Origin of the sequence: Paenibacillus sp. FSL R5-0623 (assembly GCF_037974265.1) — a bacterium.
GTDB lineage: Bacteria > Bacillota > Bacilli > Paenibacillales > Paenibacillaceae > Paenibacillus.
Window position 1 is genome coordinate 6,804,287 of record NZ_CP150233.1, and the last position, 57,671, is coordinate 6,861,957.

The 57,671-nt window shown below is 45.8% G+C and carries 45 protein-coding genes and 1 pseudogene (2 of these 46 running past the window's edge); 12 read left to right on the forward strand and 34 right to left on the reverse strand.

Going from position 1 to position 57,671, the window contains the following annotated elements:
• From MKY92_RS29805 to MKY92_RS29820, 4 genes are all read right to left on the reverse strand, one after another.
• Positions 1-679, reverse strand: partial view of a response regulator gene (locus MKY92_RS29805; protein WP_339298614.1) — the 5' portion only. Its footprint begins 215 nt before the window's first position; 679 of the gene's 894 nt are visible here — the first part of the coding sequence; its start codon is at positions 677-679; the stop codon falls past the left edge of the window.
• The gene (locus MKY92_RS29810) at positions 651-1,982 is read right to left on the reverse strand and encodes a sensor histidine kinase (RefSeq protein WP_339298615.1); all 1,332 of its coding nucleotides are present in this window, start codon (positions 1,980-1,982) and stop codon (positions 651-653) included. Before MKY92_RS29810 ends, MKY92_RS29805 begins: the two co-directional genes overlap by 29 nt.
• A 156-nt stretch (positions 1,983-2,138) precedes the next feature.
• Positions 2,139-5,276 (reverse strand): ATP-binding protein, encoded by a 3,138-nt coding sequence (locus MKY92_RS29815; RefSeq protein WP_339298616.1) that lies wholly within the window; start codon positions 5,274-5,276, stop codon positions 2,139-2,141.
• Positions 5,277-5,279: 3 nt separating this feature from the next.
• Positions 5,280-6,437, reverse strand: coding sequence for a response regulator (locus MKY92_RS29820; protein ID WP_339298617.1), 1,158 nt, complete (start codon positions 6,435-6,437; stop codon positions 5,280-5,282).
• A 175-nt stretch (positions 6,438-6,612) separates the two neighbouring features.
• Here MKY92_RS29820 and MKY92_RS29825 point away from each other — a divergent pair, with 175 nt between their 5' ends.
• Together MKY92_RS29825 and MKY92_RS29830 are read left to right on the forward strand one after the other, a co-directional pair.
• The gene (locus MKY92_RS29825; RefSeq protein ID WP_339298618.1) at positions 6,613-7,110 is read left to right on the forward strand and encodes a DinB family protein; all 498 of its coding nucleotides are present in this window, start codon (positions 6,613-6,615) and stop codon (positions 7,108-7,110) included.
• Positions 7,111-7,357: 247 nt separating this feature from the next.
• Positions 7,358-8,428: an SDR family oxidoreductase gene (locus MKY92_RS29830; RefSeq protein ID WP_339298619.1), complete on the forward strand. Its 1,071-nt coding sequence runs from the start codon at positions 7,358-7,360 to the stop codon at positions 8,426-8,428.
• A gap of 60 nt (positions 8,429-8,488) precedes the next feature.
• Here the strand turns inward: MKY92_RS29830 and MKY92_RS29835 are convergent, their stop codons facing one another.
• The 8 genes from MKY92_RS29835 to MKY92_RS29870 form a co-directional block, all read right to left on the reverse strand.
• Positions 8,489-8,863: a helix-turn-helix domain-containing protein gene (locus tag MKY92_RS29835; protein WP_339298620.1), complete on the reverse strand. Its 375-nt coding sequence runs from the start codon at positions 8,861-8,863 to the stop codon at positions 8,489-8,491.
• 31 nt (positions 8,864-8,894) lie between these two features.
• The gene (locus MKY92_RS29840; RefSeq protein WP_076320261.1) at positions 8,895-9,314 is read right to left on the reverse strand and encodes a MarR family transcriptional regulator; all 420 of its coding nucleotides are present in this window, start codon (positions 9,312-9,314) and stop codon (positions 8,895-8,897) included.
• A 65-nt stretch (positions 9,315-9,379) separates the two neighbouring features.
• Positions 9,380-10,114 carry an SDR family oxidoreductase gene (locus MKY92_RS29845; RefSeq protein WP_339298621.1) on the reverse strand — a complete coding sequence of 245 codons (735 nt, stop codon included), beginning with the start codon at positions 10,112-10,114 and terminating at the stop codon, positions 9,380-9,382.
• Between the two features lie 350 nt (positions 10,115-10,464).
• Positions 10,465-11,421 (reverse strand): SMI1/KNR4 family protein, encoded by a 957-nt coding sequence (locus MKY92_RS29850; protein WP_339298622.1) that lies wholly within the window; start codon positions 11,419-11,421, stop codon positions 10,465-10,467.
• 221 nt (positions 11,422-11,642) lie between these two features.
• Positions 11,643-12,152 (reverse strand): hypothetical protein, encoded by a 510-nt coding sequence (locus MKY92_RS29855; RefSeq protein ID WP_339298623.1) that lies wholly within the window; start codon positions 12,150-12,152, stop codon positions 11,643-11,645.
• 32 nt (positions 12,153-12,184) lie between these two features.
• On the reverse strand, positions 12,185-13,810 hold the full coding sequence (locus MKY92_RS29860) for a rhamnogalacturonan lyase B N-terminal domain-containing protein (RefSeq protein WP_339298624.1): 1,626 nt from the start codon (positions 13,808-13,810) through the stop codon (positions 12,185-12,187).
• A gap of 352 nt (positions 13,811-14,162) precedes the next feature.
• The gene (locus MKY92_RS29865) at positions 14,163-15,035 is read right to left on the reverse strand and encodes an AraC family transcriptional regulator (protein ID WP_339298625.1); all 873 of its coding nucleotides are present in this window, start codon (positions 15,033-15,035) and stop codon (positions 14,163-14,165) included.
• Between the two features lie 180 nt (positions 15,036-15,215).
• Complete coding sequence (locus tag MKY92_RS29870; protein WP_339298626.1) at positions 15,216-17,324, reverse strand: TerD family protein; 2,109 nt, start codon at positions 17,322-17,324, stop codon at positions 15,216-15,218.
• Between the two features lie 464 nt (positions 17,325-17,788).
• On the opposite strand from MKY92_RS29870, the gene MKY92_RS29875 reads away from it, so the two are divergent.
• Positions 17,789-18,790 (forward strand): hypothetical protein, encoded by a 1,002-nt coding sequence (locus tag MKY92_RS29875; RefSeq protein ID WP_339298627.1) that lies wholly within the window; start codon positions 17,789-17,791, stop codon positions 18,788-18,790.
• A 93-nt stretch (positions 18,791-18,883) separates the two neighbouring features.
• Here MKY92_RS29875 and MKY92_RS29880 read toward each other — a convergent pair whose 3' ends face one another.
• Both MKY92_RS29880 and MKY92_RS29885 read right to left on the reverse strand, forming a co-directional pair.
• Positions 18,884-24,043 (reverse strand): S-layer homology domain-containing protein, encoded by a 5,160-nt coding sequence (locus MKY92_RS29880; protein ID WP_339298628.1) that lies wholly within the window; start codon positions 24,041-24,043, stop codon positions 18,884-18,886.
• A gap of 214 nt (positions 24,044-24,257) precedes the next feature.
• Positions 24,258-25,394 carry a response regulator gene (locus MKY92_RS29885; protein WP_339298629.1) on the reverse strand — a complete coding sequence of 379 codons (1,137 nt, stop codon included), beginning with the start codon at positions 25,392-25,394 and terminating at the stop codon, positions 24,258-24,260.
• A 177-nt stretch (positions 25,395-25,571) separates the two neighbouring features.
• Between MKY92_RS29885 and MKY92_RS29890 the strand changes: the two genes are divergently transcribed.
• Complete coding sequence (locus MKY92_RS29890) at positions 25,572-28,658, forward strand: ATP-binding protein (protein ID WP_339298630.1); 3,087 nt, start codon at positions 25,572-25,574, stop codon at positions 28,656-28,658.
• 244 nt (positions 28,659-28,902) lie between these two features.
• Here MKY92_RS29890 and MKY92_RS29895 read toward each other — a convergent pair whose 3' ends face one another.
• From MKY92_RS29895 to nikA, 6 genes are all read right to left on the reverse strand, one after another.
• The gene (locus tag MKY92_RS29895; protein ID WP_036611787.1) at positions 28,903-30,408 is read right to left on the reverse strand and encodes a malate:quinone oxidoreductase; all 1,506 of its coding nucleotides are present in this window, start codon (positions 30,406-30,408) and stop codon (positions 28,903-28,905) included.
• A 377-nt stretch (positions 30,409-30,785) separates the two neighbouring features.
• Positions 30,786-31,766, reverse strand: a complete 981-nt coding sequence (locus tag MKY92_RS29900) for a dipeptide/oligopeptide/nickel ABC transporter ATP-binding protein (protein ID WP_339298631.1) — start codon at positions 31,764-31,766, stop codon at positions 30,786-30,788.
• A complete protein-coding gene (locus MKY92_RS29905; RefSeq protein WP_339298632.1) occupies positions 31,763-32,563 on the reverse strand; it encodes an ABC transporter ATP-binding protein in 801 nt (266 codons plus the stop codon). The genes MKY92_RS29900 and MKY92_RS29905 overlap by 4 nt, the downstream gene beginning before the upstream one ends.
• On the reverse strand, positions 32,560-33,414 hold the full coding sequence (gene nikC, locus MKY92_RS29910; RefSeq protein WP_339298633.1) for a nickel transporter permease: 855 nt from the start codon (positions 33,412-33,414) through the stop codon (positions 32,560-32,562). Before nikC ends, MKY92_RS29905 begins: the two co-directional genes overlap by 4 nt.
• The gene (gene nikB / locus MKY92_RS29915) at positions 33,411-34,358 is read right to left on the reverse strand and encodes a nickel ABC transporter permease (protein WP_192136320.1); all 948 of its coding nucleotides are present in this window, start codon (positions 34,356-34,358) and stop codon (positions 33,411-33,413) included. The genes nikC and nikB overlap by 4 nt, the downstream gene beginning before the upstream one ends.
• On the reverse strand, positions 34,358-35,908 hold the full coding sequence (gene nikA, locus MKY92_RS29920; protein WP_339298634.1) for a nickel ABC transporter substrate-binding protein: 1,551 nt from the start codon (positions 35,906-35,908) through the stop codon (positions 34,358-34,360). Before nikA ends, nikB begins: the two co-directional genes overlap by 1 nt.
• Before the next feature lie 368 nt (positions 35,909-36,276).
• Here nikA and MKY92_RS29925 point away from each other — a divergent pair, with 368 nt between their 5' ends.
• The gene (locus MKY92_RS29925) at positions 36,277-36,702 is read left to right on the forward strand and encodes a hypothetical protein (protein WP_339298635.1); all 426 of its coding nucleotides are present in this window, start codon (positions 36,277-36,279) and stop codon (positions 36,700-36,702) included.
• Positions 36,703-36,758: 56 nt separating this feature from the next.
• Here MKY92_RS29925 and MKY92_RS29930 read toward each other — a convergent pair whose 3' ends face one another.
• Positions 36,759-37,142 carry an Imm7 family immunity protein gene (locus MKY92_RS29930; RefSeq protein ID WP_339298636.1) on the reverse strand — a complete coding sequence of 128 codons (384 nt, stop codon included), beginning with the start codon at positions 37,140-37,142 and terminating at the stop codon, positions 36,759-36,761.
• A gap of 120 nt (positions 37,143-37,262) precedes the next feature.
• Between MKY92_RS29930 and MKY92_RS29935 the strand changes: the two genes are divergently transcribed.
• A protein-coding gene (locus MKY92_RS29935; protein WP_339298637.1) for an IS3 family transposase occupies positions 37,263-38,383 on the forward strand; the annotation gives its coding sequence in 2 pieces (ribosomal slippage) (positions 37,263-37,512 and positions 37,512-38,383; 1,122 coding nt in all).
• A gap of 43 nt (positions 38,384-38,426) precedes the next feature.
• On the opposite strand, the gene MKY92_RS29940 is transcribed toward MKY92_RS29935, so the two are convergent.
• The 7 genes from MKY92_RS29940 to MKY92_RS29970 all read right to left on the reverse strand — a co-directional run bounded on the left by MKY92_RS29940 (position 38,427) and on the right by MKY92_RS29970 (position 43,593).
• Positions 38,427-38,837, reverse strand: a complete 411-nt coding sequence (locus MKY92_RS29940) for a hypothetical protein (RefSeq protein WP_339298638.1) — start codon at positions 38,835-38,837, stop codon at positions 38,427-38,429.
• 230 nt (positions 38,838-39,067) lie between these two features.
• Complete coding sequence (locus tag MKY92_RS29945; protein WP_339298639.1) at positions 39,068-39,346, reverse strand: hypothetical protein; 279 nt, start codon at positions 39,344-39,346, stop codon at positions 39,068-39,070.
• Between the two features lie 117 nt (positions 39,347-39,463).
• Positions 39,464-39,868, reverse strand: coding sequence for a hypothetical protein (locus MKY92_RS29950; RefSeq protein WP_339298640.1), 405 nt, complete (start codon positions 39,866-39,868; stop codon positions 39,464-39,466).
• 83 nt (positions 39,869-39,951) lie between these two features.
• A complete protein-coding gene (locus MKY92_RS29955; protein ID WP_339298641.1) occupies positions 39,952-40,362 on the reverse strand; it encodes a hypothetical protein in 411 nt (136 codons plus the stop codon).
• 29 nt (positions 40,363-40,391) lie between these two features.
• Positions 40,392-41,612: a WXG100 family type VII secretion target gene (locus MKY92_RS29960; protein WP_339298642.1), complete on the reverse strand. Its 1,221-nt coding sequence runs from the start codon at positions 41,610-41,612 to the stop codon at positions 40,392-40,394.
• A gap of 244 nt (positions 41,613-41,856) precedes the next feature.
• Positions 41,857-42,690: a hypothetical protein gene (locus MKY92_RS29965; protein ID WP_339298643.1), complete on the reverse strand. Its 834-nt coding sequence runs from the start codon at positions 42,688-42,690 to the stop codon at positions 41,857-41,859.
• Positions 42,691-42,786: 96 nt separating this feature from the next.
• On the reverse strand, positions 42,787-43,593 hold the full coding sequence (locus tag MKY92_RS29970; RefSeq protein WP_339298644.1) for a DNA-binding protein: 807 nt from the start codon (positions 43,591-43,593) through the stop codon (positions 42,787-42,789).
• 164 nt (positions 43,594-43,757) lie between these two features.
• On the opposite strand from MKY92_RS29970, the gene MKY92_RS29975 reads away from it, so the two are divergent.
• Positions 43,758-44,105 (forward strand): helix-turn-helix transcriptional regulator, encoded by a 348-nt coding sequence (locus MKY92_RS29975; RefSeq protein ID WP_339284885.1) that lies wholly within the window; start codon positions 43,758-43,760, stop codon positions 44,103-44,105.
• A 77-nt stretch (positions 44,106-44,182) separates the two neighbouring features.
• Here the strand turns inward: MKY92_RS29975 and MKY92_RS29980 are convergent, their stop codons facing one another.
• The 5 genes and pseudogenes from MKY92_RS29980 to MKY92_RS30000 form a co-directional block, all read right to left on the reverse strand.
• The gene (locus tag MKY92_RS29980; RefSeq protein ID WP_339298645.1) at positions 44,183-45,877 is read right to left on the reverse strand and encodes a diguanylate cyclase; all 1,695 of its coding nucleotides are present in this window, start codon (positions 45,875-45,877) and stop codon (positions 44,183-44,185) included.
• Positions 45,878-46,412: 535 nt separating this feature from the next.
• Positions 46,413-47,162 (reverse strand): annotated as a pseudogene (locus tag MKY92_RS29985) (AAC(3) family N-acetyltransferase); the annotation flags it as partial.
• A 165-nt stretch (positions 47,163-47,327) separates the two neighbouring features.
• Complete coding sequence (gene araA, locus MKY92_RS29990) at positions 47,328-48,746, reverse strand: L-arabinose isomerase (protein WP_339298646.1); 1,419 nt, start codon at positions 48,744-48,746, stop codon at positions 47,328-47,330.
• 276 nt (positions 48,747-49,022) lie between these two features.
• Positions 49,023-49,718 carry an L-ribulose-5-phosphate 4-epimerase gene (locus MKY92_RS29995; RefSeq protein WP_339298647.1) on the reverse strand — a complete coding sequence of 232 codons (696 nt, stop codon included), beginning with the start codon at positions 49,716-49,718 and terminating at the stop codon, positions 49,023-49,025.
• Position 49,719: 1 nt separating this feature from the next.
• Positions 49,720-51,336: an FGGY-family carbohydrate kinase gene (locus tag MKY92_RS30000; protein WP_339298648.1), complete on the reverse strand. Its 1,617-nt coding sequence runs from the start codon at positions 51,334-51,336 to the stop codon at positions 49,720-49,722.
• A 434-nt stretch (positions 51,337-51,770) separates the two neighbouring features.
• On the opposite strand from MKY92_RS30000, the gene MKY92_RS30005 reads away from it, so the two are divergent.
• The gene (locus tag MKY92_RS30005; RefSeq protein WP_339298649.1) at positions 51,771-52,862 is read left to right on the forward strand and encodes a GntR family transcriptional regulator; all 1,092 of its coding nucleotides are present in this window, start codon (positions 51,771-51,773) and stop codon (positions 52,860-52,862) included.
• A gap of 157 nt (positions 52,863-53,019) precedes the next feature.
• Here MKY92_RS30005 and MKY92_RS30010 read toward each other — a convergent pair whose 3' ends face one another.
• Entirely contained in the window at positions 53,020-53,784 is a 765-nt protein-coding gene (locus MKY92_RS30010) for a leucine-rich repeat domain-containing protein (protein WP_339298650.1), read from the reverse strand.
• A gap of 360 nt (positions 53,785-54,144) precedes the next feature.
• On the opposite strand from MKY92_RS30010, the gene MKY92_RS30015 reads away from it, so the two are divergent.
• The 4 genes in view from MKY92_RS30015 to MKY92_RS30030 are tightly spaced (each overlapping or abutting the next) and all read left to right on the forward strand, a layout consistent with a single transcriptional unit that may run on beyond the window.
• Positions 54,145-55,215, forward strand: a complete 1,071-nt coding sequence (locus MKY92_RS30015; protein WP_339298651.1) for an iron-siderophore ABC transporter substrate-binding protein — start codon at positions 54,145-54,147, stop codon at positions 55,213-55,215.
• Positions 55,208-56,248, forward strand: coding sequence for an iron ABC transporter permease (locus MKY92_RS30020; protein ID WP_339298652.1), 1,041 nt, complete (start codon positions 55,208-55,210; stop codon positions 56,246-56,248). Before MKY92_RS30015 ends, MKY92_RS30020 begins: the two co-directional genes overlap by 8 nt.
• Positions 56,245-57,276, forward strand: coding sequence for an iron chelate uptake ABC transporter family permease subunit (locus MKY92_RS30025; protein ID WP_339298653.1), 1,032 nt, complete (start codon positions 56,245-56,247; stop codon positions 57,274-57,276). Before MKY92_RS30020 ends, MKY92_RS30025 begins: the two co-directional genes overlap by 4 nt.
• Positions 57,276-57,671, forward strand: the 5' portion of a protein-coding gene (locus MKY92_RS30030; RefSeq protein WP_339298654.1) for an ABC transporter ATP-binding protein. Its footprint extends 405 nt past the window's final position; 396 of the gene's 801 nt are visible here — the first part of the coding sequence; it begins with the start codon at positions 57,276-57,278; its stop codon lies beyond the right edge, outside the window. The genes MKY92_RS30025 and MKY92_RS30030 overlap by 1 nt, the downstream gene beginning before the upstream one ends.

Below are 57,671 nucleotides of genomic sequence, written 5' to 3' on the forward strand. Positions count from 1 at the left end.
CCGTTCTGCGGATGCGTTGTTCCATCGCCTTGCTCTCTTTCTCCACGTCCTTGGGCGTAGCCTTGTAAGTCTGGGCCACCGCTTCATAGGACTCCTTCAGCGGCGGCCACTCCCCGGCACGCTTCTGATCAATCGCATACTCCATGAGAGCCATAATATCCTTGCTGCCACTTTCTCCGATGATCCCCAGATCCATCAGAATGCTTTTTGCCGCATCTCGCACGGTACGACCTTGGGCAAGCGCCGGCGCTTCCATCAGATTCAATCGGGCCATCGACTGCTTGATCTCCAGCACGTAACGTTCGTACTTCCACTGTTCATTCACTTTGCTGAGCACATGCTCCACTTCCACCCGATTAATCGGTTTATGAATGAAGAATTCAATTCCGTTTTGGTAGGCAGCCCCTACCATCTCTTTATTCTCCACCTGAGAGATCATGATGAATTTGCCGGTATATCCGCTGTGCTTCAGTTTCGCAACCGTCTCAATTCCGTCCTGATCCGGCATCAGCAGATCAATCAGTACCACATCGGGACGCAGATCCATGATCATCCGTGCTCCTTCTATGCCGCCCTCTGCCATGGCCGCAAGCTCGCCGATACCACAGGATTCGATAATATCATGCAGCATGCTCCGGCTCACCACATCATCATCCACGATCATGATAGAAAGTGTCATCGACATCGGCCCCCTTGATTAGATTCATTTTGGGAATAGTTATAGCAAATGTTGTCCCTGTCTCTCCTGGAGGCGCCGACTCTACCTTAATCTGTCCCGCCAACGACTGAACGATATCACGTACATGAGACAGGCCAATGCCTGTTGCAGCAATGCCGACTTCATTGAACTTCGTTGTGTAGCCCGGTTCAAAGATAACATCCCGTTTGGCTTCGGGTACGCCTTTTCCAGAATCCATCACAACGAAATGCACGTTTTCTTCCTGCTCATATATACGAATTCGAATCGTCCCATCATGCTCAATCGCCTCTACCGCATTGGCAATCAGGTTATTCATTACCGTTAGAAGAGGAATGTAATATGGAGACTCACAATCATACTGTTGCTCAATGTTGATCTCGACCTGCTTATGCAGCATTTCGCTATATTTTCGGTTTGCTTTACTGGCAAAGTTCAGCACTTCGGATAAGCTCATGTTGACTGCTTTTTCGTTATCATACAGCTTCAGCAGACCCGCGAGAATACGTTGTGAATCCTTCTTCACTTCATGAATCTGCTGAGCAATGCCCAGGGTGCGCTGACTGTATTGATTCATGTCCTGCTCCCGGAGATCGCGATATAGATCATAGCTGTCTGCCGTAATGCCTTCGATCGTATTCATCGCTTTCTTTAGATAAAAGACCTCGCTATACAGACCCGAGTTCACACTCAGCATCTGCTCCATCCGCTTCTCCTGCTCTGCATGTAAGAGCCGCATCTGCCTCACCGCAATGCTGTTATATAGCCCAATCACAAAGTAACTTCGCAGACCACCTACCACAAGCAGATACAACCATTCCTTCATATAAAAGATATTGGTCCCGCTTAACATCCCGCGAAAAAGCAGCTCAACAAGATTAGAGGAGAAATCGATACATGTGATTAACCCGCCGAGCAGAAGAGGCTGTATCTCATGGAATCGATGCTTGAATTTGCTAAGCCCATAGGCAAAGACCAGATAATATACACCTGCCCCCAGATTGTCCCGCATGCTTTCCAGTATGGACACGGTCTGTACATGATTGATGAGATCTGCCGACTGAAACAGCAAATTCGCTATGCCTGTCAGGATTCCTGTCTTCACATAAGACAAGTGTGGCATGATCATCAGCAGAAATAAAAGGATGCTAACCCCCAGCCCGATTCGGAAGTAATCTTCCCGGAACGGATTTATCTTGAATTGCGCCCCTACCGCTGTGGCAAAGGCAATGGCCGTCATCTGTACATTTTCATTTTTGACCCAATTGCGCATCGATCTCTTCACCCACTATAACAACGTTTAGCGCCTACTGCCGGAACCCGCGCTTCTAATGTTAAACATACTAACATATGAAAGATGCATTAGAAATAATTAAAAATAGGGACTGGATGCGCAAGCAAAACAAAAAGGCCGGAAGTCTTCGCTTCTGCGGCCTTTTCCTTATATCTTATCCGGAATATCAAATGATACCATCGTGCCCTCACCTGGCTCACTTACGATCGACAATCCCCGACCATACCGTTGCAGCAATCTGCGGTTTGTATTCACAATGCCTATTCCGCCTTTTCCACCTGGCGTAGCATGTAGCAGTTCTGCAACCTTCTCCGGTTCCATACCTTTGCCATTATCCTTCACCTCAATACGGGTATAACCCTCATGACGAGTGATGGATAGGCATAACGTACCGCCTACATTGCGGCTTAATAGACCGTGTCTGACGGCATTTTCAATCAAAGGCTGAATTGATAGCGGCGGAAGAAGCAACGGAAGGTCCGGCTCTACGTTTAATACCACTGACAATCGGTCTTCAAATCTTGTTTTTTCAATAAAAAGATAAGCTTCAACGAGTTCCAGCTCGTATGATAATTTCACCAGTTCCCCTGTATTGAGATAGTTGAAGCTGATCCGTAAATAGGATGAAAAAGCATCGCCAAGCTTCCGCATATGCTCTGTATCAATATCACTTAAAACCATAAGTGAATTCAGGGTATTAAACAGGAAGTGAGGCTGAATCTGAGCCTGTAAATAAGCGGCCTCCATGCGCAGGCGCTCTTGGATAGACTGATTTAGCATGGTCAATGCACGTATCCGATATTTCAGTTCCACCGCATCTACAGGCTTCGTGACATAATCATTGGCCCCCGATGCAAACCCCGTGTAGATATCTGGCGGCTGACTACGTGCCGTCAACAGCAGCACAGGAAGCTCAGACATCGAGAACTGTTCCCTCACCTTCTGGGTTAACTCATAGCCGGACATATTGGGCATCATCACATCTGTAATGAGCAGATCCCACTGACGTGTTCCGAGCATTTCCATCGCTTCCTGACCCGAACCTGCTGTAGTTATATCATATGGTTCCGTCGAAAGAATGCTGACCAACACATCCAGATTCACCGGATCATCATCCACAGCCAGAATGGAAGCTCTTCCCTCTTTTAACAACGGAGCCATCTCTGCTGTCGCCAAGGCTTCCGCGTCCCCCATACCTTGACGGGGTAACAGGAATCCGCTAGGTGCATCTTCCATCATCTCGGCGGCCTGTTCCCATATCAGGGGAAGTTGTGACTGAGCCTGATCGGCGGCTTCATCCGCGAGTGGCAGATCGAAGCTGAATACCGAGCCCTTTCCGAGTTCCGAGCGAACCGTAAGTGCCCCGCCGTGCAGTTCTACGAGCTCTTTGCAGATGTTCAGTCCAAGCCCGATGCCTTGTCCATCACTGATTCCATACGACCCTTGTTCATACGGAAGGAAAATACGCATCCGTGTATCCTCATCCATGCCAATGCCTGTATCCGTCACATGAATCAGAGCATGTCCTTCACGAATTTCGGCACTTACGGATATCGTTCCTTCCTCTGTATGTTTAAGCGCATTATGCAGCAGATTATACAAAATCTGAACGAGCCTTTCTTCATCAGCCATGACCAGTGGGAACGATTCCGAAATCTCCATATGAAGGCGGACCGGTTTCCGTTCTGCCATGAATTGCAGCATAGCGATAATGCCAGGCACAACCGACTGTATGGAAATAGGACTCTGACGTAACACAATGCGGTGTTCCTTCAACCGGACTACATCCAGTAGATCACCAAGGAGATGTGACATCCGTCGACCAATCGTAATCAGCAACTCCATATCCTCCAGGCTCTGTTCATCCAGCCGGCTTTTCTCTCGGGTGACCACGTTGTGGGCGATGTTAATGATCCCGTGCAGCGGGGTCCGCAGTTCATGTGATGTATTCGCCAAGAACTGATCTTTAATTTTGTCACTCTTCTGCAATGCTGTATTTAGCTCCATATTTTCTCGTGCATTCCTGAAATACTTCTTGAACCAATAGGCGGAGAAGCCGGTGATTGCAAAAATAATATCGATTGGATAGTACACCGTCGTCACATCTCCGGCTGTCTCGGCCACACTCCATATCAGGTTGGATGTAATACCTCCTGCAGTAAGTAGCAGAAAAACAATATCCCGGTCCGCCTGTTTCCTGAAGATCATCGTTCCGACGATATATAGAAACCAGATCATGGATACAAGAAAGAATACGTTAATGACGTTGTAATGGATCATGGCATATGTAATATGAATGGGCACCACCACAATCACGGCCGTATAGATCAAGGTCATGACAACATGCCACTGTAGCCATGCCTTTCGTACATGAACCATCGTTAATCTCTGGAATAACAGAAGGATACAAGCATTCTGCAGCAACAATGAGATCAATCGAATTTTAATGCCCCAGGTATAATTAAATGGAAGCCATAACATCAATATATTGTCATGACCCATCGTAACCGTGATGCCAACGGATATAGTTAATACGGCTCCAACCAGCAAGGAACGTTCCTGTCGATTAAATGCGTAAAGAATACAGGCATACATGCCGTGGAGGAGCATAACCAGAAAGGTGAGCATCTGAAAACCAATGGAATACCAACGTGAAAAATCAACAGCTGCCTGTGAACCAAAGCGAACAGGTTTGCTAATTCCGCCCATATACGGGCTGTCGTAATTGGCTACACGGACCAATAGTTCAATGGAGGTTGTTCCTTCCTGATCATAGGTCGCTGTATATGAAGTGCTTCGGGGTATATATGTACTGCTATCCGTGGAGACCTCACCCATGCCCCCGTCCGCGTCTCCATTCATCTCAACCTCGGATGAACTTCGGATTCCCTTGAACCAGAAGGTTACCGGCTTCTGAAGTGGATCTGTCAAAATGCGCAATCGATATGTTCCGTAACCGTACGAACTCTCTTGTTCCTGATTCTGTACACTCCCCCAGTCTCCTGGGACCTGAACACTCTTCGCACCGCCATTCCTCTTCGCAATATCTTGTTGGGTCAGCAACTCATCCGGGTAAAGTTCCCATTCCCCATTCAAGTACATGACAGGGGACTGATCCAGATCCACATCTCTCAAATCAAGCACCCCGTTAACGGCGCGATGCTCATCTACTGTGTGGAATAACTCTGACCATACCGAGCGCATGCCAATTAACACTCCAAAAATGATTAGCATGATGATCAAATATTTGTAACGGTCCCTACGTTTCGTTTGAAGTAATTTCATTAATTATTTTCTCATGACTTTGGTTAAACCGAGCTTCCAGTCCTGATACCATTCGGTAATGTCCTCACTGATCGGTATCTCCAAATCTTGCTCCATTCTGGTGGTTAAGAGACGATACTGCTCCTCCACACCGAGATCGTTGTGCATTTCATCATATAACTTCATCAGCATAAAATAACTTTCTTCTTCATCCGGAAGCATATGCTGGATACGTTGTGTACTCTCGATCACTTTCTCCACCAGCCCATGCTGCTGGTAGTACAGACTTAGTTGTCTCATATGATACAACCAAAGATAGCGTAATCTTTCCCGCTCAGGTTCAGCCCACATGTATTCATAATTACCAAGATAGGTACCCTTATATAGATGAAGCGCTTGCTCATAGGCATGAACGGTACTTGCGTCTACGACTTTCCATTGCCTGATTTCCCGTTCCCACTGCTCACTATCCAACTGAGCCTCACCCAATTCGAGTCGATAGCCTGCCTCCAGGTGTCCACTCTGAATCGTGATCATATTCATATTGCAAGTTTTCAGGGTTTGGCGGACATGATAAATTGCAGTGTAGAGTTGGTGTGCCGTCTTCTCCTCTTCCATTCCCGGCCAAAGAAGCTCCAGCAGAACACTGCGATGGATGACCTGGTTCCGGTGGTGAAGCAAGTATGCAAACAGCTCTTGCGCCTTGCTTGTACGCCATTTGGCAACCTGGATATCCTTTCCTGGAAGCTTAAACTGAATCTGATTAAAACAGCAAATTAAAGGTACGTTTGTATCCTTTGACCGCTGCTCGCGTTTTACGCTCAATTTCTCTCTTACGCGGCTTACCGTCTGCTTCAATCGATCCTTTTGGATGGGCTTCATCACATAGTCCAAAGCCTGTAGTTCGAAAGCATGCACCGCATATTGATCGTAACTGGTCACAAATATAATTTCGGTGCCTGGTGTTGCCGCCTGAATCTGTCTTCCCAGATCCATACCATCCATCTCCGGCATATGAATATCCAGAAATACAACATCAGGACGGTGCTCCACAATACCCGCCACAGCCTCTGTTGGATTCATATATGTAGCAATAATTTCAATGCCGCTTACTTCTTTTTCTAGTGATTTTTGAAGGCCTATCAACGCTAGACGTTCGTCGTCAACCAATATCACTTTCACAGGAGCTTCCTCCTCGACCCTGAGGCCTTGAGATTTATTTTCACTATTATATCATAGGCATTTTAAGTATTTAGCGTTCTTGGTTATCCATTTTTAATTTTTAGCAATTTAATTGTATAATACTAAATAGAAGGCAGGTTAAATAATCCGGTCTTGGAAGAGAGGAAGGTTCCATATGTCAGATGCTAATCAAAGCTTTGGGCAAGCCCTTGTCAAATCATTAGTGGGGGAACGCGGTCATATCCGCATCGCCCGTGCTCTACCCGATATCGATGTCACACTTGCTGCTCGTACGCACGATGCCATGCCATATACGATCTACCAGTTGGTGAAGCACATGCATTATTGGCAGCAATTCATGCTCGAACACTTGGAAGGACGTAAGCCACAGCTCCCTGCTAACGTGAGTGAGAGCTGGCCTGAAGAGAAGGGTCCACAAGACGAAACCACGTGGAAGGCAGATATTCAGGCATTCTTGGATGGGGTTGATCAAGCCGTAGCCATTGCAGAGTCTGCACAATTAGATGATCCACTGCTCTATTTCCCGGGTGAAACCAAGGCAGGACTTCTGCGCAATATCGCATCCCATAACTCGTACCATTTGGGTGAGATTGTTCTGCTGCGCCGCTTCTACGGCGCATGGCCGCCTCCAGGTGGCGGGTTCCCGGCGTAAACAATATTTACAACAGATTATTACACGAATATACAGACACATCTAAGCTGTGAAAGGACGATCGTTCCTTTTACAGCTTCTTGTGGTTATAGGCAAGTAACATCCATTGAAGTGCCAATTGTAACGCTCATAACCTGCTCCAGGCTCATATATTACTTCAAAGTACGTATATGACTTTGAGGTGCGTACTTCTCATCCCTCTTTTTCTGAACCACAATAGGAACAGAAGAAGAGAGGAGCATGTCCATTGAAACCCGAACAATCCGTTACCAGTTACACCGCACTTGTCATTGGCGCTGGAGGCGTCATTGGAAGGAACCTTATTGATTATCTGATGACACTTCCGCAATGGAATGTCATTGGTGTATCTCGCCGCGGAGGGGAAGATGCCCCTGGGTTACGTTATATATCAGCTGATTTACTGAACGAAGCAGACACACAAGACAAACTGAGTCATTTAACGACGGTTACGCATATTTTCTACGCCGCGTATCAGGATCGTCCAACTTGGGCCGAATTGGTAAAGCCCAACCTGGCGATGCTCGTCAATGTGGTGAATACCATCGAACCGATCGCTCCAAATCTCCAACATATTAGCCTAATGCAAGGTTATAAAGTGTACGGCGCACATCTGGGTCCTTTCAAAACACCTGCCAAAGAAACGGACGCATATCATATGCCCCCTGAATTCAATGTCGATCAGCAACAGTTTCTCGAGGATCGGCAACCCGGAAGCAGCTGGACCTGGTCAGCTCTGCGCCCTTCTGTGGTATGTGGATTCGCCCTGGGTAATCCAATGAACCTTGCCATGGTTATTGGCGTGTATGCGTCTATCTCCAAGGAGCTTAACTTGCCATTACGATTTCCTGGGAAACCAGGAGCGTATCATTCGCTGCTTGAAATGACGGATGCGACATTGCTGGCTCATGCAACCGTATGGGCAGCAACCGATCCGCGATGTGCCAATCAGGCATTTAATATCACCAATGGAGATCTGTTTCGCTGGAATGAACTATGGCCCAAAATCGCTGCGTTTTTCGAATTGGAAACAGCACCTCCACTCCCCCTCTCACTTGCAACAGTGATGGCAGATAAAGAAAATCTCTGGAATTCCATGATTGAAAAGTATGGTTTGGTAAACACCCCTTATGATGATGTCTCTTCCTGGGCATTTGGTGACTTTGTCTTCTCGTGGGATTACGATTTCTTCGCAGATGGTTCCAAAGCTCGCCGCTTCGGATTTCATGATTTCATCGACACTGAGGCTATGTTTATGGATATTTTCAGAAATCTACGTGATCGCAAGATCCTTCCGTAAATTAAACAAAATGCATAATAAGCCGATCCCTGAATTTCAGAGTCGGCTTATAAATGTAACTCAACGGTCCGTAGTAGTCGGAGGCTTAAACAGAATTTTTCCTCGATCACCATATACATTCTCCACGTGTATATCGCCCCACCTACACATCAGATGAAGAATCTCTTTAAGACTCCATCCATACGCTGTTAACTCATATTCCACTTTAGGTGGGACCTGGTGATGGGAAATACGGGCAATAACCCCCGCCTCCGTCAATTCACCAAGTTGCTGCGTCAGCACTTTCTGGGTGATCGCAGGGATCAGTTTCATCAGCTCACCATTACGTTTCTTGCCAAAGGTAAGATGGAATAGAATAACAGGCTTCCACTTTCCCCCGATTACTTCAAGAAAAGCTTCCACTGCGGTGTTATATACTTTGAGCGGTTCCTCCATATCACCTTCTGTCTCCCTTCCAGGCTATTGATCAATCTTCCCGATTCATCTTCTCAAAAATATGGACTAATTGCGCTCGATCCGCTTCGTTTAATTTCTCGAACAAATTCTTACGCAGCTTCTGGCCCTCCAATATTGCTCTTCCGAGGACTTCGGCCCCTTTATCCGTAATGTTCAAATAAATAATGCGACGGTCCGCCTCATCTACCATTCTAACAACTAGTTCCTTGGCTACCATCTTGTCAGATAAATAACTGAGTGTAGGCGGAGTGAACCCTAATATTTTTGCAATATCCGAAGGTCGGCTTTTTCCATTTTGATGGAGATGGCTGAGTACAAGCACATGAGAAACACCGAGGTCCTCATTGAATGATTTGTTCCATTGTATAATCAATTTATTAGTGAAATTATCCATGTTGTGTATAAGCTCAAAAATGTTCTGTTCTTCCATTAGATCCTCCTCGAAAAAATAAACAACAGCCCTAATTAACTTAAGGGCTGTCATCATTTTACACGCTATTGGGCTGAGTAGCCACCATCGATCACCAGTTCAGATCCTGTAATGTACGAAGAATCATCCGACGCCAAGAACAACGCGGCTTTGGCTATATCGATAGCCTGGCCCAGACGCTGCAAAGGCGTTGCCTGAATTAATCGTTCAAGCAGTTCCTTTGAGGTGTTCAAGGATTGAGTCATTGGAGTTTCGATGATCCCAGGAAAAAGAGCATTCACCCGAATACCTTGACGTCCGAAGGTGGTCGCAGCGGCTTTGGATAATGCACGTACCGCGCCTTTAGATGCCGAGTAATGGTTAAAGCCTTGTCCAATCAAAGCGGTGTATGATGAGATATTGACGATGGAACCTTTCTTCTGGGCTGCCATATAAGGAGTGACATGTTTCATGCCAGCGAATGGGCCAAAACCATTAATGGAAAGCATTTTCTGCCAATCCTGTGCATTGATTTCCTCAAATGGCTTCTCCGAAGAAATACCTGCATTGTTGACCAGAATATCAATTTTCCCAAAACGTTCATTCACTACTTTCGCCAGTGCCTGCCAATCCTCATCCGAAGATACATTCAACTTCAGTCCGTACACATTCTCTTTTTGGCTTGCTTTCTCCAGTGCTTCCTCATTAATGTCTGCTGCAATGACGATGGCGCCTTCCTGCGCAAAAAGATCAACCATGCCCTCCCCGATTCCCGAGGCTCCGCCAGTAATAATAGCTACTTTATTATCTAATTTTCCCATGTGATTTGCTCCTAACGTATTTTATTTATTTGTAAGTAACAAGGGCTACTTTGTCTTTCATTCTTAACACGTTGCTTAAGCCCTTTCTTGAAGAAACCAGAGTATTTAGACATATAATATTTAGATGACTAAATATTATATGTCTAAATACTAGCAAAGTAACTGCCTTATTGCAACGAGTACAGCTCTATATACTTATTTTGGATATCTTAGCGAAGCTAACGCAATTGAAAAAAAGCTCGGTTTGGGCGACATTTCCGACTTATCGCGCATGCAACAAAAAAACTGCATCCGTCATTACGGATGCAGCCTTTTCAACGTTTCGTATAAAAAGAAGCTCATACCTTTAATTACAGTGAACCTTCAAGGTTTGCAGGTTGATTTTCCTCATTCAACAGACCTTGAATAAAGGTTTCAAAATTGGGCGCAAGCCAAGTAATCTTGTAGCTTTCTTTTTTATCCACATGAACAACCTCGGGCTCACCCGCATTGCCGGATTCACGATAATCCAGCATCACCACCTCCGAATCGGAAGGGCACTCACAGATAACAACACCGATTTCGGGGTACCCCCCCTGCTCGATGATAAATCGGCTGCCAGCTTCACCACCTAACGAATGTGCTTTCTCCCGCCCAATACCCAATATACCCGCAACCTCAATGCGGACCTTCTTGGCAGCCTCTGCTTGGCTAACAGGAAAATGCCTATAGTGGGGAACGCCCCCATTATGTAATTTCATCATGTTAATATAGGATGTTGGCAGCTTGAATACCAACTGCTCCTCCACTGACTCGACCTGTTCATCGGTAGGCGGGGCCAACACATATTGATCCACGGCTTCAGCACTGTCATTCCAAAAACCCGTTGGTTCCAGCTGGCTAACGCTAAAAGGTAGGGTTGAGACTTCAGAGACAGATGGGACGTTATCTACGAGCTTCTCTACGGATTCCTCCTCCTCCATTTTGCTTCGAATCCATTCCAGAAACTCCAGTGTATCTTCATCGTCAGGCTCCAATTGATCCGCTCTTTCGAATGCTTGCAGCGCATGAGCGTATTGTTCCAGATAGTAGTAAGCCAGTCCAATCCGATAATGCCAGAGTGGGTCACCTGTGCCCTCTTTAGCAACCGTCAGGAATTGTTCAACCGCTTCTTCATACCGTTCCAAGTTATTTAGCGCTCGTCCCAAATGGTTAACCAGCTCATAATCCCTTTCTTCCACAGGAATCGCTTGAATTGCATCTACAATTTCTTGAAATTCATCTTCTTCATGCCACTCTTGCAATTGAACCAACAGATCGTCTCTCATTCCTTTGGCCTCCCCGTTCATTCACTCATGATTACGTATTGAAAATTATACCACTATCCGGATCACCATCTCCAGTAACGTACTCCCTACAAATATAAATCAAATAGGTGTCATCCAAGTCTATTCAGGCGACTCGAATGACACCCACTATGTTTTAATCATACAACTCGCATTACTTTACCTAAGAGCCACTCGCAGAATTAGTAATAACGATGATATATTTATGTGTCGCCCTCGTTGTCTGGGACTGAATAAGGGCTACTTTCTGGATCATCTGCTGTCTGAACGTACCATTCCGTATACTCCGCTGCACCTGTGTCAGAATCTGATTCCGTCGGTTTACACGTAAACTGATAGGCTGTCACATCATTACCACGAACGGTAATTGTAATCGCCAGTTCCGGATCGCCCCAACTCGGATTTTCGTCCTTATACTCTCCATTGACTACTTCATTTTGAAATGATGGGCTGGTCATGAAATCTCGGGTCTGAACAAACAGACGTCCTACCTCATTTTCTCCCAACTGTCTTTTCACAATATAGGCAATTTCCACCCGTGGAGTGGAATAACGAATCTTCGTCTCTTTAATATTCGGAAACTCCTGCTTGATGCTTTGCTTATACGCCTTGATTGGAGCAGATGAAACATTGGAATACGAAGTACATCCCATTAAGAAAATAATCAACCCTATGAAGACCGTTACCATCCAATATGTTTTATTACGGATCATATCTTCACCTGCTCTTACATTGCATTCTTCATTCAATTCAGCAACTCAACACAATCGTAGACCCAGCCTGCACTTAACCAGTTACCCAAGTCAGTGGAACCGCTGATCGGCGTAATCGTGATGGTATTGGAACCATTCACAAAGTAGGATGCTGGAACATTCCAGCTAAAGGTTGTGTTGTTCCCACGATACGTACCAATGGTGAAGCTACGAGAATTGGGCTGTGAAGATGCAGCAGGATTGGTTAAAGCATGTCCATTAACCGTTACACTAGGTCTGCCATTATTGTAAGCTGCCGTAATACCGATGTTGAGCGTATGAGAAGATGCCGCTTGAGATGCATTCAAATTAAACGTTATTGTGGTTGGAGAATTCTGACCACGGAACTGGATTGCCGGGAATCGATTGGTCGCGCTACCGGTGGCATAGGTGACAGGTCCCCAGCTTGGGTTGCGACTATCGGAAGGGTGACGAATCGGAATCGTCTGTCCATTCAGGAGCTCCCGTGGTGTACCATCCCAGTTACCGATTCGCCAGATGTTAAAGGCTTTACTTGGGTCATTGTTGATCGTACGTGTATTCAGAGTCGTCGTTTGGCCTGCCGTGACATTAACCGTTTCCGTATATACGGCCAGTTCTCCCTTATAAGCTGTCATGGTGTATGTGCCCGGAATCATGCTGTATTTGGCAGCCGCCCCACTTGAAGAGGTACCCACCCAATACTGGGCATTGCTATTAGCGAACCCAATTGTGTAAGCATATCCTGTATCCATCCCGGAGAGGCCATTAAGCACTACGTTCCCCCGACTGGATACCCAACCCTGCAGATTCAGACCAGACATCCAGCTGAAATCGGGTACACTTGGCGTACCTCCCGTTGTAAAGATCAAAGCGTACGGCCCATGCAGACCCAGGCGCCAATTCTCCGTCTGTGCATGTCCCGAGTTCATATAGTTATACACTTCCGTCTCTGTTCCACTTTGGAACTGGATGTCGCGGAAGAATGGACCACCAGAGCTTTTTTCCCGATTGCCGTAGGCCATAAATACACCGACTCCATTACCCGTAACTCCACGAACCGATAGGTCTTTGGCCTGATCATTACCATAATATTTGGAGGCACTCTGACCGTTCGCAAAACCAAATACATCCTGACTTTCAATCGCTCCAGTGTTACCTCGGTTGTTTGAATTCGCCGGAACACCTGTCAACACACTACCATTACCGCGGAAAATGTACCGTAGCTCCCCAATCGAAGGTTGAGCCGTGATATGCGTTGCCATGTATATGATGTTCTCGCCACCACGCGAAGCATAATAGTGAGTCAGTGTGCTTGTGGATACCGTGATTAACACGGTTGATCCTGAAGGAGAAGTATTCCAAGTCACATTGGCGGAGGAGCCCAAACCTGAGCCGATATGTGATCCTCTGTTGCTGTTCAGCTCCGTACCGTTCATTTTGGCTGAAATAATATCCCCATTGGTTTTGTTCACCACATAGACTAATCCTGAACCGGTGTTCACTTCAATTCTAGAGCCGTTATCGGTTACATTTATGGTTGCCGCGTGTCCAGTAGATGCAGGGTATACAACAGCTGTTGCGATCATAACGACAATTAAAAACAAACCAAGCGCCTTTCTCACTATACTTTTGGTCATGAGTAAATCCCTCCTTGGGATTCATTTAATAAAGCGCTTACATAATGATATATAAAAACTGACACTTCCGACTCATATCGATATGTCTGCTATGCAGGCATGTCCATAATCAATGGAATGTTATGTCTGCGTGCGTATAGAATGGAGTCTTCACTTCATGTAAACCTGATCTCGCCACCCCCTTTTTAAATCACTCTTCTAAATACAAGTATTCTTACAATTCCAATAAAATAATACCATTATATTACATATATTTGCAATGAAAACGGCTCGTATATCCGATAGTGAATTCTGAAAATAAAAAACGCAGCTTCAAAAAGCTGCGCTAGCAGATACCAAGCTCGAGACAGTATCATCTCTTCCGAATAGGTATCCATATCTCACTTCTATATTGCGCTACAGTAACATCCTTGTGCTCATTCCATAGCATTTCCGGACCCTCACTCAGCTCATAGTCCGATGAAGGAAACCATTCCGCGTAGATCCGGCCCCACACCTCCTGAAGCGTGCCTGGAAACGGGCCCACGACAGTAAATACAGCCCACGTTGAAGCAGGAACCTCGAGCTGTTCCAGTCCTTCAGGCGTATCTTTTGTCGTAGCTGCGCCAATGTAATGATCCAGTTCTCCTTGTTCTGCCATCCGCCCCTCACTGAAATGGGACGAAGCACTAATTAAGCCCAGAGGCTGGACGTCCGATGCCCCCTTGATCGTATCGATCAATTCCGGTGTAAGGCTCTGATACATCGCCGCGATCTCCGGATTTACTCCGTGAAATACAATTGGCACCCTTTTACGAATACCCACGATTCGAAACGCCTCTTTATCTTCAATACGGTAGTTCATTTCGCTTCCTCCTTGAATGGTCAGTTGAAATGTCATCCGCGGGAAGGCTTTAAGAAATGGGCCATGGTTTCGCGCTTCGGAGGGCGTAGTGCCATGCATGCTTTGAAATGCCCTAGCGAAAGAATCCGGTGATGTATACCCGTATTTCAACGCAATATCAATGATTTTGCTGTCACTGTGGCTTAACTCCATAGCTGCAAGTGTCAAGCGGCGACGTCGAATATATTCCGAAAGTGTTACACCACTAAGAAAAGAGAACATGCGTGTAAAATGATACTCCGAGCAGCAGGCAATTCGGGCAATCTCCTTCATGTCCACGACATCCATCAGATGCTCCTCAATATAATTCAAGGCTTCATTTAACCGCCTCAGCGTATCCATATCATCCCTCCCACGTTAATTTAAGCTTAGCAAAGTCATTCTCTTTGCATCCGACATTACCTGCACCATTCTGTAGGCTCTTTGCACCCAAACCAGAAAAAAGAGCAGCATCAGCTACTCTTTTCTAACCTTTATATTCACATAGATATTCACATATCGCCAGTAGTCAGGTCAAACAGGTCAAACCAGATACTCCGCCATAATCTGCTCGATATCATAGGGTGTAATACCTTGATCCACCGAATAGATTGTATCCGCTTGATCCATTGTATCCACTAGTTCTCCTCTAGCTTTGGCATGGAGCATGAACAAGTCATGCAGATCAGGTTTGCGTAAATTCGTTAGTGCTTTGCCCATCAGGACCATACCTTTTTGATTGCCTTCCACATTATTGTAGTAATCCGGATGGCTTGTCAGCGCCAAGTCTGTCCAGATGACGGTACGTTCAACCAGGTCCATAATGACAGGGATCGCAATCTGCGTATCCGCGGTAATATCGATTTTGTTCGCTACGGTAGACGGTTCGAAAATCTCGCCAGACCCCGGTTTCTTCCGCATCATCCAGCCCACAAAACATTCGGGCAGATCACAATACGGATGACTGGTAAACGAAAGCAGTGTCGCCACCACATATCGTCCACCATAGGCCACGATGGATGGAATATGCAGATCAATGAACTCACTTGCTCCGTTAGGTGCTGTCACGATATCTCCGCTATGAACAGCCTTATAGTTCAAGGATCGCAGATTCGTATAAGAAATATGCTCCACATAGTTCCAGTCCTTATCGTACATCACCGCAGACAAGTCAATGTCCACACGCCCTGTAGACTGGCCATTCACGTCCCCCTCTTTCCACCAGTTGAAGAAACGAATCGTATCTCCCTCCGCCATCGGCACACGACTCCCACGAACAATGGTATGGAGAGCCTTGCTCGCCGATCTCTGGGAAAAGGGTACCAGATAATCATGGAGCTGTGGATCAACATAGGTCTTCCCAAGCGGGGCAAGGTTTGCGAATCGCTCTACCAATGCCTTCTCGCACAATTGCACGACATTCTGACACGTGACTTCATCGATCTCCGGCAGCTCATTCGGAACAGCAAAAGCTTTGGCTACATTGCCTTTTGGGAAGAAGACACGCAGATCCTGCGGTTCATTACGCTGTGCAAAATGCTGCCTCACTTGCAATAACACCGGGGTAGATACTTGCTCCAATACCTCTCCAAATGCCAGCAGTACATACACTTCGTCTTCAGTCATACGAAGCAAGTGATCCAGTCTTCTCGCGAATTCACCTGGACGCTGTGACAACAGATCGATCAGACTCCAGACATTCCGATATTGGAAGGCAAGCTCCACACTTCCGTTGAAGGTCGAATACGGCTTATTATTACGCAAAATATCAAAGGCTTTATCGCATCGTGGATACCGAAGCTTATATTCCGAAGGATGAAGGATTTCGCCAAGGCGAATCCAGCGATCCTTATATCGCAGCATATCCTCCGTGATGGAGCCACACTGCTCCAGCAATCCCAGTAGCAGGCGTCTTTCACGCCGTTTGAATTTCCGGAAGGGAGAAGCCGTAGCGAGACTGACATCCCCATTGGACCAGGCAACAGCCAGACGGAGGACATCACTTGCCGTTTTGAAATACGGACCGATTCGATCAATGTTCGCCTTCTCATGCTTCAACAGCGAGGCGACCACAAAGCCCACATTTTCTTTGAACGGAATCTCAGCGGGTAATAGCGCATCCACGTCTTCCGGGTCTGCATGCTCCAATACCGTGTCGATATCCGCCTTGTCTGTTTCCGAGATGGAACCCTTTGCTTCAATGATCTGACGGATGAGCGTCTGGAATGCTTGCTGGTTTCCCAAACCAATGACTTTCAAGTCCGTCTTCTCCAGCAAAGGCATTCTCTCCACAGATTTTTGATCCGGATAGACAACGTTCAGGTGAGTCAGATAATGAATAATTGCATTGAGATATAACTCGGCCTCATCCGCTTGCATCACCTGCATTGGGAATCCTGCATACATCGGAGTGTACTTCACATGTGCGCCAACCATGACTCTCAAATCAGCCACAAGTTGAATATATACTGCTTCAAATTGTTCTTTGGACAGCTGCCGCATCGCTTGCATCAACTCATCCGAGAAAGTGTATCCGAGTGCTTCGATATTTTTAAGGGCAGTCGCCAGATGTGCCTTCGGCAACTGTTGCTTCCCTTCGTTTGATTCGATAGTAAGTTTGTTCGCTCTGCGCAAATAAATCGTATTGTTCATGATAAAAGAGTCCAGGAAAGCCACATCCCTATAATATTGGATTAGGGTAGAAGGAAGGAACGTGATAGCCTGGACGCCTCCTCTCTGAAATGAAATCTTCAGGAGAGCTGCGACCCTATGATCTCCAATGATTGTAGAAGGAAGGATCGCAATAGCCTGAAGGCCAGCGGCTCAAAGTTTGTCACCCGAACCTATGGTGAACCCATCATCTCAGATTCCACGATCTGCCAACAGGGCGAAAGTATTACGACACCCCATTGAAATTCTTTTTTATATCCACGAAAAGATGGTCTTTCCCAAATCCAGGGGGAGTGCTCAAAATTGTGTCGAATATAACGAAGAAGAACCCTAGAGAATGACGCAGAAACGAGGTTAGGACGATGGAACTTCAAAAATTATATTCTGATTGTATACGGCTCAAATTCAATTGTGGAGTTAAGCCTGAGCCTTCGTGCACAGGTTATATGGAATATGGTTTATATGAGGATAATAGTGCCGAACTGTTTATGGTAGCCCACCCAGATGAGACATTTACAAGCTGGATGTCGAGACTGCGTCCGAAAGATCCCTATTATGGATCAAGGCCAGACTGGAAGCCGACTCTCTCAGAACCATTTGAACAGCTCGATGTTTATGACGAAATGATTATGTATTATCTGTTATTTACCATCAACACCACGCTGTCGATCAACACGTATAACACCTACAGTGCCATGAATGAATTTATGAAAAGCTATAGCTTCTTCCAATTGTCTCAGCTAAGTGAAATCACCCAATTCAGCGAGGAACAGAAGCATCTGTTACGTGACTTTTTCTTCTTTTTTTACCTCTATGCACACCCGGTTAATGAAGATACATTATATGCCTGCTCATTCAGCGAACAACACCTTGTACATACGAAGACCGACATTTCATTGGAGGATTATTTTTCGGCATACCATGATCACTACACCTTACTTCGAAATGAATACAGGGAACAAATCGTAATCACTGCTGAAGAGATCCAAGCCTGCAAACGCCTGACGCTGGAACTGCTACATACCATTGAAGGCCGATCTCCCAAGTTAAACATGCCTTCAGAGGAAGGTTTGGAACCAATCATCATGTTAATCAACAACGTGAATCAGATGTTACAGTTGTATACAGAGGAACCGGAGGCATTATTCCAGATCATGCGGGATTTCCTTACTCAAGCTGAAGGTCACTCCAGTACATACGCTAACCACTGTTTCACGACACTGCTTCAGAACTATGCTTCGTATATCCTGTTTTTCCGATTTGATGAGGTTCAATTGCTGGTAGATGCTTTCAGGCACACCCCGGCCTGGTGCGAAATAATTGTTAGTAAACTGTTCAACGACTCCATCTTCCTTGGAAAGATCATGAGACTACAGCAGGTCAATCTTGACGCTTATCCAGACGTCACTATGTTCTTTAATGAAGAGGCACGAAAGATGATTTTGTAGCAACTATCCAACATGCCTGGTTCTACAAAAAAATGCCTAAAAAAGCCTTTGCCGACCCATAATGTCAGCAAAGGCTTTTCCATATCGATGTGTTTACTTATCAATCAAGTTTGTTACTTTCAACATTCTTGCAATCAATGCAGTTACCTCAGCACGGGTCATCGTGGTCTTCGGACTCAGAACCTCTGGTCCATTACCCTGGATGATTCCCACTGCAATCAACTGGGCTACATCTTCTTTCGCCCAATTCGATACATCCACTGCATCACTGTAACGTTCCAGTTCAGAGTTCATCTGATCCGGGCTGATTGCTGCTTCCGGTTCAATCAGACGGTAGGCACGAGCAACCATCGCAAATCCTTGCTCACGTGTGATTTCCTGATTACCGTAGAAGTTCCCATTATCGTAACCCCGAACGATACCGAATTCATTCGCAAGGGCTACCGCGGAGCGGAACCATGCGGAATCGTTAACGTCAGGGAATAGATTCTGTGGTGCATCCTGACGCATTAAGCCCAGTCCAAGCACAACAATCTCGGCAAACTCGGAACGGGTAACCTGACGGTTCGGTGAGAACGTGTTATCTCCGTTACCTTGCAAATCCAGTCTTGCAGCGATGTTGTTCACATCCGTTTTGCCCCAATGGGATCTGGCATCTTCAAAATCCTGCGGATTCCAGATAACCGAATAACTTCCGCTGCTACGCAAGTCATTAATGAGCGCGTAGTAACGACTATTGATCTTCGTGACAACCGTTGGTACATGGAAAATGCTGCCGTCCGGGTTGATAATCACGCCTGTTGTAATTCGGTTCGGGTCAATACCTTCCGGAAGTGCAATATACTTCGGTGCATAGCCGTTCAGCTGGCCGGATCGCACGGTCTGTCCATCTTTCGTAAACGTCAGATCCAGATCAACCGGTGTGACAAGTAGCTCGTATCCTTGGGATGCTGCTCTCGTTTCGGCGCTGTCAATCAACGTATCCGATGAACGTGCGATGTTGATATGGACATCGATTTCGTTCAACGCTGCATTACCAAGCTGGCCGGATACACCGTTCAAGTCCATTTTTCCGCCAGGTACCGGATAGATCGCCAGCGGATTGCTAATGTTTAGTTTGGAACCTTGATCTACTAATTGTTTCAGTGTTTCGAGGGTTAAACCGTCCACCTTCATATCCCCATCATTCGGTGAATGAATGGCGAACTGCTGGCCTGTCCCTTGTGACATGGCAACATTCAGCTTGGCTGGATCAACTTGAACCAATGTTTCTTTGTTGTCAGATGGTTTGGATGTAGCAAATGGTTGATGGCTACCATCTCGAGTTGTTTCCAAATTATCCTTCACGGGTGCTGGAGTTGGCGTTGGTACTGGCGCAGGTGTAGGTGCTGGTGTACTTCCACTGTTACCTCCTGTATTTCCGCCGCCATTGTTGCCTCCACCATTGTTACCATTGTCATTGGATGCTCTAGTCACGTTAATTTTGTACTCCGTAACATGGCCAAGTGAATCCGTTACTCTAACAACGATCTTATTTCCACCGACTTGGAGCGGTAAATTCTCACTTACAGTACCACTTGTTACCTCGTTCCACTCTCCATCTCCAACAGCTATTTCAATCTTCGCAAGTGGATCAAGTGCTGTTGGCGTGAGCTGGAATTGATATACGCTATTCGGAACAGAGATGGTGTAGGTATCTTTAGCCGGATCAAAGGCCGGAGACAAGCTTCCCACAGAAGGGACCAGTGTTTGCAACGTAGACTCATCTGTACCAATTACTTTGGTAAGTCCCGTTCTTGCATCTGTCAGATCCTGAAGTGCCTTATCTACCTGCGCTTGAGTCGCTGCCGGTTCATTCAACACTCGCTCTGCTTCATTCATCGCATCTTTGAGTGCTTCCCAGCTCTCTACCGTATATTCCGTTTCGGTTAGATTTTCACCCTTTATTCTATCATGTTCATTTTTCAGCACTGACGTGTCGACACCAGTACCAGGCTTTTTGGTAAGCCCCTTCCGGGCATCCACCAAATCCTGATAAGCCTTTTCTACTTGTTCCGGTGTTGCATTTTCGTCGTCGAACACAGATTGAGCAACTTCTAACGCATTTTGCAGCGTTTGCCATGATTCTGGTGTGTACTCCTCTTTGTCCAGTTCGCCTGTTTCAGTCTTACCGTTAATCTCATCGATTTTGGCTTTCAACTTCGCCTTATCAATAACAACAACATAACTTTTCGTATTTGATGCTTCTGAATCTGCATATGCTGGATTGTTCGTCTTCGCTGTGACTGTCACCGTGTAGTTTCCAGCTTTCAGCGATGGTTCCAATTGCGACAAGTTAAGGACTGTTCCGGTTACCTCCACTGTCCGCGTTGTGCCGTCTTCCAGTTCGATTGTTACCTCATATTTATCTGCATGCTCAACTGCATCCCATGTCAACTCATCGTCGGTCAGTGTGATGTCTGGCGCCGACAAAGGAGTGGCAGCATTCGCAATCGTAAAGTACGAATTTGGACCAAAATTTGAGGTATTAAGGGTTACTTGGCCGTTCTCAATTAAATGTACCGAGTTTGGATTGCCAAATTGAGCATCATCGCTGATCACAACATATTGAGGCAACGCCGGGTTACCTCCCGTTTCGTCTACCTGAAGTGTAATCTGTGATTCAGCCCAGTTTGCTTTCTGTATCTTGTAGATACGCTCCATCCCAAGCAGTTTTTTCTCATCTTTCGTAATCTGTGTTTTGAATTCAGTACTTGCTCCATTGTCACCAAACGTAAAGAAAGAAGAATCGTTTGAGAATTCATTTTCATTTGCAGAATTTGTATCCTCAACACTGTTGCCTAATGCAATCGTTAATATGGATCCCAGTTCCTGCGCCTTGGCTTGTTTCTGCATCAAGCCGCTCTGATCATCTCGACCAATGCTTGTGATGCGATGGGTATAGACTGCGTTCTCCTGGGCATCCCAGATCGTAGCCATGTTTGAATCCACATATGAATTGGCTTTCGTCTGATCAAGCGTATACCCGTATTTTATCGCCAAATATGTGCTGACTTTTTGGCGTTCTGCGTCCGTAAGAGCATGATCGTATACGATAATTTCTTCAATCGTACCCTGCCAATGTTCAACACTTGCAGTTGCTGGAATAAGCTTACCGACTACTGCTCCACCAGAGTTGCCGGTATCCCAAGACTTGGGAACATCTTGTCCATATCCATTTGCACCTAGTTCCTGCACTATCTTCATTTTACTGTACAATCTAGCTATGTTAGATTCAGTATTCCCGCCTGTCCAAGTAACAAATTGCTCGTTCGGGAACGTGGTTCCTAGGAACCCGTCAGGAGTGTATAATGTCTGACTCCTGGTACTGTTAAATGTGGTCAAGCCACCTCTTGTGCCATTTTGAAGCATCCCTATACCGGTATAACCGGTCGTTTGGACTCCCCAGGAAATGATATACTTGATGCCTTCAGTTCTATCGGTTTTACTAATGGTAATGATCGATCTGGGGCTCTTCCCTTGAGGGAGCTTACTTACATCCAGATTCATAAAACTACTCGTACCGTTATATTCCAATACCGGATTGAAGTTGATATTATGATTTTTATCATCCCAATAAGTTGGTTGGTTATTGACCTCATCTTGCGTTGCGTTATTTACTTTACTGCCTTGATCTTCCCAGTTACTCACCTTTTGGCCGCTGGCAACTCCCATGCCCAGATCTGATCGTAGCCATAGTGCAGGGGTACCAACTCCACCCGGACCAGCTGTGCCTCCAACTGACTTATCTACTACAATAATATCCCTGCGTACGGGTTCAGCAGAGATCCCGTTATTCGTTGCTGTAACCCTCAATGTATATTCTCCAGGTGGCAACACAGAGGAAGGTGTGAATTCCCATGTCCCGTCTGGGTTGACAGTAGCTTCCCCGACTATGTTTTTAGCTGGGTCGGATTTGTTCACCATTGTAATGGTTACCACAGCCCCGGCTGTAACTGAACCTTTCAAAGTAGGTTTGGTACCCACAGTAGAAAGATCCAGGGGAGTATCCAGTTCCAGATTGACTGGCATTCGGTATGTTAAAACAACCTTATTAGCTTGATTATCATACGCAACCGCTGCCGTCGTATTGATATCAGATACAAAGAATGTCTGGTCTTCTTGCACTGCTTGATATGGGGCTCTACCGATGGCAATGTCGACAACCGGATTCGTATCTTCATCAGGCATAATCTTGGCATACACGCCAACCTTCGATCCCGATTGCATAGGACCAACTAGCGTCAGATAAGCACTACCAGTAGCTGCCGTATTCTTCAGATACACATTACGCTGATCCCCATTGGAATTAAAATTATCGTACACATAGGCTGTACCTCCAAAATCGAATCGAGCTTGGCTCGCATCCCCACGCATAAAAACAGCTAAATTCCCGATTGTTTCACCTTCGCTTAGTTCGGTTCCCAACAGCTTGTTGGCTGTTATCTTGCCTCCTGTCATCCTAAAGTTAGGACTCTGATATAGTCCCACCCCAATGATGACTCCATTTCCATCTGAAATTTCATTATCCGTAATCAGACCATCCTCAATGACCAGAGAGCCTCCTGAACCAGCACTCAGTACTGAAGGGGGATTCTCTTTTACATTGCCTGAAACCTTGTTATCATGAATTATGGTGCCCTCTTGTATGACAACCATTGAATTACCGCCGCTAGTTGATATAACGGTTGCAGGCTGAGTAACACTTGCTTTCACGATGTGATTTCTAATTTCAGCCTCTTTAAAATTCACTGTTCCGCCCGCACTACTAATTCCATATATCTGGCCGTTGGTGCTTACGTCATTGCCATCTATAATGATTTTCTCAAAAGTTACACTATTCGCTCTACTCCCACCACTGATCTGAATCAAGTTTCCATTAACAAAACTCTCACCACGTATAATGGAGTATGTATGCCCCTCTGCTGAGGTTATCGTAATATTCTTCCCAGCAGAAGAGACAACCAAGGTGGAATCCTGGATGATGTTACTTTGCAGGATTACAGTTCCTGTAGCATCGACCTTTTCAAGTGCCTTTTCTATTGTTGCCACTGGCGCTTCTGCAGTACCCGTGCCAACGATATCACTTCCCGTCGATGATACGTAGATATTTCCATCGGCTGCGCTTGCTACCGGAGCAAACAGCGACGATATTGATGACAATAGGACCACAAAAGCCAAAAACGATATTTTCATTGCCTTAAATACTTTCAAATTAACTTAACCTCCTATGTGATTCGAATGTTTTGGTCATTTACTGGGACAAGCACTAACGCAAATACTCTGGTTCTTCTAAGCCCAGTTGCTATCTGACCCTCATCTTGCTTATTCTACACATAGCCTCTTACCAAACTCTTACCAAACTCCTCGCTAACAAATACAACAAAAAACAGCCCTGCAAATGAAGCTGCAAGGCTGTGTATTTCAATCAAATATTTGATTGTTTCCATTGCTGGTACCATAACTCAACTTCCAAGCCAGGACGTATGCCCGCCTCTTGTTCTAACGTAGTGACCAACTGATTATATTGTGCGATTACAGGATCTTTATTGCCTAATCGATCATAGGTCTTCATTAAGGCCAATCCGACTTGCTCCAATGATGGCTCGAATTGCTGTACCCGATGATATAGCGTGAGTGCTTCCGTATTCTGTCCCAGTTCGATGTAAAATTGTGCGAGTTGCATGGCGTGGTTACGCCAGAGTGCATGTAATCGCTGGCGCTCCAGCTCAGCCCATATATAATCGTCCTCGCCATAATATTTGCCTTCATATTGATCTGAGGTCTGCCGATGTTCAGCTATTGTAGACGAAGATAATAGAGGCAATCGGTTAAGACGACTCTCCCATTCTTCCGCGTCAATCCTGAATTCTCCCGTTTCCAATAGGTAACCAAACTGCTGATAACGAATGACCATCTTGTCCTCACCCATGAATTCGTTCATCATGCTACGTAAGCGATGGATCCCACTGTGCAGATTGGATATACCTCTCCGCTCATCCAACTCTGGCCACAACAGTTCAAGTAATGTATCCCGCTTAATCGGTTTGTTCCGATGGTGGAGCAAATAAGCGAATAACTCTCTAATCTTGGTTGTTCTGAATTTCATATGTTTTGGCGGCTCATTGGGGTGCACTTGGACTTGGAGCATCCCCAGACAACGGATCAACATGGATGGCCCTTCTGCTACATTCAGACTTGCTGACATCGTTCGGCGTTGATACATCTTCATCGTTTTTTCCAAACGGTCACGCGTTACAGGCTTCATAATATAATCCAGCACTTCAAGCCCATAAGCCGTCAGTGCATGTTCGTTATATGCGGTTGTGAAAATAACTTCTGTTCCAGGAGAAACCTCATGGATACGTTCGGTCGCCTCGATCCCGTTCATCCCCGGCATCTGAACGTCCATAAAGACGATTTCCGGCAGATGAATTTCGATCTGATCTATGGCTTCCTGTGCCGTCAGAAAAGAGCCGATAACTTCGCAATCCTCTCTCTCTAGCAACAGTTTGTTCAACCTGCTCAGAGCGAGATATTCATCATCTACCAAAATCACTCTCATATGCACAACTCCTCTGGCTCACTGATCACCCTTTAATCTATAATTTTACCATAAATCCTGATGTGGGACCGCTATCATTTGAATATAGAATTTATGTTCCGGTATTCAAAAAAATGTTCTTCACTTTCAAAAGGCATGCAGGAATTTGAAGTAAACTGTCGAAAACTAAAGTCTGCCATGAAACCAATAACCTATAAAAAGATACCCCGATATGTAGTGCTGTCGATTCTATTCCTGACTATTTTGCTTGGCTTTCGCTGGATATGGTCCGAGACTTTCACTATACCCGCACATCCTGAACCCATTGAAGGCTTATTAGACCTTCGAGGCTGGGACCTCGCCAACACTTCACCCATATCCCTGGATGGAGAATGGGAGTTTTATCCCCAGACGTTAATCTCTAATCGTGACGCGAAAATAGCCAACCCATCCACACGGATTCAAGTTCCCGGTGACTGGCGGAATGCATTACCACAATCCTCATCGTCATTCGGATATGGGACGTACCGTCTTCGCATACTTTTAGATCCATCTGTGAAGGAAATCGCTCTCTGGGCTCAGAAAATCCAGACATCATCGATCATCGAGATGAACGGGACCATTGTGGCCGAATTCGGCCAACCTGCCACTCATGCCGAAGCCTATCGACCAGAAAGGACTGCATTTACAACTTCCTATGTGCTTAACGGTTCTACCGAACTCAATCTTTTGGTGCAGACCGCCAATTTTGACGATCCTTATAGCGGAGGGATCACACGCTCTCTCTATTTTGGTTCTCCAGAAGCCATTGGCAGTGAACGAGGATTGTCTATTGATTTGCAAAAGATCACGTTCGCCATACTGATTTTGCACAGCCTATACGCTTTTGTCATGTTTCTGTTTATCCGAAAGGAACGAGCTCTGCTGACGTTCTCGATGCTAACACTGGTAGCTGCCCTAACGGTCGCTTCCGACCATGACAATCTGTTATTGAGTTGGATTCCACTCAACTTCACTTGGATCGTTAAGGCCAAGGCGTTATCCTATCCGTTGTTCGCATTCTTTCTTTTACAGATGGCTAAAAGCTTCTCCCATAATCTACAATGGCGTAAACTGTTCCGTATCTATGCCAGCGTGCTTGGCGTTTACTGTTTATTTTTACTCGTCGCACCAGTGACCCTGATCTATCATGTACTTGAGATTGGGCTCTCTGATTTCCTTTATCTGTTTGCCATCGGCTGGTCTGTGTACCTATTCTTCCGAATGGCAGCCGAGAAACGAAGGGACGCAAGCTTTTTGCTCTTTGCGGCTACTAGCAGCCTATCAAGCGTGTTATGGGGAATTGTGAACTCACATAGCGAAATTACCAACGTGTATTATCCGATCGATGTGATTGCGGCCATGTTTGGCTTCTCCGCCTATTGGTTCAGAAAATACTTCCGTAATTCAAGTGAGATCGAGAAGTTGTACGAACAGCTCAAAGAAGAGGATCGCCAGAAGGATCAGTTTCTTGTGAATACGGCTCATGAATTGCGTACACCGCTGCACGGGATCATCAATATCGCCGAGAGCATCGCGGTTCGTGAACGTCGTAAATCAGGTGGGCAGCAGGCAGAAGACATGAAGCTGTTAGTTACCATCGGCCGACGCATGTCCCAACTGGTGGATGACCTCCTTGATGTCATTCGTTTGAAGGAAAAACGTATTACGCTTCAGAAGAAACCTTTATCTCTTGCATCTGTCATTCCAGGCGTGATCGGTATGTTCCGATTCATGGCAGAGGGCAAGCCCATCCATATGCAGGTGGATATTCCAGAATCACTGCCGTTGATTCAAGCCGATGAGAGAAGACTTGTTCAGGTGCTCTACAACCTGTTGCATAATGCGCTGAAATTTACCGATGAGGGTACCATTACCGTGTCCGTTCGGGAACATGGAGAGTACGTCTTGATTAAAGTTTCAGATACAGGTGTTGGTATGAGTGAGGAGATACAACAGCGAATATTCGAGGCGTATGAACAAGGGACCCCAGAGGCTCGTTTAAGCGGAGGAATCGGCCTCGGTCTCAATATCAGCAGGCAGCTCACCGAACTCCATGGCGGCCAACTCACCGTGCAATCCGTACCTGGGCAAGGATCGACCTTCCAGATCTCGCTTCCACGGGAAGACACCGCATCGTTATCGGACCAGACTGAGCAGCAATGGGACGCTCACAGCTTCGATGAAATTGCGATTGCAGAGCCGCAGCAGCAGACCGTCTCTCAAGATAAGACTGCCGCAAGAATTCTTGCCGTCGATGATGATCCTGTAAACCTGCGAGTCCTGATCTCCATGCTTGCGAATGAACCATACCACATTCAACCAGCAGCTTCCGCACTCGAAGCACTAGAGTTGCTGGATAAAGAGCCGTGGGACTTACTGATTGCCGATGTCATGATGCCCCATATGTCCGGTTATGAACTGACCGAGAACGTACGCAAACGTTATTCGGTCTCGGAGCTTCCCATCCTGTTGCTGACGGCCCGTAACGAACCAGCGGATGTATACGCCGGATTCATGGCCGGTGCGACGGACTATGTCACCAAGCCCGTGGATGCCGTTGAATTAAGGCATCGCATTGGATCACTGATTGTGCTGAAACAATCCATCGATGAGCGGTTGCGCATGGAAGCTGCTTACTTACAAGCACAGATCCAGCCCCATTTTCTTTTTAATACGCTCAATTCAATCATGGTTCTTAGTGAGATGGACACAGAGCGAATGCAGAAACTGGGCGATGCCTTTATCGAGTATCTTCAGACCAGCTTTCATTTCGTCAATTCGGAGAAAATGGTGGAGGTCACTCATGAGTTGGATCTGTCACGTGCCTATCTCTACATTGAGAAAGAACGATTCCTGGATCGGCTAAATGTCATCTGGGATATTCCAGATGATCTTGATCTTTCCCTGCCGCCACTCACCATTCAACCGCTCATTGAGAATGCTGTTCGACATGGTATTCTCAGTAAAGTTGAGGGTGGAACCGTGCATATCCGAATCATCAACCAAACAGCGTCCACCTTAATTGAGATTGAGGATGATGGTGTAGGGATGCAACCGGAACAGATCGAACGGGCATTAGCATGGCCCAAGAAGGGACCAGGGGGAACCAGCGGCATTGGATTAACCAATACACATCGCCGGTTGACCCAGATGTACGGACAAGGTTTGACCATCATCAGCTCGCCGGGCCAAGGCACGAAAGTTTCCTTTGTCATCCCTTTGGACCGCAGCATAAGAGCCTGAGCGATAAGATCGTTCTATGACTCTATAGCGGCATATTGTACGATCCGTATCCGTTTGCTTTGTGTAAGGTCTACGGGGAAAGCGATGATAGCGGACATGTTCAAGTTCAATTCCAAGCCAGGCTCGAGTTCAAGTTCAGGTTCTGATATACCAAATAAACCAAAAGAGAGCTTAGCACGGGTTTCATCCCGGCTTAGCTCTCTTTTCTATGACTTCATTATGACCTAACACGATAAGCTAAACGTTATACGTGCATGACATGTTTTTCATCCGATAACCCCAGCGCCTTGGCTGTTGAAGAATGAACCTCTTTGAGAAGATCCAAGTTCTCCACAAGTGATATGCCATAGGATGGAATCATTTCCTTAATCTTTGGCTCCCATGCCTCCATATGCTGCGGGAAGCAACGCTGAAGAATCTCAAGCATGACCTGAACCGCGGTGGATGCACCCGGTGATGCACCTAGCAGAGCCGCAATCGTTCCATCTGCAGACGTGACCACTTCCGTACCAAATTGGAGCGTACCCTTGCCGCCCTGGACGGTATCCTTGATCACCTGCACACGCTGCCCCGCCAGAACCATATCCCAATCCTCGCTCTTCGCACCCGGAACAAAGTCACGCAATTCAGCCATACGTTGTTCTTTGGATAACATCAGTTGTTGGATCAGATATTTGGTCAAAGAAATTTCTTTGACACCTGCTGCAAGCATCGTAAGCAGATTATGCATCTTAACCGACGTGATTAAGTCGGCGTTGGAACCCGTCTTCAGGAACTTCGGCGAGAACCCGGCAAACGGCCCGAATAACAGCGACTTCTTATTGTCGATAAAACGGGTATCCAGATGCGGAACCGACATCGGCGGAGCTCCTACCGAAGCCTTGCCATATACTTTGGCATGATGCTGTTCCACGACTTTTTGATTTTTGCACACCATAAAGATCCCACTGACCGGGAATCCGCCGATATGTTTACCTTCCGGAATGCCCGTCTTCTGGAGCAAATGTAGACTTCCACCGCCCGCGCCGATAAAGACGAATTTTGCCTTATGGCGTTCGACTGCACCGCTCTTCAGGTTTTTCACGGATAGTTCCCATTGTCCATCGCTGGTGCGTTTCATATTCTTCACGCTATGTTGGTAGTGGATGCCCACGTGTTGTTCCTTCAAATGTTTGATCAGCATACGCGTTAAAGCACCAAAGTTAACGTCCGTACCGGAGTCAATTTTGGTCGCTGCAACAGGTTCATTACTTGTACGATCTTTCATCATCAGCGGCATCCATTTCGCCAGCTCTTTCTTGTCATCCGAGAATTCCATGCCTGCGAACAGCGGGTGATTCGACAAGGAGTCATAACGTCTTTTCAAAAACTGGACATTGCTCTCTCCATGTACATAACTCAAATGAGGAATCGGCATAATGAAGTCCCGTGGATTACGAATCAGACGGCTATTGACGAGATAGGACCAAAATTGCTTTGAGATCTGAAATTGTTCATTCACTTTAATCGCTTTGCTAATATCTACGGTTCCGTCTGGTCGTTCAACGGTATAGTTAAGTTCGCACAATGCAGCATGCCCGGTTCCGGCATTATTCCATTCGTTGGAGCTTTCCTCTCCTGCAGTGGCTAGCTTTTCGAAAACCTTAATATTCCAGTCTGGTGCCAATTCTTTTAGCAAAGTTCCCAAAGTTGCACTCATAATTCCGGCACCAATCAAGATAACATCTGTACTCGTTTGTCCCTGGCTCATGTCTACCGTCCTTATATCCTATATTTGCCAAAAGGATGTAAGCGTTATCGATTTGGCATTTGCAGCAAGCCCATTCTTGAACGGGATCGCACCTTCTCTGAATGATTAAACCTTGATCTAGTGTATCAATAATATAGAGCAATTTAAATATGCAATTTCAAGATATTTGCTATTCCATCAGTATACGCTAGTTTACATCGGAACGTTAGCCCGGTTATAGGCCTGAAAGATATATTTGTTCAAAACAAAGAAAGGAACCCGGTTTTAGTAGGACTTGGGTGATCAAATGGATGCACTAAAAGCCGCTCTCGAATCTCTTCGTAAGGCGGCTTCATATATAAATTAACGATTACAGCCCCCGGCGTTTCCGGGAGTACTCAGAAAATTGAAATCAGTTCCTTTGTATACGGATGGCGTTCTTCAGCGAACAACGCATCTGCACCAAAGCGGTCAACGATCTGACCTTCCCGCATGACGATAATGCGCTGGCTCATACGATGTACCGCAGCCAGATCATGCGAGATGAATAAGTATGACAGACCAAGTGATGTCCGGAGATCCGTAAGCAACTGCAAAACGGCTCCCTGCGAGATCACGTCCAGGCTGGCTGTCGGTTCATCCAGAACGACAACGTCTGGCTCAATACCAATGGCACGTGCGATCGTGACGCGCTGACGCTGTCCACCACTTAGCTCATGGGGGTAACGTCCAGCCATATCGCTTGGAAGCTCGACCGCTTCAAGCAGCTTTTGGACGTAAGCCTCCTTGGATGTGTAGGTAAAGTGGGAAAGCTCGGCGTTCCGTCCAAGTTGTTCGTACGGATCAATCAGCGAATCAGCAATCTTGAGCTTCGGATTCAGTGCAGCCATCGGGTTCTGGAATACAATCTGGATCTTCCGGCGATGAGGTCGCAACCGTCGGCCGCTCAGCCGCGCGATATCCTGTCCGCCCAAAGTAATCGAGCCTGAATCTGCATCTTCGATCCTCAGCAAACAGCGGGCGAGTGTACTCTTGCCGCAGCCGCTCTCCCCAACCAGGCCAAGGCATTCGCCGTGGTTCAGGGTGAAGGAAATATCATTCACAGCCGGTCGGTCTGCACCTGCATACGTTCGGCTTAGATGTTCTACGTGAAGCACGGGGTCGCCAGGGGTGCTGAGCGATGAAGCATTGTCTGAACCGGCAATATCTATATCCGCATCTATATCCGCATCTATATCCGTATGATCTGTACCCGCAGTATCTATGACTGCATTGTCTGTGTCTGCATGGTTTACGTCGTTAGCAAAACCGTGGCTTCGCAAACCAGATTCTTCAGACTGCACGAGCCCACGGTGTTCATCATTTGCGGTTGTCTTCATTCGGTTCCTGCCTCCTTCAATCCCGACTTCAGCGAGCGACTCAGGACAGGAGCCGCTTCAATTAGCTGGCGCGTATATTCATGCTGAGGATGATCGAGAATGCGGTGCTTTCCGCCAGATTCCACAATCTGCCCTTCCTTCATAACAGCCAAGCGGTTGGCATAGCGACGTACATGGCGCCAATCATGTGTGATAAACAGAATGGCACATCCCGTCTCCGCTTGTTTGCGTGCCAGCAGTTCCAACACGCGATGCCCGGATACACTATCAAGCGCCGTCGTTGCCTCATCTGCAATCAGCAGACGAGGAGACAGCATTAGCGATGTGGCGATTGATGCCCGCTGAAGCTGTCCACCGCTCAACTGGAACGGATAGCGGCGCAGCAATTCAGCGCCAAGGCCAACCGATTCCAGCGCTTCCTCCGCTCGTTTCTTGCGGATGGCAGAAGACTTTTCTCCATGTACCTTCTGGTATTCATCAAAGTGCCCACCAATGCTGCGAAAGGGCGTAAATGCTCCCTGATAGTCTTGAAAAATATATGAGATGCAGCTTCCCCGCAGGGCTTGCATCTCCTTCGGCTTCCGTTCGAGCAGGTTGCTGCCTTCGAACATGACTCGCCCCGACGCATGCAGGTTGGGCGGCAGCAGACGACCAATTGCTTGCGAGAGCAAGCTTTTGCCACTACCACTCTGTCCAACCAATGCCATAAATTCACCTTCGCGAACAGCCAGAGAGACTTGATCTACAATAGTACGATCCCGACTAGAGATACTCAGTTCCTCAATGGAGAGAATCATGGCTGCACCTCCTTCTTCACGTCAAACCGGTCTCGCAGATAGTCGCCCAGCATGTTGGCGAGCAGGACTACCGAGACAATGGCAAGACCCGGATAGATCATCAGCTCCGGCCGAGACTGGAAGTACGGCCGCGAGTCGTTCAGCATCGCACCCCATTCAGGTGTTGGCGGCTGTGCGCCAAGGCCAATGTAGGACAATGATGAGATGAGCAGGATGATTTTGCCCAGATCGAGACTGGCTAACACGAGCACATGCCCTGCGATATGCGGAAGCAGATGTTTTCTCATGATTCGACCGTCCGATAGTCCGTTGGTGCGGGCGATCCGAATGTAATCCTTTTGTGACTCCGATAAAACCGTACTTCGAACGAGACGCGCATAGCTGACCCACTTTACAATCACGATCGCCAATACCAGATTGCCGATTCCCGCGCCAAGCAGGCCACTGAGCACAATCGCCACGATGGTATCAGGGAAAGCGAGAAAAGCATCAGCGATGCGCATGAACAGCTTATCGACCCAGCCACGTTTGTATCCTGCTATCAGTCCAAAAGGAATACCGATCAGCAGTGCAGCACCGAGTGCCAGCAGGCTATAACCCAGTGTTTGACCGCCGCCAAGCAGCAGACGTGTCAGTACATCGCGGCCCAGATGGTCGGTACCGAACGGATGGAGAGCACTTGCCCCCTGCAATCGTCCACGCAGATCCGTTAATGTGTGATCATGCTTCAAGTATAAAAAGGCATATAAGGAGGCCGCGATGACCAGCAGTGCAAACAGCAGACCAATAATCGCCTGCCAGCTATGTTTTTTAGATTTTGTAGGCAGAATGGGCAGGGGTATGGTTTTCATCGGTGGGCCTCCTTTTCCTTCAGTTTCATTTCGGGATTCAAATAACGATAAGATAGATCAACCGCTGTATTCACGAGGAATACCACGATAGCCATGATCAGAATGTAACCCTGAATCAGTGGATAATCACGCTGGCGGATGGCGTCAACGACAAGCTTGCCGATACCCGGATAAGCGAACAACACTTCAATCACGACAACTCCGCCAATCAGGCTGCCGAGACTTACGCCAAATACCGTAATGACAGGCGGCAGACTGTGCCGAAACGCGTGAAGCATGAAGATCCGGCCTTCGGATAACCCTCTTGCCCTGGCGGATCGAACGAACTCCTGACTTAGTGAATCCAGCAAGCTGGAACGCAAAAGACGCACATAAACGCTGGAGATGGCAAGTCCCAGCGTCAGAGATGGCAGAATAAGTGATGTGAATCCATCCCGGCCCATGGTTGGCAGATTACCGAAGCGTACGCCGAACATGTCGATCAGGATCAGACCCAGCCAGAAACTTGGCACCGCCGCACCCACAATGGAGAGCATGCGGCTGCCCCGGTCAATCCAACTGCCGCGATGGAGTGCTGACAGTGAGCCGAGCGGGATCGCTATGACGAGCATGACTAGTAGAGCGCCAATCGTCAGTTCAGCTGTAGCTGGCAGCGCACGCATCAGGGTCTGCATGACAGGCTGGCCTGTTGAGTACGATACGCCGAAGTCGAGCCGAACGAAATCGAGCAACCATTTGCCGAACTGGACAGGAAGCGAATCATTAAAGCCCATTTCCTCGCGTACAGCTTCGACCTGCTCCTGACTAACGGACAGTTCGTCCACATTCAGGATCGTCAGCACCGGATCACCGGGAGCCAGACGAATGAACAGGAAGCTCACAAACATAATGAACAACAGAAAGATAAATACCTCAAGGAACTTTCGAAGCAAAATGCGAAACATTACATCACATCCAGCTTATTGGTAATCATGTAATATTCACTGCGAGTGGTAACCCAGTTCTTGATCTTCTTGCCGTTATAGGCAACGATCGTACCTGGGTGCAGCACGAATGAGTTCAGCACGTTGTCATGCACGTAGTTGGCCGCCTTCTCGGCAAGCTCTGCGCGCTTCTCCGGTGCAACTGTGAGATTCAATTCGTCGATGATCTTGGTCAACTCCGGATCTTCCGATCCACTGAAGTTAAGAGCACCCTTCGGATGGTACGTCGCATTCAGGTAATAGCCTGCATCCCCACGCGGAGCTGTCAAATTACTGTAGGTCGCAATATCCCAGTCGCGGTTGGATGCCATATAGTCTTCCGGCGTGTCAATCTGGCGAATCTGCACGTCGATACCGATCTTCTTCGCATCAGATTGGAACACTTGAGCAATCAGTGGCAGATCAGCACGGGCTGAATATGTCAGTAGCGTCAGCTGCAATGGTTTGCCATCCTTAGTCATCACGCCGTTTTGCTGCGTGTACCCTGCTTCGCCAAGATATTTTACAGCGACATCAGCTCCGGATTCCGTTGCTGTATCCGTATAGGTTGGCGCGAAGGGCAGCGATGGCAGGAACGGTCCGATAGCAGCTTCACCGTAGCCGAGCAGGATCGTGTCCACGATACCCTGACGGTCAATCAGCGCGTCCAGCGCACGACGAACATTGAGGTCCTTCATACTCTCCCGCTGCATGTTCATCGTTAGCTGATGCACGCGGAATGTCGATGTGGACTCAACGGTCATGCCGTCCATCGCTTTGAGCGATTCGAGGCTTTCGACTTCCGGACGGTATACGATATCAACCTGCCCAGATTTGAGCGCTAGTGTGCGGGCATTGGCATCTTCATTGAATGAGAACGTGATGGAATCCAGAGGCGATGCTCCATCCCAGTATTCATCATAGCGATCCAGTTCCAGTTTGCTACCTGGGGTAAAAGAAGTCAGTTTAAACGGGCCCGTACCAATAGGCTTGTTCACAATGTCCGGCTCACTCACGTCGATAATCGCCGTGTTAGGGTTCACCAGCTCTGAAGCAAATTCCGGGAACGGCTGAGTTGTAGTAATCTCCAGCTTGTCACCCTCGGCTTCAATCGTATCGATCTTCAGCACGTTCTGGATGGCTACATTCTCTTCCAGTGCCCGCTCAAGGGATGCCTTAACGGACTCGCCTGTCATCGGCTTGCCATTCTGGAAGGTCACATCATCTCGCAGGTCGATCGTCCAATGCTGACCGTCTTCGCTCTCCCAGCTCTCGGCGAGCCATGGAGCAACCGTCAGGTTCTCTTCATCGAGACGAACCAGCGTTTCCGTAATGCCCGCGCGCAGCGGCACATAGCTAGAATCCACATGTGGATCTAGCGAACTGGTGGAGAAGTTATATAGGAAGTGAACATTTTTATTATCGGTGGATGGTTGCGCAGCGGGACTGGACTCAGATGATCCGCAGGCGCTCAACAGTCCAGCGCTCAAGGCCAAGGAGACCAGCGCTAGCAGTGGCGTCTTTTTATTCAAGGTAATGCCCCTCTCTCTTAATCGTAATCATTATGATCTAAATAATGAGTATTATCATATCGTAATGATTACGTTTTGACAAGAGTTATATTGGTGTTAGAACGAGAAAGAATCCGACTCTCGGATGAGAGCGGATTCTTCATGTTTTGTTACATATGAGGGCTTTATTAGTAGGTATTTTCTTTACGATCCGGGATTGTTTACAGGTAGAACAATCCAAAATTTCTAGAAGAGTTACAATCCAGTTTCGTAGTCTTCCAGCATATGTGACCAGTAACCTCGATGTACTTTAAGGATTAAACAAAATAGAGTTTATGCGGAACATTTCAAATACAAAATTCGTTTAGGGACTAAAGAGGGGGAGTACCATGAGAAGATATTTTTTTATCGTCTTGATGATTGCTACAGTTATGATCCTGATTCTTAGCGGCTGCCAAAGTTCTAATCAGCCCGATCAAGTCGGAGTAAGTAAAGTATCAAGGAAATTAGACACCTTCTATCCTGGCGAAATTACACAGGTTGATTCTATTGAAATGATGAGTGGCAGTGATGGTACTAAAAAAACAACCACAGATCAGGTACTAATTCAGGAATGGATTGAAAAGGTTCGCGATTTAGAAATTGTACTTGATCCGGATCAAGAAGATTCAACAGGGGTTTTGTACCATGTCACGATGTTTGAGCAGGGAAAAGAATTGCTGTACATGACACCTACCGATATGAATCATCAGCGAATGCAGCCACAGTTGGAATTGGCTGACCGAATGTCGGAACTTTATGATGCCATAGAATAAGAGTGTCATATAGCCTGTATTCAAAGTGACTACATGCTGAAAAGTTCGATATGAAATTATCCTTCGTAATCACCTTCTAGTTTAGGTATGAATGGGGAGAGAAAGTTACCTCGGATTAAAGTGTAGACCTTAAACTGTTTGAAGGATTCCGTATCATCACTATCTCTTACATAAAGAATTCCATAGGAGTCCGGAGCTATTTTACCTACCTTTTTCAGCACTTCGGTGGGATCATACTTTGATACAGGTTTGTGATTATCTAGGCCCGCTATCCATAGTTGAAAGTCGCCATTAACTGCTCTCACGTCCAAAACACCTGTAGGCCAATTTAGCTCCTCTACATATTCCAGCAGGTGTTGAATAACTAAACCATATTGATACTCATCTTCTTCAAACGACACACTCTCTCTAATGGTTGCCCATCCATGATATTCATACATAATCTCTTCACAACCCCTCATCCGTATCTATGTGGGTTAGTGGATCGGCTACACTTAGTTGGACAGAAAAAATAAGGGCTTGTAGAATAAAATTATCATGTTAAGGAGCGGATCTCTACAATGCCTAAACAACAACGACGCACATTCACAACCGAGTTCAAAAAACAAATGGTGCAACTCTTTGAAAACGGCAAATCCAGAGCTGCAATTGTGGAGGAATACGACCTCACTGCTTCGGCTCTAGACCGCTGGATCAAGCAATCGCAGGCAACGGGCTCTTTCAAAGAGAAAGACAACCGTTCACCTGAAGAAAACGAATTAATGGCTATGCGTAAAGAACTCCAACGTTTACGGATGGAGAACGACATTTTAAAGCAAGCCGCGCTGATCATGGGACGAAAGTAACTATCATCCAGAATAACCGTGATAAATACTCAGTATCAGCAATGTGTAACGTCCTCGAAATCGCCAAAAGCACCTTCTATCATGAAGCGAAGGAAAAGCCAAATGAAGATGAGCTCACGGAAGCTATTGTGGAGATATTCCACAAAAATCGAAAAGTCTATGGTACACGAAAGATAAAAGCCAAGCTTCAGGAACGAGGACTCATCGTATCTAGACGTCGCATTGGTCGAATCATGCAAGAGCAGAGTCTCGTCTCCACGTACACCGTTGCGCAATTTAAGCCTCATAAAACGGCCTATAATGAGGAGGAAACAGTGAATGAACTGGGTCGGGAGTTTAATCAGACGGAAGCAAAGCGCTTCGTGGTCAGCGATCTCACGTATGTGAAGGTCGGTCATCGGTGGCATTACATTTGTGTGCTCATGGACCTGTTCAATCGAGAAATTATTGGCCACAGTGCAGGTCCACATAAGGACGCTGCTCTGGTTTCGCGTGCCTTTGCAACGGTAGAAGGCGACTTGAGCCAAATCCAGTGGTTTCATACGGATCGTGGGAGTGAGTTTAAGAACCACGTGATGGACCAGCTTCTAGGCACGTTTGGTATTGGTCGATCACTCAGCAAGAAAGGATGTCCCTACGATAACGCTGTGGCCGAAGCCACCTACAAGGTCATGAAAACGGAGTTTATTTACCAAATGGAATTCCGAAACCTCCGTCATTTGGAATTGGAATTATACGACTACGTTAACTGGTTTAACAGGCACAGAGTTCATGGATCACTGGGGTATTTGACGCCTGTTCAGTATCGCCAAGAAGCCCTTAAAAAAGTTGTCTGATTTAATGTTGACAATCCATAGTTAACTATAAAGGTCATTATCATTAATCTGTTCTTTCAATAATCGCTTTAAAGGGAGCATGTCCTGTTTCAACATTTCTCAGCAAAGTAGGCTTTCTAAACCTTAGACTACACTGTAATTTAAAGATCGCTGTTGCTTCATCTAAACCTATAAAGATTACATTAATCCATATAAGCACCATTGGCTCTAAACCGCAAAGAACATTCACCGTATTGATTAACGGTAACTGCTTTCCTCCTATATTATCCTCACTCAAAATATTCAATCGCATCATATCATCTGCACTATTCAAAGGCTTATCCTTTTCCCTCACAGGCTCGATAATGAATCTATATTCATTAGATGTTAAACCAATTTCATTCGAGATTTCTTGAATTGTCTTTAATAAATTTTCTTTGAATATTTCTTTATTCATCTGTTTTATCTGTTCCAAAGTCGCCCCCCCAGTTTGATCAACATAATCCTATTTGATGTCGCTATTATCTTGCACTGAAATATTCAAATGTCTCAAATACTTAAGAGGATAGGCTGAATCGCCTACAACCATTTCGCCTTGTCTTATGGTAAAACTCCCGCCTTGTTCAAAGAACTTTATCATCGGTTCGTAGAGGTCGATGTATTGAATTGCTTCATCCAATCCTTGATCTGCTAATTCCGAGACTTCTAAATAACCGTAGCAATTACCTTCACATAAAGGTTTTGTATTGTGTCCAGTTTGGAACAGGCTCGATATACTTTTTCATCTATGGCTTTTCCAAGGATTTTAGCAAAACTAAATAGGGGATACTGATCTATTGAAGCATCCATCTCGTTTAATAATTGATTAACGCGTCTAAGATATTCTTCAATCAGAACATGAGACGATTCTAGTGAGCTATCTTCGGTATCCTCAAATGAAATAAACGACAAACGTTCAATAGCTTTGGTTAGTAGATGCCCCATGCGTTGCTCTCCTCTTGATCGATTATTAACCTATTCAGAGTTACTTAAAAGGTAACAACTAAATAACGCAGCCCTAGCAACTGCGTTATCGTTTGAAATTATGTTCCTTGATCTCAATCAGTCGTATTCAATATACACGCTACAACCGTTCGTTTTGGCTAATTCTAAAAATGTCGTTATCTGATGTGCTACTTCTGGGAGAGTAGGACCAATATTCTTAACATTCTCTATTTGCTCACCAATTACTTTACTCACATTAAAGGATTTAAATAAATGAATAGCTGAATCAAGGTCCTGTATTTCCCATGGACTTTCCTCATACCAACCTTCATGGGCATAGTATTCTTGTAGAATACCATTGTCAGTAGGCTCATACTGACACATAAGATCCAATAATGTCTCAAAATATCCATTCCACATCTTTAGGATATTTTTCTCCGCAGAGTTTTCAAATACAATTAATATTCCCGGTTGCCCCTCGTAACCAACATAATAAAAGTCATTAACTTTATCTTCTTTCATAGTTCATCAACTCTCCAACGTTCATAAAGAGCATTACCCTCGCTCTAATGAACTTAGGTACTCGCTTATTATACTCATTTCACCTATTTTAACCCCTTAAGAAATTCCTCTAATATTTTTTGGCTAGCAGTTCCTGCTCCTGAAATTGCATTATGCACACGATCTAATATCATAGGATGATTTATAATTCGTTGCTTATGTTCAGTAGATGTGTAGCTTCTTAATGTATCTATACATATTTCAAATAACTCGCTGTCTTCAACAGAAAGTAGCGAAAGTAGGATTTCAAATTCTTGTGTGTGCTGCGTACTATCTAGACAGTAAGCCAGCTTTTTCTTCCAGTACACTGGCTTATTCAACACCTCAATGGTTAACTGATCCCAATCACTTTGTCCGAAATCCTCCAATATTTCTGCTGCTATAATACAACCGTCATCATACCAGGAATCAACTGTCGTCACAGCTGATAAAAGATTATCTAATTGTTTGTACATATTTTATAGTTACCTTCCATTTTATAAGTTTAGAAACCTGCTGGTTGGGGTGCGTTTACATCACCTGTAGGATAGGCGCTACTAACTTCATCCCCATTTTTAATTACATCAACTTCTACACCATCAACCTTCTCACGATGCCACGTAGCCCTATCTCTTATTCTTGATGATATGGCGGGCGTATCTCCAACATCTTTTATACTTCCAATAATCTTATCTTCACTCCACGAATTTGGAAACAAAGTACTATGCTTAAGTTTAGAAATATTTCCATCTTCGAATTGTTTAGTAAAGAGAACATACTTAGTTCCATCCGGATTACTTCTTACTACTTCTACAGCATAACTATTGTTGCTATTGTTTATATTGGGTGAGTGCCCACCTATCAAAATATTTTTCGGGACTTTTCGCTGCCCTTCCAATATTTTAGATTCCATTTCTGAACTGATAACAGTTTTTGGAGTCGCTCCCAAGCTGTTATCGGTCTGAGTATTCTCAACTCTGGATTCAGCTTTCTTTATATTATTCTGAATCTTAGATGCCAAACCAGATGACGACGTTTTAAATGGTCCTGAACGTCCCGGCATACTTCCACGAACCATCTGAATCGCCATGAATATCTGACTAAACTTCAGAGAGGTCACCATCATCTGAGCATACTTATCTGATACAGGCTCTCCTGTTGTAGGATGAATCCCCATCTCAAACGCCTTGATCTGTAACGCAAAAATATCTTCCCCAGGCGGTTCAACGTTCACAGCTTGCATGCGATTAAAGTCCAGATTTCCCTGATCCCTCTGATAAGCCTGAAGAGCAGCCTGATCTGCAACACCATTCTCGTTGACAGGCATCCATACCCACTTACCGAACATATTGATTTGCGCCATCCGATAGCCCTTGTCACCCGAACCTGAATCACCTGATGATTTGGTCATCATGGCTGCGGCGCCGACTGCTCCAAACGCACCACCCAGAGTTACCTTCTGAGCATCTGCATCTTGGAAACGCGTGGCGATATCCTTCAATTCCTTCGATGTGTTCACCATACTCTCAAGCGCTTTATCCAGTATAGGTCGTGACTGCTCGAACTCATAGTAAAATCGCTCCTGCGTTGCGCCCATCCACATCATCTGAACAAACATGATCTGTCTCGTCAGATCATTTCGTATACTCTCTAACTGTTGTCTGGCTTGATCCACCTGATTCGATACGTGATGTAGTTGTTCAGGGGTAACTTTTATTGTACTCATACGTTTCTCCGCTCATTCGAAATAGGATTACCCTATGTTAGCAGAAGTGTAATATGTAAACTATCCGGCTAACATCCTGATTTCACCATGATAAATACACAAGCTGTGCTCCTCATCGGTGCTATGGTCCTATATGCATATACCCACTTTCTGTGAACCTCTTATGAAGACCATCGTAACTCTCCTACAATTACATCAGAAAATGCTGGAGGAGAGTGATGATGGTGATCGTTAATAGAGGTTTTTAACTCTGAGAATTCTGAGGTCTGTTAAACGATTTCTTTCTAACATAACTCATATAAAAAAGGAATAATAAGAATATGCAAGAAACTACATACCAAACTGTTGTAAATATAAATACTACTGGCGTAATACAAAAAATAATAAACAATGGCCAATTGTATCCTTTGTGATTGAATCTGCCCTTCATAAATCCTTCACTGATAATTGCGCATAAAAGAATAAAATAAATAGTGAGATCAAAAAATAGTAACACTATCTCAATACCTTCTAATGCTGATCTTGCTGTAAAAAGGGAACTGATAAAAAACAATACTACAAAAAGTAGAATGAATATAAGATAAGTATGAAAAACAGGTGTTAAAAAAGGAGCTACTTTAGACTTTGCGAAGTTCTCAATACTTACCATAAGATCACCGCTACTATCACTAGTGATTATAGGATTGATTTGTTCACTTTTTAACAACGCAATTTCTTTATTAAGCTCCTTTCGAAAATTGATCATAGCAGCTCTCTGATCAAATGAATTATTTTCTTCTTTCATTTTATTAAAATTCTCAACTAATCTAGGAGGAAATAATACTGAGGCTTTTGAAATTTTCTCCACTGAAAGAAAAAAATCGCTTCTATTATTTATGTATTTGTAAACTTCCATTTCAGCTTCAGTATAGATTTCTAATGCCTTCTCAAAACGTTGTTGATCTATCTTCCTGTTTTCCAAATAATTTGTTCTTAACTCTTTGTACATCCAAACCATAAAAATAATAAAAACGGTCGCCAAGGTAGTGCTGATATCTCTAGCAAATAATTCTTTAATTAGATCAATAAAATGACTCATTTAAACCCCTCCCGTAATATATTCCTGAATAATCATACGCATATTACGGGAGAATGGTAACCTGATATTATTTTATACTCAAGTCTTATAGAATTATCAACAACCAACACTCTCTAAAATCACTCGATACCGTCCAATCTGCTCCGCTGTCGCCTCTTCCCGCAATGATTCCAACAATGCCGTGCACCTTATAAAATACCGATCCATCCCTAGTTTATCCCCTAACCTGATTGCCTGCAAAATGAACTCCAATGCCTCCTGTGGTCTTCCCATCCACTGTTCATACAAAGACCGCTGATAACAGTAATGGTACATATCATCGTTGTTTAAAGAATTCATTTCTGTGCCATCGCCCAGCATCTGATCCTCAAACATATCTAAAACTCGATCAATCTGCCACCTATGCCGCACTGCTGCCTCCGTAATCACCTTCAGACCTGCCAACCGTTCCTCCGGATGCTCAAGCAAAAAGTTCACAAACTCCTCCAGCAGTTCCACCTGCCCAGCTTCGATCTCAAGAGCATATCGATTCACCAGTGCCTTATGTCTGAACTCCTGTACCACCAGCATACCTACCTCATCCAGATCCTCCAACCATCCCAGTTCTGCATATTGATCGATACATGCCCTCGCCTGATCTACCTGTCCCAACTTCTGGTGAGCCATACCCCGCATTAAGTGACTGAACCCGTAATAGTAGACCAAGGGCCGCTCGATGTGTATATGTCGTGCAAGCACTCCCTCTGACCGATACTCCTGCCGCTCTTCATGGATAGACTGAACACATTGATATAACATGTCCGCCCTCTCCATTACCTTGTTCCAATTTTCAAAAGCCACAGCCATCTCCAACATTTCAACAATGATGTCCGGTTTGAGTGATTTTAGGATAGATTTCCGCAAAGATAATCCTCCTTAATTATCGATTTTCTTATAATTGTATAGAAAAACCAAAAGAAGATCAATATAAATTGTACTTATAAGTACTGTTTAATTATCATTTGCTTTGCACATATTAGTCTGTAAGGATTCTATAACCTCTTCTAACCTTAAGTGGAGGTGATCAAATGAGTTTACCAGAGGACGTAGGAAATCGAATACGTGAGTTAAGGAAGGCAAAAGGCTGGACTCAGGAACAACTGGCGGAAGCAGCAGGTCTTCATTACAGCTATATTGGTGGAGTTGAACGGGGAGATCGTAACATTTCTTTGGAGACTCTTGAGAAAATAATCAATGGATTGCAGGTCACTGCTGAAGAAATCTTTAAATTCAAAGAAGACTCTGAGTACAAAAAAGCCTTGGATGAACATATAACTTTAATAAGCGGCAAAAGTACAGATACAATCGTATCATTGACCAAAATTAGCAAAGAATTTTTAAATGCTATCGAAAAATCATATAAAAATTCCGAATAAATATATCTGTATCTACATCATTACTTTAATACCAAAAAAGAGTGGAGTACGTCTCCACTCTTCTCTTATTTCTCTTTTCAAATAACTTCCCGCTCCAACTCCGCAAACTCCACTCTGTTCCGCCCATTCTGCTTCGCCTGATACAATGCCTTATCCACCGCAGCGAACAGTTGAGTCAAATACCCCTCCGGATTGTCCGGCACATGCACAACTTCAAAGTCCTCAAAGGAAAGAATCCCAATACTTATCGTAATCGACACCTGCATAATCTCGTGATCCACCATGATATGGTTGGACTCCACAGCTGTTCTCACACGCTCTGCGATCTGGTTCGCCAGATCATGCTCCGTATGCGGAAGGTAGATCATGAACTCTTCCCCGCCATAACGCGTCAGGATGTCGGTGCTGCGAATCGATTGTTTGACAGCTTCCGCCGTGCGGACGAGCACTTCATCCCCGATGACATGTCCATAGCGATCATTGATCGCTTTGAAGTAGTCGATATCGAGTAGCAGGAGTGAAAATGGTGTTTTGTATTGAATATTGGTAATGACCTCGTGATTCAGATGTTGGGTCAGATAACGACGGTTGTAACAGTTGGTTAAACTGTCCGTCAGCGCGAGTTCCTCCAGTTTGAGATTGGCCTCGGATAACTCCTGACGGATCAGGTCTAGCGCCTGATTGCGCTCCTGAAGCGTCTCGTTCTGGCGATTCATCTCTTTCACATAGAAGCGCTCCTGCGAGACGTCCTGGAACGTAAGGATATGACCGATCGGCACAAGAGCCGAATCCACAATCGGAGACGATTGCAGGATATAGTGCCGGATATTGTTGTCCCGCTCCACGATCACTTCAATGTGAGAGAGGGTATTTTCTTTTTTCTTATAATGATTGACGAACTCCCGGCAGCTGCCCACGACATGAACAGACTCCAGAAAAGCTTCCATATCAAAAGAATCCCCCACATGCAGATCCATAAAGGATCGTGAGGCTTTGTTCGCTTCAACAATGACTTCATTCTCATCCAGTACCAGGATGCCATATGGAATGGTATTGATTACGTCCTCATGGGCGATGGAGACCAGATCGAACACATTGTATCTTTTGATCACATAGACAAAGAACAGGTCCGACAAAAAGATCCCCAGCGAAGTCATGCCAGGAATGATCGGCAACCAGCGGGCTAGAACGACATTCAGAATCGCATCAATCGTTGCAAACACAGCCAATACCAAGATGCCCCACAGGGTGATTCTCACCTGTTTTTTGATCATGGCAGACGTCTGCGAAGAATACACCGCCCGGAATAGAACCACGAGAGAAGTCAAGAAGTAGCTCACTAGAATAGTCATCACAACCCAGAACCAAAGGCCGTAATCCCGCTCGATGTACCCGCCCTCCAGTGGAATGACGAATTCGTTCCATGGATTAGCGACCACACCTATAGCCCCGATCACCGCAGGAACAAATAGCAAGAAGGTTCCTTTTGCACTCAACCGCTCCGCGTAACCGGTAATAAAGATCGTCAGTAGAAGCCACCCGCTCCCAAGCAAGGAGACCGCGACGAAAGATAAGGTAACGTAGAACAATTGCAGACCGGAATCATCCGTGAGCGTACTCGCAAATTGGCAGAAAGGCCAGAGCATCATCAACCCGTGAAATAAAAAGTACACCTTATGTAAGTTCGTAATTCTAACCGTAGCAAATACATATACACCTACACCAAACAATAGGACAAATAAAAAGAGATCATACCATACTAAAGGGTTCACGAATCTTCTCCTTCTTAGATGCTACAATGACAACGTGGTTGTTCATGATTCTATGTGATACTTATATATAACTTCAATAAACACCTATACAATACTGCTACGCCAATCCTATTGGTTAATTTAACCATATCTTATCACACCACCATAAGGGTGAGTAGCCCATACACTGGAAGTCCGACCAACCTCTGATCGAAATGCTGATCTATTTTGCGCTTTTGTGAAGGAATCTGACTGTTCCACAAAAAAACCGCCCATATCCAACTGAGCGGCCAGCCAGCGACCTGTTTTATTCAAATGATCCAAACCATTCGCGGAGTTAATCTCTCCGGCAGTAGTACTTCACCTGCTGATCAGGCTGCATCTACTCTTCTCGTATTTTGGCTATGAGTTGCTCATGATTAAGTAACCGTTCGCCTTCAGCGACCTGTTTCTCTGCGACCAACAGCTCCGATTGCAGCTTATAACGCGCCTCGTTTCTGAGATATGCTTCATGACTCATCCCAACTAGATCTACTTCATAATTAGGTGAATGGAATGGTTCGTTGTCCGAAAATAAGTCCGGATTGTCCTTCAGCATCTCCGTAATTACCTCTGCTGTCTTAGCCGCATCACACACTCTTACGACCGCATCACCAAGCTTTCCTTTACGCATCGCACCTTCGCGAACCAGTACCTCATCTACTTTCCAGAAATGCTCCGACCATGGCAACCCACAATGTCTGCGGGACGGTACTGAAATCTGGCTTCCATCCGGTAAAACCGTATAAAGCATCTCATGCTCGTCCGTCATTCTGCCAGGGATATCCACCCACTCTTCGACCCCATGGATAAATGTATTGCGCTTCAAGTCAACGCCCACTAACAAGATCGTCGCTTTCCGATCCAGCAGTTTCCCCCATGCTGAACCTCTCGCACATGGTGTATCGAAGAGATGATCGTCCTTCGTAAATGCCTCTGCATCCCCTCCCAGTGCCGCTACCGAGTGCGTAGGATGCCAAGAACGAACCACGCCCGGACGTTTACGGAAAAGTTCAGGCAGAATACCCACACAGCATACAGATTTTTCCACGTGGAACATTGGGTTATCCGCATTGATGGTAGACCACGTATGGGTGGGAAGCACCAACAATCCGTCTTTCATATAATCGCTAACAACATCCAACACCGTATCTGCTCCACCTTCAACCTCGCCCAAACTCTTCATTGAAGAGTGCATAAGCAACGTACCTTGGCGATCCAAACCAAGCTGCTCCAGTTGCTGCATCAAGCTTTCTTTTGTGTACATATCCTTTCCATACCTCCTTCATTTCTTATCTCTTTTCGATGGAAAAGCAAATCCTTGCTCAGCTTCACATCATGCTTCTCAGCATAACAAACAAAGGGCCGAGGGTTAACCCCCGGCCACAGAGAAAGATTCGTATAAGTTCATGCAGTAGCTGCCAATCCACTTTTACTTAATAATAACGTATTCCAGATTCACCAGCTTCGCATAAGTCACGATCTGATCTGTAGTCAGGTTCAAGGATACAACCGTATGGTGACCACCACCATTTTCGATCCATGCTTTAACTCCATCTTGGAAGTTCGGCTTAACGCTCCACAGAACACGTGCTACCGGCAGGTTAGGTGCTGGAACGGTTGGTTCAAAAGCAGATACTTCGTTGATCAGCAGTTTGTAATGTGTACCAAAGTCTGCCATGGATACCACAACACCTTCGCCTGCTTTACCGTCGAATACGAGACGTGCCGGATCTTCACGATCGCCAATGCCCAGTGGGGACACGATGATTCTCGGTTTTGTGCTGGCAAGTGTAGGATCTACTTCAAGCATGTGAGATTGCAGGATCGCTTCCTGTCCAGCAGCCATCTCGTATGTGTAGTCTTCCATGAAGCCCGTGTTCTCGTTATGGGCCATGATTTTCAGCAAACGATCCAGCGCAGCTGTTTTCCAGTCACCCTCACCGGCAAATCCGTACCCTTGAGCCATCAGGCGCTGCACAGCCAGACCCGGAAGTTGTTTCATGCCATGCAGATCTTCGAAGTTTGTAGTAAAGGCACTGTAACCACCTTCGTCCAGGAAACGTTTGATCGCAATTTCATAACTCGCTTGCACACGTACGCTGGCTTCCCAAGCTTCCTTGCTGTTCGTGCCATAATCAAATTCGTACAGGTCCTTATACTGAGTGATCAAATCATCAATTTCCTGCTCCGTTACGGCGTTCACGTATTGCACGAGGTCGCCAATACCGAAGTAATCAACGGTCCATCCGAATTGGATCTGTGCTTCCACTTTATCACCTTCGGTTACGCCCACGTTGCGCATGTTATCACCGAAGCGAGCTACTTTGATGTTAAAGCTTTCATTATAAGCTACCGCTACGTCCATCCAGTCAGCAACCTGTTGTTGCACCTCTGGGCGCTCCCAGTAGCCAACAACGATTTTATTTTGTTTTCTCAGACGGGCATTAATGAAGCCATATTCGCGGTCACCATGTGCCGCTTGGTTCAGGTTCATGAAGTCCATATCGATGGTTGCCCAAGGAATGCTTTCGTTGAATTGGGTTGCCAAGTGCAGCAAAGGTTTTTGCAGCAATTTCGTACCACGAATCCACATTTTCGCCGGGGAAAACGTATGCATCCATGTGATCACACCTGCTACTTCGTCGCGATAGTTGACTTCCTTCATCGTACTCGTGATTTTATCTGCGCTTACCGCCAGATCCTGCAATACGAGCGGGTACGGTAGTACGCCACTTGCATTAAGAGCATCCGTAATTTTCTGTGCGTTGGCTTTTACTTCACCCAGTGCTTCTTCTCCGTACAAGTGCTGTGAACCGACCACAAACCAGAATTCTTTTGCTGCTGACATATAATCATCCTCATTTCATTATTTTATAGTTGAACATTTGGGTTTACACTAGAACACTGCGATTGCAGTACCATCTTCCGATCGCTGGTTATCCCCGGATTTCTTTGATCAATTTTAATAAGGATGATATCCGGTTATAAAGGCGAGCGCTTCGCTTCTACAGATTGGTACTGCACTCTCCGTTATCGTGTAAAAAGTTTGATACAACTTCATTGGTAGTAGTAACAAACAACTTATTCGCTTGAATTATAATCAACCGATCGCTACATAACCAAATTACTTCTGTCCGTAATACGCGTCTTTTCCGTGTTTTCGCAGATAGTGTTTATCCAAAATGCCTTGCGGCAGTTCCTTCGCGAAGTTATTCAATTGCCGCGCGTACAGGTTCATTTTGCACACTTCCTCCAGCACGACACTGTTCACCACCGCAGACTTGGCATCTTTCCCCCACGTAAACGGTGCGTGACCATGGAGCAGTACTGCCGGAACAGCCATAACATCAATTCCACGCTGTTCAAACGTTTCAATAATGACGCGTCCTGTCTCCGCTTCGTATCCACGATCAACCTCGTCCTTGTTCAGGAAACGTGCACAAGGCACCGCTCCATAGAACGTGTCCGCATGTGTCGTTCCCATTACAGGTACGTCCAATCCGGCTTGCGCCCAGATAGTCGCCCACGTAGAGTGTGTGTGCACGATGCCGCCAATCTCCGAGTAATGCTTATATAGTACGGCATGTGTTGCGGTGTCCGAGGAAGGTCTCATCTCACCCTCCACCACATTACCGTCCAGATCAACCACAACCATATCGCTTGCTTTCATCACATCGTAGCTGACGCCACTTGGTTTGATCACGAACAGACCGCTTTCCCGATCAATTGCACTAACGTTACCCCATGTGAACTTCACAAGTCCGTGCTTTGGCAGTTCCAGATTCGCCTGGAATACCTCTTCTTTCAGTTGTTCTAACATGTTATTCCCTCCCGTTCTCTACCAGATGATCCACGGCTGATTGCTCAATTGTGAGTCCACTCCGATAGCGTTCGATAAATGCTTCAAACCCTTTCACATCCGATGCATCCGGCGCCACTTCGACTCCCTCAACATCGTTAAAGACTTTCTGCTCCAGGAACACATCCAGGCTCTCCTCTTGATCCTTGTTGATCATGTACGAAGCCAGAAGCGCCATGCCCCATGCGCCGCCTTCACCAGCGGTAGACATTACCGACACGGGTACGTTCATCGCAGCAGCTACAATCCGTTGTCCGACAACAGGGGTCTTGAACAGGCCACCGTGAGCCAAAATGCTGTCAATGGCTACATTCTCTTCTTCCGTCAAAATGTCCATACCCAACTTGAGTGCACCGAAGGCACTGAACAGATGTGTCCGCATGAAGTTTGCCAGATTGAAGTTGCTTTCCGGGGAGCGGACGAACAATGGACGGCCTTTCTCAAGTCCCGTAATGTTCTCGCCTGAGTAGTAACCGTAGCTGAGCAAGCCACCACCATCAGGGTCTGCCTCCAAAGCCTTGTTAAACAACACGCTAAACAACTTGGCGTTATCCACTTCATATCCCATTGCTTGAGAGAATTCACGGAACAGTCCAACCCATGCGTTGATATCACTGGAACAGTTGTTGGCATGCACCATCCCTACTGGACTGCCATCCGGCGTGGTGACCATATCGATCTCGGGATACACTTTGGACAATTCCTTCTCCAGTACGATCATCGCAAATACGGATGTGCCAACGGAGATGTTGCCCGTACGTTTTCTCACGCTATTTGTTGCCACCATACCCGTTCCCGCATCGCCTTCTGGCGGGCAGAGCGGAATGCCTGCTTGCAGATCTTGCGAAGGGTCGAGCAACTTGGCTCCCGCTTCCGTCAATACACCTGCATTCTCACCAGCGAGATATACCTTGGGCAGAAGGTCCTCGACTTTCCACGGATAACCTTTGCCTGCGATCTGTTCGTCGAACTGTTGGACCATGGATGGGTGATAGTTATGTGTAGACTCGTCAATTGGGAAAATGCCTGATGCATCGCCGATCCCAATCGCCTTATTGCCTGTCAGCAACCAGTGGATGTATCCAGCCAAGGTTGTCAGGTGATCGATCTGTGGCACATGCGCCTCTTCGTTCAAAATCGCTTGATACAAGTGGGCAATGCTCCAGCGTTCAGGAATATTAAATTGCAGAAGATCCGTTAGCTCTCTTGCAGCTGCTCCCGTCGTAGCATTACGCCAGGTGCGGAAAGGTACCAGCAGTTCGCCCGCGCTATCCAATGCCACATATCCGTGCATCATGGCCGAGAATCCGATCGAACCGACCGTTCGCAGCGTAATTCCGTATTTCTGTTCCACATCTTGCTTCATCTCACGATAAGCCGTTTGCAGACCTGTGATGATATCCTCCTGGTTGTACGTCCAATATCCATCTTTCAGGAGGTTCTCCCATTCATAACTGCCTGACGCGATGGTCTCAAAACGTTCGTCAATCAACACCGCCTTAATCCGCGTTGATCCAAATTCAATTCCAAGTGAAGTAGCGCCCGTGGTAATGGCTTCTTTCAAGTCCAATTGACTCATAATCACGTGTATCCCCTCTCCGGTCGCGATTTCACATCCCAAAGGATGCATATATAAGGTGAAGCTCTTACTTATGGCAGTAGCTAATAATGAATTTTGTATAAATGCTTCTTGTTGTGTTTTCAAAGAATGCGCTTTCCTTTTCTGACAGCCTTAGTATATTTTTTGTACGTACATTTGTCAATAATATATAATAGTTATACTTACAAAGGACACATATTGTATACTATTTGACTATTCAAAGGTCTTAAACAGCTATAAATTGGCTATGTTGTAAGGTACACCTCTTTCTAATAAGACCTGATATGTACGGTTTATTTCAAAAATTGTGCTGTTTTATATGCATCTTATCTGAATCATGCTAAAATATGTACGTACAACTATTTGAACAACTACGTTGATATAGATGAGTAACGATGAAAGAAGTGGACTACGTGAAGCCAAAATACCAGGTCATCATTGATGATATAAAGAGTCATATCCTCTCGGGGACATATAGCATAGGCGAACAGATTCCAACAGAGTCCGCATTGCAGGACAGCTACAACGTAAGTCGCCAGACGGTGCGGAAGGCTATTTTGGAGTTATCGAACGAAGGGTTTTTACGAAGCGAAAAGGGTTCAGGAACTTACGTTAGCAATCAGTATCGATCACGATCAGGTGGCAATACGTCGAAGAAAACGATTGGTGTGATCACGACATACATCTCGGATTACATCTTTCCGTCCATCATTCGCGGTATTGAGAGTCGTCTGAATGAGGACAACTACTCGTTACTGCTGGCCAGCACCAATAATGATGTAGCTCAGGAGAAAAAAGCCCTCGAAATGATGCTCTCCTACGGCGTGGATGGCCTGATTGTCGAACCGACCAAAAGTAACCTCTATAATCCCAATATTGCATACTATCTATCGTTCAAGGAGCAGGATGTGCCGTTTACGATGATTAATGCCTTTTATGAAGAGTTGGAGGTTCCGTTCTTCTGCCTGGATGACGTGCAATCCAGTTATCTTGCCACTCGGGAATTGATCGCTAAAGGCCATACCCAGATCGGCATTATTGCCAAAATGGATGATCTACAAGGCAAGTACCGGATGAAGGGGTACATCAAGGCGCTGGGTGAAGCGAAGTTACGGTTCCATCCTGAGCAAGTGCTTTCCTTTGATACCGCATCGAAACCGGAATTACCCTCTAATGTAGCAACGTATCTGGACGAAAACAGGGATTCGCTCACCGCGATTGTCTGTTATAACGACGAGGTAGGACTGGAGGTCGTGAACGCCTGCAGGCAACTGGGCATCTCGATCCCGGATGAGTTATCCATCATTGGACAAGACAATTCATACATCGCCAAGAATGCCAACATCCGGCTAACAACGCTAACCCATCCCCAAGAGCAAATGGGCCGCGATGCTGCCGACTGGGTGATCAAGAATCTGCAAGGCAAAAAGGATCTGCCAACGAACACCTACTATCAGCCGGTGCTGGTTGAGGGAGAGACGGTGAAGGAGATCGAAGTGGAATAATATTGTTGTGGGACAGGCAATGAGTTGTTACCGAGCGTTTCTGTTCAGCATACTTAAAGAAGGCCGTCAGAATATCTGCGGCCTTCTTTGTTTTTGTTCAATATAATGAGGGATTAACTTCTTCTTACATATACATATACATTTTCTCTAATCGAAACTACTTCGCCTGATCTGCTTCATCGCTTACCAGACTTACAAGGACGCCTTTCTTCTCCAAGTTTTTCACAACCTGCTCTGCTCGATCATTCAACGGATTGTTAGCCAAATATACCTCTGTTAGATGTGGGATGGTTTCAAGCACTTCAATATCCTCAATGAGGTTATCTTCTACATAAAGGTACTCCAAGGTCGGATGATTTTTTAAAGGAGTTAGATCCTGAATTTTATTATCATTCATAAGGATCCATTCCAACTTTAATTTCTGAAGAGGACTTAGATCAGTTACCTGATTACCGCTGGCGAATAGACTTTTCAGCTTATGCATATTTTTCAATGGAGCCAGACTTTTGATGTTGTTATCTTCCATAAATAAAGTTTGCAGATTTTTTAATCCTGAAAGTGGAGACAGATCTGTAATCTGGTTTCCATCCAAAGCTAAAAACTCTAGTTTTTTTAATTTGGTGAGCGGTGTAATATTTTTCACGTTATGGCCGGGTAGAACTAAATCCGTCATATTAACGGCATGTTCAAGACCTTGCAGGTTAGAAATCTTACTTTTTGTTTCCATAGCATATATGGATTTTAATTTTTTCAAATCGCCAGCCTTTATTTCCTTCTTAGCCGACATCTTCAAATCTGCTCGAATAACTTTGCCCAAGACCGGGTCCTTAATAAGCGACGACGCAGCCAAAACGCTCGTTGCCGGTAATAATACAAAAACCAAACAAAGTACGATCAACTTTTTTATGAATTGATTATGCATGTAGAATCTCCTTACATTATTTAATACTAGAAATATACCATGATCTGGAATGTAATACATTGATAATATGTTTATCCCTATTTAATAGAGTCCCTACTACTCTCACCCTACAACTTTTCAGTTAAGAACGGATAATGGAATACTTCCCCCAAAAATCTATCCCTAATATGATATGTGCCTTTACAATTTTTTCATTGACACTCCCTTTGATAAAAAGATATATTTATTGATGTTGATAATCATTATCAGGTATATAAAACGTTTTATATATCTATTCTTTCACATCTCAATGGATGTAATTGATCAATCAGGATGTTAAGCACCACCAAATACATTTTATGATTCAGGAAGGGGAAACACATGAATACAAAGAGAAAGTTTCCATTAACGGCGTTACTGATTTCACTGGTCTTTATCCTGGCATTGGTAGGTTGTGGCAACCAAACAGCTGAGCCCGCTGCAAGTGATTCGGTAGCTCCAGCTACAGAAACACCAGCCGCTACAGATGAGAATGCCAGATATCCAATTACAATCAAGCATGCTTTGGGTGAAACGGTTATTGAGAAAAAGCCTGAGCGTGTAGCTACTGTTCAATGGGCCAACCAAGATGTCGTTCTCGCGCTTGGACAAGTTCCTGTAGGCTTCTCGGCAGCTAACTTTGGTGTTCAGGATGACAGCGGACTGTTGCCTTGGACAGCGAAGAAACTCGATGAACTCGGTGTAACCGTCCCGAACGTTTTCCAAGATACAGACGGACTTGATTTTGAAGCCATTTCCGATTCCAACCCAGATGTTATTCTTGCAGCATACTCCGGTATCACTCAGGAAGACTACGATCTTCTTAGTGAAATTGCTCCGGTTGTAGCTTACCCAACGGCTCCATGGGCAACAACATGGCGTGAGCAGGTTACGTTCAATGCGAAGGGTATGGGTATGGAAGCAGAAGGTGAGCAACTGATCAAAGATACTGAGGCTATGGTCAACGAAAAATTAGCAGCATATCCTCAGATCAAAGACAAAAAAGTGGTTTGGGTTAACTTCTCCGCTGAAGACATGTCCAAACTTCATATCTATACACCTGTAGATTCACGCGTGGCCTTCCTTGGTGAGCTAGGGTTGGTTGTTCCAGAGAGTGTCACTAGCCAAATTACAGACCCTAACAGCTACTCCCTGAGCTTAAGCGCAGAGAATGCTGAAGCCCTTAATGATGCAGATATCCTTGTTGGATACGGAGATGCTGAGTTGCTAAAAGCTATTCAGGCTGATCCTTTGCTGGGTAAAATCCCTGCGGTTAAACGTGGTTCTGTAGCGTTCATTGAAGCAGATACACCTTTGGTTGCTGCTGGAACGCCAAACCCACTGTCCATTTCCTACACGATCGATGATTACCTGAAACTAATTAGCGGAGCTATCGACAAGATCAATGAATAGTACATCGCTTTCGAACGATAATCACATACGAGCACATGCCCCCAAGAACTTCATCTTGGTGTTAGTCATTTGTTTCATTCTGCTCGCTGCAACTCTGATTGCCTCACTGGTCTTTGGCTCTAGACCCGTGAGGTTTCATGAGTTAATCGACGGATTATTTCACCCGGAAGTAGATTCATATGGGGCAAACATCGTGCGCAAACGGATCTCCCGAACAGTCTTCAGCTTGTTATGTGGGGTAGCACTCGGCGTATCAGGAGCACTTATGCAAGCCGTTACCCGGAACCCACTTGCCGACCCAAGCATATTGGGCGTCAATACAGGGGCATCCCTGTTTGTGGTTATCGGTATTGCATTTCTGAACATCAGCAGCGCCAATCAATATATCTGGCTGGCACTGGCCGGGGCTGCAATAACGGCTGTGTTTGTATTCGGAATCGGCTCAATGGGGCGTGGCGGAGCTACGCCCATTAAGCTTGTTTTGGCCGGAGCAGCCATTAGCGCCGCGCTCTCCTCACTCGTCACCGCCATTATGATCCCTCGTTCGTATGTCATGGACCAGTTCAGGTTCTGGCAAGTGGGCAGCGTAGGATCGGCAACCTGGAGTGGAATCAGTACGTTCATCCCGTTTCTGCTCATCGGCGTACTCATTGCATTTCTTACTGCTCCGGCACTAAATGCGCTGGCACTGGGTGATGATGTTGCAACAGGACTCGGTGTTCGCACAGGAACACTTCGATTCATTGCAGCCCTTGCAGGGGTTTTATTATGCGGAGCAGCTACTGCTCTTGCTGGACCGATTGGTTTCATCGGATTGTTATCCACCCACGTCATACGCCTTATACTGGGGCCCGACTTACGTTTTGTCATACCCATGTCAGCCATAGCTGGAGCGATCATTCTAACGATATCCGATGTCGGTGGCAGACTCATCAGCAACCCTGGGGAGCTTGAAGTCGGTGTCGTTACTGCCTTTATAGGTGCTCCAATATTAATCATTCTCGCGATGCGATCGAAAGTGCGTTCATTATGAGAGATCAATCCATTGAATTTATTATGGCGGGCAGACGTCATCGACGTCGCCGCTGGATACTTGTCACCAGTCTCCTTGCCATACTTGCATGTGCTCTTTGCTGCGCCATGCTTTTGCTCGGCAACACAATCTATCCGGTCAAAGATGTCATCAGCTCCCTTGCGGGAGAGAAGATCAAAGGTGTGTCTTTTGCCTTGAATACGATACGTCTACCAAGAATGCTTACAGGTCTCTTTGCCGGATTTGCCTTCGGCATTGCAGGTTATACCTTCCAGACCATGTTGCGGAACCCGCTGGCCAATCCTAATGTTATCGGGATCACGTCAGGTTCAAGCGCTGCGGCTGTGTTCTGTATCGTCGTACTTCATGCAAGCGGAGCCATGGTTTCCTTGGCTTCAGTGATTGCAGGTCTGGCTACGGTATTGTTCATATATGTACTTTCCAGAGGAAAAGTGTTCTCCATCGGACGGTTAATACTTATTGGGATTGGCATTCAAGCCATGCTTGATGCAGTCATCTCCTATCTCTTACTGGTTAGTTCTGAAAAGGATATTCCTGCTGCAATACGGTGGCTTACAGGCAGTCTGAACGGTTCTCAGATGAGTGAACTGCCACCTCTCGTGATTACCGTACTGATCTGCTCACCCATCATAATGATGTTGGGCAAACACCTCAGTATATTGGAACTCGGAGAACAATCGGCATTCTCACTAGGTGTGGATACGGACAAAACCAGAATTGCACTTATTGTGAGTTCCGTCTGCATGGTTGCCATTGCTACCGCGACTACAGGTCCGATCGCCTTTGTCTCCTTCCTTGCGGGACCTATCGCGAAGAGGCTCGTAGGTGTTGGCTCCTCGAACATCATCCCGGCTGGTTTGGTTGGCGTTAATCTGGTTCTAGCCTCAGATCTCATCGGACAGTTTGCTTTTGAGTACAGATTCCCCGTAGGCGTCATTACCGGATTGCTCGGAGCACCGTATCTGATCTTCCTGTTAATCCGAATGAATCGTAAGGGGGAGTTATAATGAATCCGACACATGTATTTGAAGCGAAACAACTGGTTGCGGGATATGAAAATAAAACCATTATCCACGGTGTGGACATCTTAATACCGAGTAACCAAATAAGCGTCATTATTGGCTCTAATGGTTGCGGTAAGTCTACCCTTTTGAAAACGATGGCCAGGCTCATTAAGCCCACATCCGGCAGCATTACACTGGATGGCAAAGCCATTAGCAAGATCCCGCCCAAACAATTGGCTCGTGTGATCGGGTTACTTCCCCAGTCTCCCATTGTTCCGGAAGGCATTTCGGTAGCGGATCTGGTGGGGCGTGGAAGATTTCCACACCAATCCTTGTTCAGTGGCTGGACCAAGAAGGATTATGAGGCTGTAGCCGAAGCCATGACCATTATGAACATT

Excerpts from the sequence above, each read along its gene's own strand:
- MKY92_RS29815 (WP_339298616.1), bottom strand. The coding sequence starts at position 5,276 with ATGAAATTACTTCAAACGAAACGTAGGGACCGTTACAAATATTTGATC.
- MKY92_RS29825 (WP_339298618.1), top strand. The coding sequence starts at position 6,613 with ATGTCAGATGCTAATCAAAGCTTTGGGCAAGCCCTTGTCAAATCATTA.
- MKY92_RS29835 (WP_339298620.1), bottom strand. The coding sequence starts at position 8,863 with ATGGAGGAACCGCTCAAAGTATATAACACCGCAGTGGAAGCTTTTCTT.
- MKY92_RS29840 (WP_076320261.1), bottom strand. The coding sequence starts at position 9,314 with ATGGAAGAACAGAACATTTTTGAGCTTATACACAACATGGATAATTTC.
- MKY92_RS29845 (WP_339298621.1), bottom strand. The coding sequence starts at position 10,114 with ATGGGAAAATTAGATAATAAAGTAGCTATTATTACTGGCGGAGCCTCG.
- MKY92_RS29850 (WP_339298622.1), bottom strand. The coding sequence starts at position 11,421 with ATGAGAGACGATCTGTTGGTTCAATTGCAAGAGTGGCATGAAGAAGAT.
- MKY92_RS29855 (WP_339298623.1), bottom strand. The coding sequence starts at position 12,152 with ATGATCCGTAATAAAACATATTGGATGGTAACGGTCTTCATAGGGTTG.
- MKY92_RS29860 (WP_339298624.1), bottom strand. The coding sequence starts at position 13,810 with ATGACCAAAAGTATAGTGAGAAAGGCGCTTGGTTTGTTTTTAATTGTC.
- MKY92_RS29865 (WP_339298625.1), bottom strand. The coding sequence starts at position 15,035 with ATGGATACGCTGAGGCGGTTAAATGAAGCCTTGAATTATATTGAGGAG.
- MKY92_RS29870 (WP_339298626.1), bottom strand. The coding sequence starts at position 17,324 with ATGAACAATACGATTTATTTGCGCAGAGCGAACAAACTTACTATCGAA.
- MKY92_RS29875 (WP_339298627.1), top strand. The coding sequence starts at position 17,789 with ATGGAATATGGTTTATATGAGGATAATAGTGCCGAACTGTTTATGGTA.
- MKY92_RS29885 (WP_339298629.1), bottom strand. The coding sequence starts at position 25,394 with ATGAGAGTGATTTTGGTAGATGATGAATATCTCGCTCTGAGCAGGTTG.
- MKY92_RS29890 (WP_339298630.1), top strand. The coding sequence starts at position 25,572 with ATGAAACCAATAACCTATAAAAAGATACCCCGATATGTAGTGCTGTCG.
- MKY92_RS29895 (WP_036611787.1), bottom strand. The coding sequence starts at position 30,408 with ATGAGCCAGGGACAAACGAGTACAGATGTTATCTTGATTGGTGCCGGA.
- MKY92_RS29900 (WP_339298631.1), bottom strand. The coding sequence starts at position 31,766 with ATGAAGACAACCGCAAATGATGAACACCGTGGGCTCGTGCAGTCTGAA.
- MKY92_RS29905 (WP_339298632.1), bottom strand. The coding sequence starts at position 32,563 with ATGATTCTCTCCATTGAGGAACTGAGTATCTCTAGTCGGGATCGTACT.
- nikC (WP_339298633.1), bottom strand. The coding sequence starts at position 33,414 with ATGAAAACCATACCCCTGCCCATTCTGCCTACAAAATCTAAAAAACAT.
- nikB (WP_192136320.1), bottom strand. The coding sequence starts at position 34,358 with ATGTTTCGCATTTTGCTTCGAAAGTTCCTTGAGGTATTTATCTTTCTG.
- MKY92_RS29925 (WP_339298635.1), top strand. The coding sequence starts at position 36,277 with ATGAGAAGATATTTTTTTATCGTCTTGATGATTGCTACAGTTATGATC.
- MKY92_RS29930 (WP_339298636.1), bottom strand. The coding sequence starts at position 37,142 with ATGTATGAATATCATGGATGGGCAACCATTAGAGAGAGTGTGTCGTTT.
- MKY92_RS29945 (WP_339298639.1), bottom strand. The coding sequence starts at position 39,346 with ATGGGGCATCTACTAACCAAAGCTATTGAACGTTTGTCGTTTATTTCA.
- MKY92_RS29950 (WP_339298640.1), bottom strand. The coding sequence starts at position 39,868 with ATGAAAGAAGATAAAGTTAATGACTTTTATTATGTTGGTTACGAGGGG.
- MKY92_RS29955 (WP_339298641.1), bottom strand. The coding sequence starts at position 40,362 with ATGTACAAACAATTAGATAATCTTTTATCAGCTGTGACGACAGTTGAT.
- MKY92_RS29960 (WP_339298642.1), bottom strand. The coding sequence starts at position 41,612 with ATGAGTACAATAAAAGTTACCCCTGAACAACTACATCACGTATCGAAT.
- MKY92_RS29965 (WP_339298643.1), bottom strand. The coding sequence starts at position 42,690 with ATGAGTCATTTTATTGATCTAATTAAAGAATTATTTGCTAGAGATATC.
- MKY92_RS29975 (WP_339284885.1), top strand. The coding sequence starts at position 43,758 with ATGAGTTTACCAGAGGACGTAGGAAATCGAATACGTGAGTTAAGGAAG.
- araA (WP_339298646.1), bottom strand. The coding sequence starts at position 48,746 with ATGTCAGCAGCAAAAGAATTCTGGTTTGTGGTCGGTTCACAGCACTTG.
- MKY92_RS29995 (WP_339298647.1), bottom strand. The coding sequence starts at position 49,718 with ATGTTAGAACAACTGAAAGAAGAGGTATTCCAGGCGAATCTGGAACTG.
- MKY92_RS30000 (WP_339298648.1), bottom strand. The coding sequence starts at position 51,336 with ATGAGTCAATTGGACTTGAAAGAAGCCATTACCACGGGCGCTACTTCA.
- MKY92_RS30010 (WP_339298650.1), bottom strand. The coding sequence starts at position 53,784 with ATGCATAATCAATTCATAAAAAAGTTGATCGTACTTTGTTTGGTTTTT.
- MKY92_RS30015 (WP_339298651.1), top strand. The coding sequence starts at position 54,145 with ATGAATACAAAGAGAAAGTTTCCATTAACGGCGTTACTGATTTCACTG.
- MKY92_RS30020 (WP_339298652.1), top strand. The coding sequence starts at position 55,208 with ATGAATAGTACATCGCTTTCGAACGATAATCACATACGAGCACATGCC.
- MKY92_RS30025 (WP_339298653.1), top strand. The coding sequence starts at position 56,245 with ATGAGAGATCAATCCATTGAATTTATTATGGCGGGCAGACGTCATCGA.